The sequence below is a fragment of the Streptomyces sp. NPDC050636 genome, from assembly GCF_040654775.1.
Taxonomy (GTDB): Bacteria; Actinomycetota; Actinomycetes; order Streptomycetales; family Streptomycetaceae; genus Streptomyces.
Window position 1 is genome coordinate 1 of the sequence record NZ_JBFAIP010000028.1, and the last position, 57,671, is coordinate 57,671.

Genomic DNA, 57,671 nt, shown 5'->3' on the forward strand with positions numbered 1-57,671 from the left:
CCCAGCTCGATCCGACGGTGCAGATCCGAACCGGCCACCCGCTGCGCGGTACGCGTGATCCGGCCCAGCGGCGACAGCACCCGCCCCGCCATCGCATACCCGAACGCGAACGCGACGACGGTCAGACCCATCAACGCCATCAGGGAACGCTGCAGCAGCGTGTCGAGGGCGTCCGCCCGCTGGCGCAGCAGACACCGGCCCACCTCGCTGTTCAGCTGGGGGACGTCCACCACCGAGGTCAGCCCCGGGCAGGTGCTGCTGTAGATCTTCAGCTCCTTCGCGTCCACGATCTTGAAGGGCAGCTGGTTGCCGGCGCTCAGCGCGTTCGCGGCGAGCATGTAGATGATCGTGAGCAGCACGATGCCGGCCATCAGGAACATGCCGCCGTACAGCAGCGTGAGCCGTATCCGGATGGTGGGGCGCAGCCAGGGGAAGGGCCGGACGCTGACCGGCTTGGGGTCCCAGGTGGGCTTCGGCGGAGCGGAGGGCGGCGGGGCGGACGCCGCCTTGGAGAACGAGGGCAGGGAGGGCATCGACGGTCAGATCCGGTATCCCGAGCCGGGGACGGTGACGATCACCGCGGGTTCGCCGAGTTTGCGGCGCAGCGTCATGACCGTGACCCGGACGACGTTGGTGAAGGGGTCGGTGTTCTCGTCCCAGGCCTTCTCCAGGAGCTGTTCGGCCGAGACGACCGTGCCCTCGCTGCGCATCAGGACCTCCAGGACCGCGAATTCCTTCGGCGCGAGCTGGACCTCCTTGCCGTCCCGGAAGACCTCGCGGCGGTTGGGGTCGAGCTTGATGCCGGCCCGCTCCAGGACGGGCGGCAGGGCGACGGTGGTACGGCGCCCCAGGGCACGTACCCGGGCGATCAGCTCGGTGAAGGCGAACGGCTTGGGCAGATAGTCGTCCGCGCCGATCTCCAGGCCCTCCACCCGGTCGCTGACGTCGCCGGAGGCGGTGAGCATCAGGACACGGGTCGGCATCCCCAGCTCGACGATCTTGCGGCAGACGTCATCGCCGTGGACGAGCGGGAGATCGCGGTCGAGGACGATCACGTCGTAGTCGTTGACCTCGATCCGCTCCAGGGCGGCCGCGCCGTCGTAGACCACGTCGACGGCCATGGCCTCCCGGCGCAGTCCGGTGGCCACCGCATCGGCGAGCAGCTGCTCGTCCTCGACGACGAGAACACGCACGTCGCTAGTCCTTCCTCAGGGCCCTTTCGGGCGGGGCAATAACGAAAAAACCACTTCTCAGAGCGCTTCCATCCTGCCCCGAAGAGCCATAAACCGGCGGTAAGAGGGGGTGCGGAGGGGCAGAGCCGGGTGCGGGCGGCCCGATTGGCGGGATTCCTCCACAGGTTGAGGTTTCCCTGAGGTTGCGGTTGGGGAGGACGACTGCACACCCGCGATCACGCCCTGTATGGCGCTACGCCACGACCTGATCCACCGCAGGGACCACGCCGTGATCACCCACCCGTCGGCACACCCCCGTGCCACCGACCCACGACGAGGGGGCGCACCATGGACGCGTTCACCGCAGGCATTCTGCAGCGCATAAAGAACACCGAAGCCGATCTGGACCGGGCCCGCGCGACAGGCGACGAATTCCTCGTCGAGGTCGAGCAGGGAGAGCTGGAGGACCTGCAGCGCCTGGCCGTCGAACATGGCGTAAAGGTCGAGGTCAGCACCGTCTGATCACCCGGCCGCTCGCGACAGCGGCGCCCCGGCACCTCGTGGACGGTGCCGGGGCGCAGTCGTGCCTGCTTCCGCCCGGGGTCAGTCGTGCCAGGCGCCGAGCTCGTCCAGGAGCGGCTGGAGCTCCTCGAAGACGGCCGGGGAGGCGGCGACGGTCAGCTCGTGGGAGGCCACCTCGCCGGGACGGCCGCCGGTGAGCGCACCGGCCTCGCGGGCGATCAGCACACCGGCCGCCAGGTCCCACGGATTCAGACCGCGCTCGTAGTAGGCGTCGAGCCGGCCGCAGGCCACATCGCACAGGTCGATCGCGGCCGAGCCGCCGCGCCGGATGTCGCGGACCCGGGGGATCAGCGTGCGCACCACGTCGGCCTGGGCGGCCCGGCGCTCGGTGAGGTAGCCGAAGCCGGTGCCGACCAGCGCCTGGGAGAGCGGCGGCGCGGGCCTGTGGTGGATGCGCTCGCCGTTGTTGAACGCGCCGCGGCCGAGGACGGCCTGGTAGGTCTCGCCGCGCATCGGGGCGGCGACGACCCCGACGACCGTCTCGCCGTCCTTCTCCGCCGCGATGGACACGGCCCAGGAGGGCAGCCCGTAGAGGTAGTTGACGGTGCCGTCGACCGGGTCGATGACCCAGCGCACGCCGCTGCTGCCCTCGGTGCTGGCGCCCTCCTCCCCCAGGAAGCCGTCGTCGGGCCGGTGCTCGGCGATGAAGCCGGTGATCAGCTTCTCGGAGGCGATGTCCATCTCGGTGACGACATCGATGGGGCTGCTCTTGGTGGCGGCCACGCCCAGATCGGCAGGCCGGCCGTCGCGCAGCAGGACTCCCGCGCGGCGGGCGGCCTCCAGGGCCAGTTCGAGGAGTTCGTCGTACAGCGGATCGCCGTCCAACGGGCTGTCGGACTGCGGCTGGCCGGGGTTCAGCGGGTCGGGCACGATGCTCCTTGCTCGGACGAGCGGTGGTCGGAAGGCTTTCGGGGACCTACGGTGCCGGCGCCGGGGACTCCGCGGCCGGGCCCTGCCAGTCCACACCGGCGGCGGCCGGTCGCGGGGCCCGTGCGGGACAGCAGCCCACCGGGCAGAGGTCGTGGGAGGCGGCGAGGGCGCCCAGTGCGCAGCGCTCCGGGGTAAGGCCCCGTTCGGTCGCCGCGCGCTCCAGGAGGAGGTCGCGGACGGCCGCGGCGAACCGGGGGTCGGCGCCGACGGTGGCCGATCTGGCGACCGGCAGCCCCAGCTCCGCGGCCTTGGCGGTGGCCTCGGTGTCGAGGTCGTACTTGACCTCCATGTGGTCCGAGACGAACCCGATGGGGGCCATGACGACGGCGGGGACGCCCGCGCGGTGTGCCTCCTCCAGGTGGTCGCAGATGTCCGGCTCCAGCCACGGGATGTGCGGGGCGCCGCTGCGGGACTGGTAGACGAGCCGCCAGGGGTGGTCCACACCGGTCTCCGCGCGCACCGCGTCCGCGATCACCCGCGCCACGTCCAGGTGCTGGGCGACATACGCGCCGCCCTCGCCGTCCCGGGTGTGGTCGGCGGGCGTACCCGAGGCGTCGGCGGCGGCCGTGGGGATCGAGTGGGTGGTGAAGGCGATATGGGCGCCGGCCCGGACGTCCTCGGGCAGTTCGGCGAGTGAGGCCAGCACTCCGTCGATCATCGGGCGGACGAAGCCGGGGTGGTTGAAGTAGTGGCGGAGCTTGTCGACCCGGGGTACCGGCAGGCCCTCGGCCTGGAGGACGGCGAGCGCGTCGGCGAGGTTCTCGCGGTACTGGCGGCAGCCCGAGTACGAGGCGTACGCGCTGGTGGCCAGGACGGCGATGCGGCGGTGGCCGTCATTGACCATCGTGCGCAGAGCGTCGGTCAGATACGGCGCCCAGTTGCGGTTGCCCCAGTAGACCGGCAGGTCCAGGCCGTGCTCGGCGAAGTCCTTGCGCAGCGCGTCCAGCAGCTCGCGGTTCTGCGCGTTGATGGGACTCACGCCGCCGAACAGGAAGTAGTGCCGGCCCACCTCCTTGAGGCGCTCTCTGGGGATGCCTCGGCCACGCGTGACGTTCTCCAGGAACGGGACGACGTCCTCGGGACCCTCGGGTCCGCCGAAGGACAGCAGCAGCAGGGCGTCGTAGGGATCAGGGCCCCCCGCGGAGCGGCTGGGGGGAGCTTCGCACTGTTCGGGCATGTCGTCGATCCTGCCACCCTTCCCCCGGATACGGAGGGCAGCCCCGGTGCGGCGCCGGTGCGACGGAAGGCGAAAATCCGGAGGCGCCCGGCGACCCGCCGACCGTAAGCTGTATCGGCCCGAGTCATTCCTTACCGATCTTCGGTCCTCACCGGCGGAGCACCCTCGTTGCCCAGTCCCTACCGCGCCATATTCGGTCGCCCCGGCACCAAGTCGTTCTCCGCCGCCGGGCTCCTGGGCCGTATGCCGCTGTCGATGATGAGCATCGGCGTCGTCACGATGATCTCCCAGCTGACCGGCCGCTACGGCCTGGCGGGGGCGCTGTCCGCGACGCTCGCGCTGTCCGCCGCGGTCCTCGGTCCGCAGATCTCGCGACTGGTCGACCGGCACGGCCAGCGCCGGGTGCTGCGCCCGGCGACCCTCGTGTCGATCACCGCCGTCGCCGGTCTGCTGCTCAGCGCGCAACAGCGCTGGCCGGACTGGACGCTGTTCGTCTTCTCGGCCTGTGCGGGCTGTGTGCCGAGCGTGGGCTCGATGATCCGGGCGCGCTGGGCGGAGATCTACCGGGGCTCCCCGCGCATCCTGCACACCGCGTACTCGTGGGAGTCGATCGTCGACGAGGTGTGCTTCATCGTCGGCCCCATCCTGTCCATCGGGCTGTCCACGGCCTGGTTCCCGGAGGCCGGGCCGCTGCTGGCCGCCGGCTTCCTGGCCGTCGGCGTCTGCTGGCTGACCGCGCAGCGCGCGACGGAGCCGGTGCCGCATCCGCGCGAGCAGCACTCCAAGGGCTCCGCGCTGCGCTCGCCGGGACTGCAGGTACTGGTCGTGACGTTCGTGGCGACCGGCGCGATCTTCGGGGCGATCGACGTGGTGACCGTCGCGTTCGCCGAGGAGGCGGGTCACAAGGCCGCCGCCAGCCTGGTGCTCGCGGTCTACGCGCTCGGTTCGTGTGTGGCCGGCGCCGTCTTCGGGCTGCTGCACCTGACGGGGCACGCCTCCCGCCGCTGGGTGATCGGCGTCTGCGCGATGGCCGTGAGCATGGTGCCCCTCCAGCTGACCGGCTCGCTGCCGGTACTGGCGGTGGCGCTGTTCGTCGCGGGGCTGTCCATCGCCCCGACGATGGTGACCACCATGGCGCTGGTCGAGGAACATGTGCCGCGGTCGAAGCTGACCGAGGGCATGACGTGGACGAGCACCGGGCTCGCGGTGGGCGTCGCCCTCGGTTCGTCGGCGGCCGGCTGGGTCGTCGACGCGGCCGGTGCGGGACGGGGCTATCTCGTGCCGTGCGCGGCGGGGGCGCTCGCCGCACTCGTGGCGGTCGCCGGCCACCGGAGGCTCCGGCCGCGCCCCACGACGACGGCACCGGTCGCGGAAGGCGGCCCGGCCGCGCAGCAGCAGGACTCGCACAGCGGGTCGTCCTGCTGACGGCTCGTACGCGGTCTGGCGGGTGCCTCCGGCGCCGCGGACTCCGGCATCGCGAGCCTCCCTGTTACCGGCGGTACGACTTGTCACGGAGCCGGGCGATTCCGGCCGATTCCTTGATCATGTGATTCCCGTCACCCCACCTGGATGTCGTGTCGGTGACTGACATCATGCGCTCACACCAACGGCCGCCGAACACGGCGGGCCCGTGCGGAGGGAGGGGACGTCACCATGGCAGTCAGCAACGCCGTCGACGGCTCGGGAGGGCGGGGGTCGACCACGTCACCAACACGGCCGTGGCGCAACTGGGCGGGCAATGTCACCGCCCGCCCCGCACGGACCGTGGCCCCCGCGAGCACCGAGGAACTGGCGGCCGCCGTCCGCGCGGCCGCCGAGGACGGGCTGACGGTCAAGGCGGCCGGCACCGGCCACTCCTTCACCGCGGCCGCCGCCACCGACGGGCTGCTGATCCGTCCCGAGCGGCTCACCGGCGTACGGAAGGTCGACCGTGAGGCGGGCACGGTGACGGTGGCCGCCGGCACGCCCCTCAAGCACCTCAACGAGACGCTGGCCGCGCACGGACTGTCGCTGACCAACATGGGCGACATCATGGAACAGACCGTCTCCGGGGCCACCAGCACCGGCACCCATGGCACCGGCCGTGACTCCGCCTCGATCGCCGCCCAGATCACCGGCCTCGAACTGGTCACCGCCGACGGCACGGTCCTCACCTGCTCGGCCAGGGGCAACGATGAGAACAACGAAAACGATGAAAACTCTGCCGTCTTCGACGCGGCACGGCTGGGCCTCGGCGCGCTGGGTGTCATCACCGAGCTCACCCTCGCCGTCGAGCCGGAGTTCTTGCTGACGGCCCGCGAGGAACCGATGGCGTTCGACGAGGTGACCGGCCGGTTCGACGAGCTGGTCGCCGAGAACGAGCACTTCGAGTTCTACTGGTTCCCACACACCGGCAGCTGCAACACCAAGCGCAACAACCGCAGCCAGGGCCCGGCCGCGCCGCCCGGCAGGGTCAGCGGCTGGGTCGAGGACGAGCTGCTGTCCAACGGTGTCTTCCAGCTGGCCTGCGCCGTCGGCCGGGCCGTACCGGCCGCGATACCGGGCATCGCCAAAGTCTCCAGCCGCGCGCTGTCGGCCCGTACGTACACCGACATCCCCTACAGGGTCTTCACCTCGCCGCGCCGGGTGCGGTTCTTGGAGATGGAGTACGCGGTGCCCCGCGAGGCCGCCGTCGCGGCGCTGGGCGAGCTGCGGGCTCTGGTCGAGCGCTCCGACTTCAAGGTCAGCTTCCCCGTGGAGGTGCGTACCGCACCGGCCGACGACATCCCGCTGTCCACCGCCTCGGGCCGGGACACCGCCTATATCGCGGTGCACATGTACCGGGGGACGCCGCACCAGGCGTATTTCGCGGCCACCGAGCGGATCATGACGGCGCACGGCGGGCGCCCGCACTGGGGGAAGCTGCACACCCGCGACGCCGGCTACCTGGCCGACGCCTATCCGCGCTTCGCGGAGTTCATCACACTGCGTGACCGCCTGGACCCCGAGCGGCGGTTCGCCAACGACTATCTGCGGCGGGTTCTGGGCGACTGACCGCCGGCCGGCCCCCACGGCCGCGACCCGGTGCCCCGAGATGGGGTACCGGGTCGCGTCCGTTGCCGGCCATTGCTGATCCGCCCCGTGTCAGGAGGCGTCCGGTTCCTGACTCTGCTGGGACCCGGTGTTCTGCTGGTCCTGCTGAGCCCCCTGGTCCTGGCCGCTCGTCGAGCCGTCGCCGGAGTCTCCGCCCGTGCCGGAATGGCTCGGGGACGGAGCGCCGGACGGGGACGTCTCGGGGTCCGGCGAGGTCTTGCCGCCGTCGGACGGTGTCGGCGTCGGGGACGGCGTCCCGCGGCCGGTGTCGCTACCGGTCCTGCCGGAGTCACCGGGATCCGTGGACGGCTCTCGGGTGCCGCCGCTGTTGCCCTTGCCGGTGGACTGGCCGGGGTCGGGCGACTGCGGGGTGCCGGGCTGGTGCCGGCCGGCGCCGCCACCCGTGATGAGCTGGCCCAGCGTGGTGCCCTTGTTGCCGCTCGGGGTCTCATCGGTGATCAGCTCGGTTGCGGTGACCGTGCCCATGGCGAGGACGAAGACCGCGAGCGCGCCGAGCGCCGGCCGCTTCCAGCCGCGCAGCCGGGTGCCGTACGTCGTGGAGCTGACCTCCTCGGCGTCCGCCGTCCTGTGCGCCTCCTCGTACACCGGGGCCATGGCGTCGGCCGGGCGGGCAGCCGCCTCGCCCGGTGCCATGGCCGGGTCGCCGAGGCTCGGCACCAGCTGCGTCTTGTCGGTGGGCCGTCCGACGCCGGGGTGCGCGCCCCGCGGGATCAGCTGCGTACGGTCCGTGCCGGGACCGGGAGTCCTGGCCGCGACGGACGTGATCTCGTCCGGCGCGCCCTGTTTGTCGAAGGTGGGCAGCACCATCGTGGGGTCGGCGCGTCGCGCGCCCCGTGTTGTGGATCGGGAGTCGGAATCGGAGGAGCGGCGCGGCTTCGGTCGTGTCACGACCGTCGCTTCCTTGAGCTGCTCGCCGGTGCGCCGGAACAGATGCTGGAATATCGAACCGCCGGTCGTGGCCACGACACTGACCACACCCGCGCCGATGATGGTTCCGTAGACGCCTAGCCGGCCCGCGAGATACGCGGCGACGGCCGCTGCGAGAGCACTGCCCGCGACCTGAGCCACGCTCAGGTCGATCCGCTTCCTCTTCTTCTTCGTATCGGTTTCGGTTTCTACGTCCATCTCCTACCTTTGGTTGCCCCTTCGATCCATATTGCACAAAGAAGGGACCATTTGGCGGAGTGAGTAGTTCCGAATCTGGGGGATCTGTGAATCTCGCCACCTGCGCCGCAGGTAGAGAGGTCGACAAGGCGACTCAACTCCGTTGGCCCACCAGAAGTTCAGCGGCGCGGCGGTCCACCTCGGTGGCCCGAATGGAGTACTGTGGCGAGCCCTGGCCCCGGTTCCCGTCGGGCTGCCCGGACCCGCGGGAGGGGCCCTGAAAGTGGCGCTCGCCCAGGGGTACCGCCGCTCGGCACGGGTGATCGGCAACAGGGCAAGCGGCATGGTCACTGAGCGTTGCGAACAGGTAACCGTGTCATAACGGCGTTTCTGGGCCAAGCCACGACACGCCGGGTAACTCGGCAATGTTGTGGCAGGCTGCACCCGGGCAGGCCACACTCGACTAGCGGAAGCAGCGACGCACGTGACGTCGGCAGGCACCACCCGGGAGGTCCCCATGCCCGAACTGCGTGTCGTGGCCGTCTCCAACGACGGCACACGGCTGGTGCTCAAAGCTGCGGACAGCACCGAGTACACGCTTCCCATCGACGAACGGCTGCGCGCCGCCGTCCGCAACGACCGTGCGCGGCTGGGCCAGATCGAGATCGAGGTGGAGAGCCACCTCCGCCCGCGGGACATCCAGGCCCGGATACGAGCCGGTTCCTCCGCTGAGGAGGTCGCACAGCTCGCCGGCATCCCCGTCGACCGGGTACGACGCTTCGAGGGCCCGGTGCTCGCGGAGCGCGCGTTCATGGCCGAACGGGCCCGCAAGACCCCGGTACGGCGCCCCGGCGAGAACACCGGCCCGCAGCTCGGCGAGGCGGTCGCGGAGCGGCTGCTGCTGCGCGGCGCCGACAAGGAAAGCGTCCAGTGGGACTCCTGGCGCCGGGACGACGGCACCTGGGAGGTGCTGCTGGTCTACCGCGTCGCGGCCGAGCCGCACTCGGCGAGCTGGACGTACGACCCGCCGCGGCGGCTCGTCCAGGCCGTCGACGACGAGGCGCGGGCGCTGATCGGCGAGAGCGACGACACGCCCGAGCCGAGCTTCCCGTTCGTGCCCCGGATCGCGCGGCTGCCGCGTGACCGGCCCCTGGACCGCGCCCTGGACCGGCAGAGCCCCGACCGCGCCGAGCGCGCGGAGCGTACGGCACCCGCCGGCGAGGAAGCCGAGCCGCGGGGCGGCGAGGAAGCCGCCGGCGAGCGGGAACGCGAGCGGGATTCGCTGACCAGCCTGCTGGAGGCGGTGCCGAGCTTCCGCGGCGACATGGTCGTTCCGGAGACCACGAAGACGCCGCAGAACGAGGAGCCGGCCGCCGAGGCCGAGGTCGAGGAGCCACCCGCGGCGAGCGCCGGGGCCGGTTCCGCGTACGCCGATGTGCTGATGCCCCGGGCCGTGGCCGGCCATCGCGACCGGCTGACCGGGACGACGGACCGGCAGGCCGAGGCGGACGGCGTACGGCCCGGGCGCCGGGCCGCGGTGCCGAGCTGGGACGAGATCGTCTTCGGCACCCGGCGCAAGAAACCGGAGTAGCGGGGCGGCCGTCCGGCCCGTACCCCTCATGGCAACGCCCGTCCGCCCGTCCCCTGCTTCCAGGGGACGGGCGGACGTCGTCATGCAGCCCTTTCCACGGGGCCCCGGCAGGGCTCAGCCCGGCTGCGGGCCGGTGGCGATCGGGCGGGACGGCTCGCCGGACCATTCGCTCCAGGAGCCGACGTACAGCGCGGCGGGGATGCCCGCTACCGCGAGGGCGAGCACCTGCTGGGCGGCGGAGACCCCGGAGCCGCAGTAGACGCCGACCTCGGCGTCCGCGGTGGCGCCCAGCGAGGCGAACCGCTCGGCCAGCTCGGACGCGGTGCGGAAGGTGGTGCCGCCGTCGGCGACGTTCTCGGTCGTCGGCGCGGAGACGGCGCCGGGGATATGGCCGGCGACCCGGTCGATGGGTTCGACCTCGCCGCGGTAGCGCTCGGCGGCCCGCGCGTCCAGGAGGACACCACGGCGGGCCAGCGCGGCCGCGTCGTCGGCGGTGAGCAGCGGCATCGCCCCTGGGGCGGGCGTGAAGTCACCGACTCGCGGAGTCTCTTTGTCGACACTCATGACTCCACCGAACGTCTGCCAGGCGGCGAGACCGCCGTCCAGGACCCGGACATCGGGGTGACCCGACCAGCGCAGCAGCCACCAGGCGCGGGCGGCCGCCCAGCCCTGGCCGCCGTCGTAGACGACCACGGCGCGGTCGGCGCTGACGCCGGCGCCCCGCATGGCCGCCGCGAAGACGGTGAGATCGGGGAGCGGGTGCCGGCCGGCCGCACCGGGGGCGCCGGCCAGCTCGGTGTCGAGATCGACATAGACCGCGCCGGGCAGATGACCGGCCTCGTACTGGGGGCGGCCGGGCGGGCCGCCGAGCTGGTAGCGGATGTCCAGGAGCACCGGAGCGGCGGGTCCCGCCAACTCGCTCGCGAGTTCGGTAGCGGTGATGATGGCATTCATGGGACTCATCCTTGCGTAGCAATGGCTACGCACAGAAGGCGGGTGCCCACCCTCCGTATGACGGAGTTGCGGCGACCGGCAACGCCGCCGAAACGGAAGCGAAACACCAAAACGGGCATTCTCCCTCGCGAACGTGCCAAAGACGGCGCGGCCGGGGCGCACAGCAGATCAGAGGGTGCGAGCATCTGCTCGGGCCCCGCGCCCGTACTACCACCCCCAGATGGCCACCACCCCTGGTCCGAGGAGAGAGTGACGACGATGACGACCGAGGCAGCGACTCGGCGGATGCCCGGCGCGCCCTGCTGGGTGAGCCTCCTTGCCCACAGCCTGTCCGCGACGCAGGAGTTCTACGGCGCGCTCTTCGGCTGGGAGTTCCGCCCGGGGCCGCAGCATCTCGGTCCGTACTGCCGCGCCTACCTCAACGGCCGGGAGGTGGCCGGAGTCGGTGAGCTGGCGCCGGACCGTCAGCTCCCGGTCGCCTGGACCACCTATCTGGCGAGCGATGACGCGGATGTGACCGCCGAGCAGATCCGTTCCTGCGGCGGAACGGTCGGCGTCGGGCCACTGGACGCGGACGACGCGGGACGGATGGCGATCGCCTCCGACCCGCAGGGCGCGATCTTCGGCATCTGGCAGGGCAGGTCGATGACGGGCGCAGCACTCAGCGGCGAGCCGGGCACCCCCGTGTGGAACGAGCTGGTCACCCAGGAGACCGACACCGTCGGGCCGTTCTACGAGCATGTCTTCGGCTTCGAGGCGGAGCCGGTGGTCTCGGCCGACTTCGACTATCGCACGCTGCACCTCAAGGGGCGGGCGGTGGCGGGCATCCACGGCGTGGGGAACGCCCTGCCACGCGACCGGGGGCCGCACTGGATGACGTATTTCGGCGTCTCGGACACCGATGCCGCGACGCGCCGGGTCGGCGAGCTGGGCGGGCATGTGCTGCGGCCCGCGCGGGAATCCGCGCACGGGCGGCTGGCGACGGTCGCCGACAGCGAGGGCGCCGTCTTCACCATCATCCAGCAGCGGTAAGGCCGGAGCGGGCCTGGCCGGGGCTACTTGGGGGCGTCGACCGGCAGGACGTCCGGCGAGAGCGCAGCCGCGCGGGCGGTCGCGGAGGTCTGGCGACGGCGGTGGTGGCGTCGGCACAGCACCTCGTAACCCACCTCGGCCGGCGGACCGTCCACATCACCCACCACATCGCCGACCACGACCTGCGCGCCCTCGACGACCATCCGGCCATCGACCGTACGGGCATTGTGCGTGGCCCGGGCACCGCACCAGCACAGCGCCTCGACCTGCAGGACCTCTATTCGGTCGGCCAGTTCCACCAGGCGCTGGGAGCCGGGGAAGAGCTTGCTGCGGAAGTCGGTGGTGATACCGAAGGCGAAGACGTCCAGTTCGAGGTCGTCGACGACGCGGGCGAGCTGGTCGACCTGTTCGGGGGCGAGGAACTGAGCCTCGTCGGCGATGACGTAGTCGACCCGGCCGCCGGACGTGAGTTGCCCGACGACATGGGTGTAGAAGTCCATGTCGTCCGCCGCCTCGACGGCCTCGGTGACCAGACCGAGGCGGGAGGAGAGCTTGCCGCGCCCGGCCCGGTCGTTGCGGCTGTAGATCAGGCCCTGCAGGCCGCGGGCCGACCGGTTGTGCTCGATCTGCAGAGCGAGAGTGCTCTTTCCGCAGTCCATCGTTCCGGAGAAGAACACCAGCTCGGGCATGGGGAGTTGCGGGCCTTTCAGGCTCATGTGGACAGGACGGTGCGGGCGGCGGGGCCGTGCGGGTCAGGTACGGACTTCCAGGAGCGGCACCAGCTGCTCCACCGGGGTCATCGAACCGTGCATCCCGACCATCTCCGATTCACGGGGCTCCCGTTCGGTCGCGATGATCACCATGTCGGCGTGCGCGGCCGCCACCACATCGCCGATCCGGCCGCGGACCCGGTCGTCGACGCGCGGGCCGAACCACCCCGCAGCGATGGCCTCCTCGCGACTCGCGACCCACATCTGCTCGCCGACCACCTCACGCCATACGGCGAGCACATCGGCGGCCGCGCCCGGGTGGGCGTACACATGCCGGGCCCGGCCTTCGCCGCCCAACAGGCGTACGCCGGCGCGCAGTTCCCAGTCCTCGTCGAAGTCGATCCGGGAGTCGGGGTCGAAGGGGATGTCGATCATGCCGTGGTCGGCGGTGATGTAGAGGGCCGAGCGCGGCGGGAGTTGCTCGGCCAGCCGCTGCGCGAGCCCGTCGACGTACATCAACTGGCCGCGCCAGGCATCGGAGTCGACGCCGTACCGGTGTCCCTTGCCGTCGACCTCGGCGTAGTACGTGTAGACCAGCGAGCGGTCGCCGGCGGCGAGCTGCGCGGCGGCGAGGTCCATCCGCTCCTCGCCGGAGAGCCTGCCGTGGAAGGTGCCACCGCTGAGCGCGATCTTGGTGAGGGGGGTCTGCTGGAAGTGCGGTGCGGAGACCTGGCACGTGTGGATGCCCGCGGCGTCCGCCAGTTGGAACACGGTCGGATGGGGCTGCCACACGTGCGGATCGGTCCACGGCTGCCAGCGCAGCTGGTTCATCAACGCGCCGGTGTCCGGGTCCTGGCAGGTGTATCCGGGCAGGCCGTGCGCGCCCGGCGGCAGGCCGGTGCCGACCGAGGCGAGCGAGGTGGCGGTGGTGGAGGGGAAGCCGGCGGTGAGCGGGCGGCCGCCGCCGTTGAACGAGGTGCCCAGGAGCGAGGTGAGAAACGGCGCCTCATCGGGGTGGGCGCGCAGCAGATCCCAGCCGAGACCGTCGATCAGGAAGACGCAGGCGCGGTCGGCGGGGGCCAGCTCCATCCCGGTGGCGAGGTCCGTCAGCCCCTGCCCCGCGACGATGGTGGGCAGCAGGTCGGCGAGCGAGCCGGTGCCGTAGCGGGGCACTGGAGCGGTGAGCGGGTCGAGCGGTTCCGGTTCCGGCCAGGCGGGGGCGGCGTGGACCATCAGCGGGTGCTGGTGGTGGCCGCGGTGGCCTCGGAGAGCGCCTGGGCGAAGGCGAGCGTCTCACGGACCGAGTCCGGTCCGTCGCCGGCCTCGCTGACCCGCAGCGAGAGGTCGTCCGCGGTGGAGGAGCCCGTGTAGCCGTGGTCCGCCTCGCAGTTGGGGTCGCCGCAGCTGGCCGGCTCCAGGTCCAGGCGGGCGACGGCGCCCCAGCCGATGGTGAGGACGACCTCGCGGGGCAGCTGCCCAGGGGTGTACGACTCGGGGTTGGCGACCACCCGGCTGAGCACCACGGACGAAATCCGGCCGAGCTTCACGGACTCGGTGGAGGTGGTGGCGTACGGCGACGGGGAGGTGGCGTCGGCGGCCTGCTCGTCGGTGTGGCTGACGATGAAGCGGGTGCCGGTCAGGACCAGGACCGTGACATGGCGGCGGACCTCGTTGGCGTCGAAGGTCGTCTCCTGATGCACGAGGTACGACACGACCGGCTCGCCGCCGACGGCGGCCTGCACCGCCTCGGACACGAGCGTCGGGTAATAGCCACTGCGCTCGATCGCCGCGCGCAGCCCCTGGGTCGTCGTACCGGTCTTAGCCATGGGGTCCATCTTACGGGGCGTGCTGGGCCTCAGAGACGCGTGAGTCAACAGTCCCTTCGGGTGGGACGAAGGGGACGAAGGGACGGACAGGGGACCGGGTGCGCGCTTGTCCCGCCTCAGTAGGCGGGTAGGCGCCGGGGGCCGAGGTCGGTGGTGGCGGGTGGACGGGCGAGGCGGACTGCGGCTCCCAGGACGGAGAGACCGTGCGGGGCGACGACGACCGGTTCAAGATCGACGCCGACGATCTCGGGGTGGTCGTCGACCAGACGGGAGACGCGCAGCAGCAGCTCCGCGAGCGCGGCGGTGTCGACGGGCTGGGAGCCGCGCCAGCCGAAGAGGAGCGGGGCGGCGCGGATCGACCGGATCTGGTCGGCGACATCGCGGTCGGTGGCCGGAATGAGACGGTGCGCGATATCGCCGAGCAGCTGGGAGGGGGCACCTGCCAGGCCGAAGGAGAGAACGGCGCCGGCGGCCGGGTCGATGGCTGCGCGGATGACGGTGTCGACGCCGCGCGGCACCATCGACTGGACGACCGGACACAGCTCTTCGGGAGAGCCGAGGAAGTCGGTCAATTCCGCGTAGGTGCGGCGGAGTTCGGTCTTGTTCGCGATGTCCAGGCGGACGCCGCCGAGGTCGGCGCGGTGCCGCAGATGGGGAGCGGTGGTCTTGAGGGCGACCGGATAGCCGAGGCGGGCGGCGGCGCGGACCGCGGTATCCGGGTCGGGGGCCGGGAGGGTGGGGCGGGTGTGGATGCCGTAGCGGGCGAGCAGGGCCGCGGCGTCGTCCGGGGGCAGCGGTACGGAGCGGCCGGCGGCGATGTCGGGGGTGAGCCGGTCGAGCAGCCGCTCGATGTCGGTGCCGGCCGCCGCCTCCTGGATGTCGTCGTACTCGGGGACCCGGCCCGGGTCGGCGGCCTCCCGGCGCCAGGCCGCGTATCGGACGGCCTCGGCGAGCGAACGCACGGCCCGCTCGGCGGCGGGGTAGGCCGGGATGCGGGTGTGCGCGGGACGGGGGCGGGGAGGGGCCGGGGCTACGGCTTCCTGAACCGCCTTAGGCGCGGAGAGGGAGGGCGGGGGGCCAGGTGGGTACGTCGGGGCCGGAGGGCGCGGCGGGGTGGGCGGGTAGGGCGGGGCGGGGGGCCAGGTGGGGCCGGGGGGCTGCGGCGGGGCCTGGGTGGCGCTCGGGGCTTCCGTAGCGGCGGGGGCTTCGGCAGCGTGCTGCACTCCGGTCGGTGACGATGCCTCGTCCAGTGCCTTGTCCCGGTCTCGCTTCTCGTCGCGCGTCTCGCCCTGCATCCCGTCCTGCGTCGACCCCGGTCGTACGGGCGGCTCCCCCGGATCTCCTGGCTGCCCCGGCTTCCCGGGGGCCGCGAGCGTCTCGGCCAGGTCATCCATCGCGAGGTGGACGACGGCCACCGGCTTTGCGGGATGCGCAGCGGCGGCCGTGCGCAGGGCGGCGGCGAGCGCGACGCCCTCGCTCTCCTCCGGGGACGCGGTCTCCTCCTCCCCCACCCAAGGGATGGCCGTGACGACGACGGCGTCGCAGCCGTCGCCCGCCAGCGCCTCGGCGAGCGCCGCGTGGAAGTCGTCCGGCGTCGCCGCGGAGGCCAGCACATGGGGGCGCAGCGGCCGCAGCCCTTCGGTCAGGCAGGCGTCGTATGTCAGCAGCGCGAGCGATTCGGAGTTGCCGACGATGGCGATGCGCGGGCCGGCCGGCAGCGGCTGGGAGGCGAGCAGCAGCCCGGCGTCGATCAGCTCGGTGACCGTGTCGACGCGGATCACGCCGGCCTGGCGCATCAGGGCGGCGACGGTGCTGTCGGGGATACGGACGGTGGGCACGGTGTGGCCGGGCGGGGCGGTGCCGGTGTGCCGGGCGCCCTTGGCGACGACGACCGGTTTGGCGGCGGCGGTGCGGCGGGCGAGCCGGGCGAACTTGCGGGGGTTGCCGATGGACTCCAGATAGAGGATGACGACATCGGTGTCCGGATCCTCGTACCAGTACTGGAGGAGGTCGTTGCCGGAGACGTCGGCGCGGTTGCCGGCCGAGACGAAGGCGGAGATGCCGGCGATGCCGCCGTCGCCCGGGCCGCGGGCGTGCAGCCCGCTGAGCAGGGCGATGCCGATCGCGCCGGACTGGGTGAACAGGCCGATGCGGCCGGCGCCGGGCATCCGGGGGGCCAGTGAGGCGTTCAGCCGGACGGCCGGGGCGGTGTTGATCAGGCCGAACGCGTTGGGCCCGATGAGCCGCATGCCGTAGGACCGGGCCTGGCGGAGCAAGGCGCGCTGCCGCTCGCGGCCTTCGGGGCCCGATTCCGCGTAACCGGAGGAGAGGATCAGCACGCCCTGGACGCCGTGTTCGCCGCAGTCGCGGACCACATCGGGGACGCGGGCGGCGGGCACGGCGATGACCGCGAGATCGACCGGGTCGGGGATCTCACGCAGCGAGCGGACGGCCGGCACGCCTTCGGGCTCCAGCCGGTCCATGCCCTGGGGGAAGGCGTGGTTGACGGCGTGGGTGCGGCCCGTGAAGCCGGAGTCGAGGATGTTGCGCAGAGTGGTGCGGCCGATGCCGCCGGGGGCGCGGCCCGTTCCGATGACGGCGACCGAGCCGGGGGCGAGCAGCCGCTGGACGGAGCGGGCCTCGGCGCGCTGCTCGCGGCCGCGCATCACGGCCATGGACTGCTCGGTCGGTTCGAGGTCGAATTCCAGCCGGACCACGCCGTCCTCGAAGGTGCGCTTATGGGTGTAGCCGGCGTCCGTGAACACCTTGATCATCTTGGAGTTGGCGGGCAGCACCTCGGCGGCGAACCGGCGGATGCCGCGCTCTCGGGCAACGGCGGCGATGTGCTCCAGGAGGGCGGAGGCGACGCCGCGGCCCTGGTGGGCGTCCTGCACCAGGAAGGCGACCTCGGCCTGGTCGTCCTCGGGATTCTTGGCGGGCAACCCCTGGTCGTTGATCCGGTCGTAGCGGACGGTGGCGATGAACTCGCCGCCGACAGTGGCGGCGAGGCCGACGCGGTCGACGTAGTCGTGATGGGTGAAGCGGTGGACGTCGCGGTCGGACAGGCGCGGGTAGGGCGCGAAGAACCGGTAGTACTTCGACTCGTCGGAGACCTGCTCGTAGAAGGAGACCAGCCGCTCGGCGTCGTCGGGGGTGATGGGGCGGATGCGTGCCGTGCCGCCGTCGCGCAGCACCACGTCGGCTTCCCAGTGAGCCGGGTACGCGTGGTCAGGCGGCTTCTGCATGCGGACAGAGTACGGCCGGGCACTGACAACCGGCTCGGTATGCGTACGCTCGATGGCAGGCCAGGCGCTGGACACAGGACTGCCGTAGCACTCCCGGCAGCGTGAGAGACTGGTCTAGACAACAGTCGCGACTGAAGGGCAACACCATGGCTGAGCGCCGCGTCAATGTCGGTTGGAACGAGGGTCTGCACGCCCGCCCCGCCTCGATCTTCGTCCGTGCGGCCACCGCGGCCGGCGTCCCCATGACGATCGCCAAGGCCGATGGCAACCCGGTCAACGCCGCCTCCATGCTCGCGGTCCTGGGCCTCGGCGCCCAGGGTGGCGAGGAGATCGTGCTGGCCTCCGACGCCGAGGGCGCCGAGGTTGCGCTCGACCGTCTGGCGAAGCTTGTCGCCGAGGGTCTTGAGGAGCTCCCCGAGACCGTCTGAGTCCGCCAGGATTTCAGTCCGCGGCCCTGTCGCGGCGACCGGAAACGGCCGCCGACAGGGCCGTTTCGCTGTGCCCGACGGCCGCCGCTTCGCCGCACTCGGGGCCGTCGGTACGCGGACATCGCCCACATGTGAGGGCCGCGCTCCGGCTCACCCGGCGGCCCGCTTTGCGGCGCACCGAGGAAGCCGGCCTTTCGGCGCACCCAACGCCCCGGCTTTCGCCATGCCAGGCGAATTCGAATCGGCGCCGCTAATCACTCAAGGGATCCGAATTATCGGTACGCGCACGCCGGATATCCGGGTCGCCGAATACCGGCCCCGGAAACACGAAAAGGGCGCACCACATAAACGGCACGGCCGACGCCATTACGCGTCACTACGCGCCGCCCGGAATCCATTCCGCATCCCTTTGTATACGGGGCGATTGTTAATTGCGGGCGCGCGCCGTGTTGACGGGCCGTTTCGAACCGCTCACCTCGGCCGCCGCGGGGCGCCGCAACCGGTGCACCGGCAGGGAGCGTTCGATATGAGCCGCCATCAGGGCGCGGGCCCGTTCCGCGTCTCCCCGGGCCACCGCGTCCAGCACCGCGCCGTGTTCGTCCCACGACTCGGCCACCCGGGCCGGTAGTTCCACGGTGTACATCCACTCGATCTTGCGCCGCAGCTGGGTCAGCAGCGCGGTCAGGCTGGGGCTACCGGCCGCCTGGGCCAGCGTTTCGTGGAACCAGCCGTCCAGTTGGCGCAGATCCGCGGGGTGGCCGTGACGGGCCCGCTCGCGGCCCAGCCGTACCAGGCCGCGCAGCACCTTGAGGTGCGCCGGGCTGCGGCGGGCCGCGGCGCGGGCAGCGCCGAGCGGCTCCAACAGGGCGCGGATGTCCAGGAGATCGGCCGCCTCCTGCTCGGTGGGCTCGGCGACACAGGCGCCCGCATGGTGGCGGGTGGTGACGAAGCCCTCGGACTGCAACGTGCGCAGCGCCTCGCGCACCGGGACCCGGGAGACTCCGTACCGCGCCGCCAGGATGTCCTCGATCAGCCGGCTCCCCGGCGCGAGCGCACCGGAGACAATGTCATCGCGAATCGCCGTGCACACCGCATGCGCGGAAATATGGCCTCGCATCGTCCGTGCCTCCGCCGTAATCCCCTGGAAACATCACCGATCGGCGACATTTCCCTAACCCTAGCCGCCGATCGGCGGCTTTTCCGTGACTCTATTCGACTGGGACGGCTTTTCCGACGGACGCCGGGTATTCATGGATATTTTTTGGCCATCGGCGGGGACTTGGCGCCCTGCGCGGCCGGATACGCCGAAGCCCCGGCCGGGGCCGGGGCTTCTCAAGGACGCTGCGACGGAACGGGACGTCGGACCGTCAGATGCTGACGCCGTGCGCGCGCAGGTAGGCGATCGGATCGATGTCCGAGCCGTAGTCGGGGCCGGTGCGGGCCTCGAAGTGCAGGTGCGGTCCGGTGCTGTTGCCGGTGCTGCCGGAGAGGCCGATCTGCTGGCCCGGGGTGATGGTCTGGCCGACCGAGACGCCGAGGGACGACAGGTGGCCGTACTGGGTGTACGTACCGTCGTTCATCTTGATCACGATGTTGTTGCCGTACGCACCGCCCCAGCCGGCCTCGACGACCGTGCCCGCGGCGACGGAACGCACCGACGTGCCGGAGGCGGCGTGGAAGTCGATGCCGCTGTGGCTGCCGGAGGACCACAGCCCGCCGGATGTCTTGTACCCGGTGGACACGTAGGAGCCGGCGACGGGGGCGACATAGGCGTTGAGGCGCTTGCGCTCCGCCTCGCGGGCCGCGCGCTCCTTGGCCTCGCGCTCCGCCTTGGCCTTCGCCTCGGCCTTCTTCTTGGCTTCCTCGGCCCGCTGCTTGGCCTCTTCGGCGCGCTTCTTGGCCTCGGCCTCGGCCTTCGCACGCGCGGCGGCGGCTTCGGCGGCCGCCTCCTGGGCGTCGGCCTGGGCCTCCAGGCGGTCGGCGAGTTCGCCGCCCAGTACGACGGCCCGGCTCAGACCGGTGTCGTGGGTGCTCGCCTCGTCCGTGGCGGCCAGCGCCGGCGACGCCACGGAGGCGACGACGCCGGTGGCCGCGAGGGTGGCTATGCCGGCGATGTTGCGGGTCGTACGAGCGCTGCGGCTCGGACGGCGGTGTTTCCCGGTAGCACGGATGAACGCCATCTGGTGGCTGGTCCTTTCCTTCCTTCTCGCCTACCGGGTTAGCTGACGGGTTCGGAGCAGGAAGGTCTCCTACGGACTCCTCCGGAGAGAGGTCCGATTCACCCCAGGGGACATGTGGGTCCCCGGCTCCCCTGGCTCGCGCCGTACGGGGACTCGGCGATGACTGTCCGGTGCCGCGGTTGCGGCGCACTTCTGGCGAACAGCCGGACCGACGCTAAACGGGACATCTTTCAATCGGCAAACAGAACCGCATTTTTGTGCCATACGCCACACGGGTACGGAGCAACCAGCCGCAACAATCCGGACATACGGGAGATCCCGTGGCGAGCGAGCGCCACGGGATCCCTTTTGTTGCCATATGTCAGGCGGTCATCGTCGTGCCGGACCGCTCTCCAGCCGGCTCCCCGGTCACCTCCGGGTCACCGCGGCAGGTCAGCTGCCGACGACCGTCACCTCACCGATGCCCAGCTCCCGGACGGGCCCGGCGATCTGCGCCGCGTCGCCCACCAGAACCGTCACCAGCCGGTCCACGGGGAACGCGTTCACAGCGGCCGCCGTCGCCTCGACGGTGCCGGTCTCGGCCAGCCGGGCGTACAACTGCGCCTGGAAGTCGTCGGGGAGGTGCTGCTCCACCTGGTCGGCGAGGGTGCCCGCGACGGCCGCCGCGGTCTCGTACTTCAGCGGCGCGACCCCGACGAGGTTCTGTACGGCGACATCCCGCTCGGAGTCCGTGAGGCCCTCGGCCGCCAGAGTGCGCAGCACCTTCCACAGGTCCTCCAGCGCCGGCCCCGTGGAGGCGGTGTCCACCGAGCCGCTGATGGCCAGCATCGCGGCGCCGCTGCCGTCGGCGGAGGAGCGCAGCACCTGGCCGAAGGCGCGCACCCCGTAGGTGTAGCCCTTCTCCTCGCGCAGCACCCGGTCCAGCCGGGAGGTGAGGGTGCCGCCCAGGCAGTACGTGCCGAGGACCTGCGCGGGCCAGACACGATCGTGCCGGTCGGCGCCGATACGTCCGATCAGCAGCTGCGTCTGGACGGCGCCGGGGCGGTCCACGATCACCACGCGGCCGGTGTCGTCGGCGGTGATCGGCGACGCCTTCACCGGCTCCGCGGTGGAGCCGGTCCAGGCGCCGAGGGTGTCGGCGAGCGCCGCGTCCAGGTCGACGCCGGCGAAGTCGCCGACAACGACGGCGGTGGCCGTGGCGGGCCGTACATGGGCGTCGTAGAAGGCACGGACGGCCGCCGCGTCGATCCGCTCGACGGTGTCCTCGGTGCCCTGGCGGGGCCGCGACATCCGGGAGGTGGCCGGGAACAGCTCCTTGGACAGTGCCATGGCGGCGCGCCGGGCCGGGTTGGCGAGCTCGTGCGGGATCTCGTCGAGGCGGTTGCGTACGAGCCGCTCGACCTCGCTGACCGGGAAGGCGGGGGCACGCAGCGCGTCGGCGAGCAGGCCGAGCGCGCGGGCCAGCCGGGACGCCGGCACTTCGAGGGACACCCGCAGCCCGGGGTGGTCGGCGTGCGCGTCCAGGGTGGCGCCACAGCGCTCCAGCTCGGCGGCGAACTCCTCGGCGTCGTGCTTGTCGGTGCCCTCCGACAGAGCGCGCGCCATGATCGTGGCGACACCGTCCAGGCCCTCGGGCTCGGCCTCCAGAGGAGCGACGAGGTTGATCTCGACGGCGACGACCTGCTGGCCGGGGCGGTGGCTGGTCAGGAGGGTGAGCCCATTGGCGAGTTGCGTGCGCTCGGGGGCGGGGAAGGCCCACGGCTTGGGCGCGCCGCCCTGGGGCTGCGGGTGGAAGTCCATGGTGCTCACGATGGACCCTGCGCTGGCAACGGCGTCACTCACTGGGCCGTCTCCTCTTCCTCGGTGTCGGCAGCCGTGTCGGCGGGCTCGGTGGGCTCGTACACGAGCACCGCTCGGTTGTCGGGGCGCAGCCGGGCCTTGGCGACCGCCTGCACCTCCTGCGGAGTGATCTCCAGTACGCGCTGGACGGCGGTCAGCGCGAGCTGCGGGTCGCCGAACAGGACGGCGAAACGGCACAGTTCGTCGGCGCGGCCGCTGACCGTCGCGAGGCGGTCCAGCCATTCGCGCTCCAACTGGGCCTGCGCGCGCTCCATCTCCTCCGGGGTCGGCCCCTCGGCGGCGAAGCGGGACAGCTCCTCGTCGACCGCGCGCTCGATGCCCGGGACCTCCACGCCGCCGGACGTCTTCACGTCGAGCCAGCCGAGCGAGGGCGCGCCGGCCAGCCGCAGCAGGCCGAAGCCGGCGGCGACGGCGCTGCGGTCCCGGCGGACCAGGCGGTTGTAGAGGCGGGAGGACTCGCCACCCCCCAGGACGGTGAGCGCGAGGTCCGCGGCGTCCGCCTCACGGGTACCGTCGTGCGGCAGCCGGTAGGCCGCCATCAGGGCGCGGGAGGGAACCTCCTCCTCGACGACCTCGCGCAGTTCGCCGCCGACGATGTCGGGCAGCGTGCCGTCACGCGGCGGCTGCTTGCCGTCGTGCGAGGGGATCGAGCCGAAGTACTTCTCCACCCAGGCCAGCGTCTGCGCCGGGTCGATGTCACCGACGATCGACAGGACGGCGTTGTTGGGCGCGTAGTACGTACGGAAGAACGCCTGCGCGTCCTCCAGGGAAGCGGCGTCCAGATCGGCCATCGACCCGATGGGCGTGTGGTGGTACGGGTGGCCCTCCGGGTACGCCATGGCCGTCAGCTTCTCGAAGGCCGTGCCGTACGGGACGTTGTCGTAGCGCTGGCGGCGCTCGTTCTTGACGACGTCGCGCTGGTTCTCCAGGGACTCGTCGTCGAGCGCGGTGAGCAGCGAGCCCATCCGGTCCGCCTCCAGCCAGAGCGCGAGCTCCAGCTCATGGGCGGGCATGGTCTCGAAGTAGTTGGTGCGCTCGAAGCTCGTGGTGCCGTTCAGGGAACCGCCGGCGCCCTGGACGAGCTCGAAGTGGCCGTTGCCCTGCACCTGCGCGGAACCCTGGAACATCAAGTGCTCGAAGAGGTGAGCCAGGCCCGTACGGCCCTTGACCTCATGGCGAGAACCGACGTCGTACCACAGGCACACCGCCGCGACCGGGGTCAGGTGGTCTTCGGAGAGCACCACGCGCAGGCCGTTGGCCAGCCGGTGCTCGGTTGCTGTCAGGCCGCCGGAGCCGGCTTGTTCTGTGGCCGTGTGACCCATGGGCATGTACGTCCCTTCGATCCGCTTGCGAGGAAGTTCTGTCACTGTATGCAAGCGCGTCGGCATCTGGCGAAGTTACGGTCCGAGCAGCCCCGTACGGGGGCCTTGTGCCGCTCCCCGGAGAGCCGAAAGGGGAGTCGCGGTCGGCGTTGTCAGTGGGGCGGTCCACAATGGTCCGCGTCAGACTCAGGCAGACTCAGCGGTCGATCCGACAGCTGACCGCCCCGACAGCATTGATCCAACATCGGCAGTAGACGCAGCAGAAGGAGCCGCAGCCGCGATGGCCCGCCGCAGCACGAAGACCCCGCCGCCGGACGACTTCGAGGAGAGGATCCTCGACATCGACGTCGTCGACGAGATGCAGGGTTCCTTCCTTGAGTACGCGTATTCGGTCATCTACTCCCGCGCCCTGCCGGACGCCCGCGACGGTCTCAAGCCCGTGCACCGCCGCATCCTGTACCAGATGAACGAGATGGGCCTGCGGCCCGAGCGCAGCTATGTGAAGTGCGCCCGCGTCGTCGGCGAGGTGATGGGCAAGCTCCACCCGCACGGCGACGCGTCCATCTACGACGCGCTGGTGAGGATGGCGCAGCCGTTCTCGATGCGGCTGCCGCTGGTCGACGGGCACGGCAACTTCGGCTCGCTGGGCAATGACGACCCGCCCGCCGCGATGCGTTACACCGAGTGCCGTATGGCGTCGGCGACGTCCCTGATGACGGAGTCCATCGACGAGGACACCGTCGACTTCGCGCCGAACTACGACGGCCAGGAGCGGGAACCGGTCGCGCTCCCCGCGGCGTACCCGAATCTCCTCGTCAACGGCACGTCCGGCATCGCGGTCGGTATGGCGACAAATATGCCGCCGCACAACCTCGGTGAGGTCATCGCGGCCGCCCGCCATCTGATCAGATATCCGAACGCCGATCTCGACGCCCTGATGCGCTTCGTGCCCGGCCCCGATCTGCCGACCGGCGGCCGGATCGTGGGCCTGGGCGGCGTACGGGACGCGTACGAGAAGGGCCGCGGCACGTTCAAGATCCGCGCGACGGTCACGGTGGAGAGCGTCACGGCCCGCCGCAAGGGCCTGGTCGTCACCGAACTCCCCTTCACCGTCGGCCCCGAGAAGGTCATCTCCAAGATCAAGGACCTGGTGGGCTCGAAGAAGCTCCAGGGCATCGCCGACGTCAAGGACCTCACCGACCGCGAGCACGGCCTGCGGCTGGTGATCGAGGTCAAGAACGGCTTCAACCCCGAGGCCGTGCTGGAGCAGCTCTACAAGCTCACGCCGATGGAGGAGTCCTTCGGCATCAACAACGTCGCCCTGGTGGACGGCCAGCCGCTGACGCTGGGCCTCAAGGAACTGCTGGAGGTCTATGTCGACCACCGCTTCGAGGTGGTGCGCCGGCGCAGCGAGTTCCGGCGCGGCAAGCGGCGCGACCGGCTCCACCTGGTGGAGGGGCTGCTGACCGCACTGGTCGACATCGACGAGGTCATCCGGCTGATCCGCTCCAGCGAGAACAGCGCGCAGGCCAAGGAGCGGCTGATCGAGCGCTTCGCGCTGAGCGACATCCAGACGCAGTACATCCTCGACACCCCGCTGCGCCGGCTGACCAAGTTCGACCGCATCGAGCTGGAGTCGGAGTGCGACCGGCTGAAGTCCGAGATCGAGGACCTGACCCGGATCCTGGAGTCCGACACGGAGCTGCGCAAGCTGGTCTCCGGCGAGCTGGCCGCGGTCGCGAAGAAGTACGGCACGGACCGCCGGACGGTCCTGCTGGAATCGGCGGGCGCCCCGGCCGCGGCGGTACCGCTGGAGGTCTCCGACGACCCCTGCCGGGTGCTGCTGTCCTCGACGGGCCTGCTGGCGCGTACGGCGACCGGTGAGGTGTCCTTCGACGCCGATGCCAAGCGCGTCAAGCACGACGCGATCGTGTCGGCGGTACCGGCGACGACCCGGGGCGAGGTGGGCGCGGTGACGTCCACGGGCCGCCTGCTGAGGATCTCCGTGATCGACCTGCCGCAGCTCCCGGACACCGCAGCGGCACCCAGCCTCTCCGGGGGCGCGCAGATCTCCGAGTTCCTGACGCTGCAGGACGGTGAGCAGCTGATCTGTCTGACGACACTGGACGAGGCCTCGCCGGGCCTGGCGCTCGGTACGGAACAGGGCGTCGTCAAGCGGGTGGTGCCCGACTACCCGTCCAACAAGGACGAGTTGGAGGTCATCACCCTCAAGGAGGGCGACCGCATCGTGGGCGCGGCCGAGCTGCGCACCGGTGAGGAGGACCTGGTCTTCATCACCAACGAGGCACAGCTGCTGCGCTATCAGGCGTCACAGGTGCGGCCGCAGGGCCGGCCGGCGGGCGGTATGGCGGGCATCAAGCTGGGCGAAGGCGCAAAGGTGATCTCCTTCGCCGCGGTCGATCCGGCCTCGGACGCCATGGTGTTCACCGTCGCCGGCTCGCACGGCACGCTCGACGACTCGGAGGCGACGGCCAAGCTCACACCGTTCGACCAGTATCCGCGCAAGGGCCGGGCGACCGGTGGCGTGCGCTGCCAGCGGTTCCTGAAGGGCGAGGACTGCCTGACGCTGGCCTGGGCCGGAGCCGTGCCGGTGCGGGCGGCGGACGCCAAGGGCGCTCCGGTGGAGTTGCCGGAGGTCGATCCGCGGCGGGACGGCTCGGGGGTGCCGCTGCTGAAGCCGGTCGCGGCGCTGGCAGGGCCGGTGTAGGGGTTCGCGGCCCGTGTGGTCGACGAGGGCCGGGCCGGCCGGTGCGATGCCGGCCGGCCCGGCCCTCATCCCTACTCCTCGTCGCTACTCCTCCTGAGAGGCCACGTACCGCAGGACGCCCCACATGCTGTTCGCATCGGCGGCCGACGGTGCGGTATCCCGGCAGTTCTCCAGCTCCTTGCGCAAGGCCGCCGCATCGATGCCACTGCCGATCATGACGAGTTGAGTGCACCGCTCCTCGCCCTTCGGCCATGGCGAGGGGTAGAAGCGGAGGAAGTCCCCGACCGCGTGCACGCTGAACTTCTGGCGGCTGTCCGGGGCGTCGAAGTGGACAAAGCCCTTGATGCGGTAGAGACCGGCGGGGCGGCTGTCGAGGAAGTCCATAAGTCGACGAGGATGCAACGGCTCATCGGAGGTGAACTCCACGCTCTGGTAGGCAGCGTGGAGGTGTTCGGCATGGCCGCATTGGCCTCCGTGGTGCGGGTGATCGGCGTGGTGTGCGTGATCCACGTGGTCCGAGTCGCCTGACTGCCCTGAGTCGCCGCCGCCGGGGCTGTGGAGGCCATCAGAACCGCCGTCGGCACTCTCGTCCCGGTTCGCGGCCGCCTCCCTCAACAGGTCCTCGAAGGACAGTTGCCGCACGGCCGCATCGTGGTCCTCGCCTGGGCCACGGTCGAAGAACAGCTCCGGGTCGATCCGCCCGTACGCGGTGCAGACCACGGGCCGGCCCGGAGCGAGGTCCGCGAGCGTGTCCATGAGTTGCTGCCGCGCCGCGTCCTCGATCCGGTCGGCCTTGTTGAGCACCACGAGATCCGCGATGCCGACGTGGCGGTCGAGTTCGGGATGCCGCTCCCGGGTGGCGCCGAACTCGGCGGCGTCGATGACCTCGATCAGCCCGCCGTAGACGATCCGGTCGTTGTCGCTGGCGAGGATCATCCGGATGAGCTCCTGGGGCTCGGCCAGCCCGCTGGCCTCGATGACGATCACATCGATGCGGGCCGCGGGACGGGCGAGCCGCTCCAGGTAGTCGTCCAGTTCGCTGGTGTCGACCGCGCAGCACAGACAGCCGTTGCCGAGCGAGACCATCGAGTCCACCTGCCCGGCGACGGTCATCGCATCGATCTCGATGCTGCCGAAATCATTGACGATCGCACCGATACGGGTGCCGTCGCCGGCCGCGAGCAGGTGATTGAGGAGGGTGGTCTTGCCCGACCCGAGAAAACCCGCGAGCACGACGACCGGGATCTGTTGCGGGGCCAAGGGGGCGCCTCCATGGTGCGGGTGGCGGAGCCGCACGGACCGGCGGCGGACGAGCTGTCGATCGTAACGGACCGCCTGCGACGCGGGCTCGGCTCACCTCCTGGCGTACGGCGGTCAGCGGGGCACGACGACGGGCAGCGGCTGCGGCGCGGGCGGGCCGGCATACCGGGCAGCGGGGCGGATGATCTTCGAGTCCTCGGCCTGCTCCAGGATGTTGGCGCTCCAGCCCACGACGCGGCCCGCGCAGAAAGTGGGCGTGAACATCTCGCGCGGCAGGCCGCACAGCTCCATCACGACACCCGCGTAGAACTCCACGTTGGTGTGCAGCTCGCGGCCCGGCTTGAGCTCGGCGAGCAGCGCCTCCACCCTCGCCTCCACCTGGACGGCGAATTCCACCAGCGGGCCACCGAAGCGCTCGGCAATACCGCGCAGCATCCGGGAGCGCGGGTCCTCGGTGCGGTAGACGGGGTGGCCGAAGCCCATGATCCGGTCACCGCGCAGCACACGCTCGCGGATCCAGTCGTCGATGCGGTCCGGCGTGCCGATCGCATCGAGCGTATCCAGGGCGCGGCTGGGTGCGCCGCCGTGCAGCGGCCCGGAGAGCGCGCCGACCGCACCGACAAGACAGGCCGCGAGGTCGGCACCGGTGGAGGTGATGACACGGGCGGTGAACGTCGAGGCGTTGAAGCCGTGATCGATGGTCGAGATCAGATACGCCTCGATCGCCCGGACGCGCTCCGGCTCCGGCTCGTGACCGGTGAGCATGTAGAGGTAGTTGGCGGCATAGGACAGATCGCTACGCGGCTCCACAGGCTGCTCCCCCTGCCCGAGCCGATGGAGCGCGGTGAGCAGGGTCGGTACGGCAGCACACGCGGCGAGCGCGTCAGCCCGGCGCCGGTCGGCGTCGATGTCGTACAACGGCCGGAACCCGGCGGACGCACCGAGCAGCGAGAGCGCGGTACGCAGCCCTGCGAGCGGCCCGGAGACCGCACCGGCCCGGGCGATACCGGGCAACGCGTCGCGTACCGCAGCAGGCAGCACGCGCAGCGCGGCGGTCTCCGCAGTGAAGGCCGCCAGCTGCACCGCGTCCGGCAGCTCACCGTGGAACATCAAGTACCAGACGTCCTCAAAGCTGCGTGCCGTAGCGAGTTCAACTGCCGAGTACTGCCGGTAGTGGTAGAAGCCTTCGCGACCCCGGATATCGCCCAGTTCGGTCTCGGTAACGATGACGCCCGCAAGCCCTCGGGGCGCGTCGATCGGTGCGTTCACCTCAGCGATCGGCATGACGAACTCCTTAAATCTCTCCGCCCTGACATTGATCCGACTGTCTATGCTTGACTCAAACTTGTCAATATTGATTGAATCAACATGCATGTAGGTAGATACGGTGGCCCTATGGCGGATCAAGACACAGCTCACGTCACGGCACATGGCGCAAGTGACGATGCGACGGGGCGGCGACTGAGCACCCGGGAAGCAGCCGACCGGCTCGGCGTGAAGCCTGAGACGGTGTACGCCTACGTCAGCCGCGGCCAGCTGACCAGCCGCCGCGAACCCGGCGGCCGCGGCAGCACCTTCGACTCGAAGGAGGTCGACGCCCTCGCGCGGCGCGGCGGCCGCCGCGAACCATCCACCTCCAGCCGTGAGTTGGCGGTTCGTACGGGCATCACCCTCATCGACCGCGGCCACTGCTACTTCCGCGGCGTCGACACCACAGAACTCGCCACCCACTACCGCTACGAGGAAGTCGCCGAGTGGCTGTGGACCGGAGAACTACGCCGCGGCATCCGTTTCACAGCACCGTCCGACGCACTGTCCGCGGCCCGCCACGCCGTACAGGCGCTGCCTGCACACAGCGGGCCGATGGACCGCCTGCGGGTCGCCGTGGTCGCCGCGGCGGCCGCCGACCCACTGCGCTTCGACCTGTCCGAGGAAGCTGTCCTCGACACCGCCCGCAGCCTCATCCCGACCCTGGTCGACTCACTGCCGTCACAGGCCGCCGAGCAGCCCGACACGGCCTCACTCGCCCCGCGGCTGTGGTCACGGCTGACGCCCGAGCCGGCCGAAGCGGCGTCGCTGCGCGCACTGGACGCGGCGCTGGTGCTGCTCATCGACCACGACCTCGCCGCTTCGACACTCGCCGTCCGGGTCGCCGCCTTGGCGCGCGCCCATCCGTACGCGATCGTCTCGGCCGGGTTCGGGGCGTTGGACGGCACTCTGCACGGCGCGGCGAGCGGGCTGGCCCACCGAATGCTGCTGGAGGTGCTGGAACGTGGCAGCGCAGCCGCGGTCGTCGCCGATCACCTACGAGCGGGTCGCCGGGTGCCAGGCCTCGGCCACCCCCTGTACCCAGGCGAGGACCCTCGAGCCCGCGCCCTGTTCGGGCTGCTGGAGGACGTGCCGCGGGCGCAGCCGGCGTTGCATGTCGCACGCCAGGTGGTCGCGACCGCTGCCCGGCACACCGACCTGCACGCCAATGTTGACCTTGCGCTGGCCGTACTGACGGTGTCGGCGGGGATGCAGGCCGAGGCGGGCGAAACGGTTTTCGCCATCGCCCGTACGGCCGGCTGGATCGCGCACGCCCTGGAGGAGTACGGAGAGCGCCCGCTGCGAATGCGACCCAGCGGCCAATACCAGGGCCCCCGCCCGCCACAGCCGTTGCCGTGACAGAGGGGCCGCGTGCCCGGGAGACCGACCGTGACGAACGGGCCCCTCACTCCGGAGGCATCGCAGGCCGCGAAGGTGCCGCTCGCATCGCTTGACGCTGGGCCCGGTCACGCCGTCGACGGCGGCCAGGCCGGCCAGTCCGACCGGGCGCTGTTCCAGCCGGACCCGCCGCCCCCGTCAACGACGAAGGTCGTGCCGCTGCCCTACTAGTAGACCCAGTTCCACGGGGCGTGGAGCCCCTCAGCACCCTCCCGGCATCCGGCGTCTCGCAACGCAGGTTAGGCTCACCTTTGTGAGCACCTGCGCTACCGCTTCCCGCGAAACGGCCGAGCCTCTGGCCGGAACCGCGGCCACTGCCCCGACCTGGCTGCTCATCGAGCAGACCGGGCCCTGGGGAGCCAAGGCGCTGACGGACAGCCACCTCGACCCTGACATCGGCCGGGCCCTGGAGGCCGCGACCGAGGGGACAGACGTTCGCGTCGCCCTGATCCGCCGGCCCGGACGCCACGCCGACTGTCATGGCGTCTCCCGGCGTCGGCTGTTTGTCGCGCACACCTCGCCGGGCCGCTCCTGGATCCGCACGACCACCGTCACCGACCCGCGAGCGGCGCTCGGCCTGAACTTCGCCGCGCTGGGTGCCGGAGAACATGGCGGCCTCTGGGAGCCGTACACCGGTGAGCCGCTGGTCCTCGTCTGCACCAACGGCAAGCGGGACCGCTGCTGCGCGCTCCTGGGGCGCCCCCTGGCCGCCGAGGTCGCCGCCAGCGGAATCGAAGCCTGGGAGGTCACGCATATCGGCGGCCACCGCTTCTCCCCCACACTCTTCGTTCTCCCCTACGGCTACGCCTACGGACGGGCCTCGGCTCACCTGGTCAGGGACGCCGTGGAGGCTGCGCGCAGTGGACGGATCGCGTTCGACGACTGCCGCGGGCGCTCGGCCTGGGATCGGCCGGCCCAGGCCGCTGACCTGGCGGTCCGCGAGCTGATCAGGGAGGAGCGGGCGGATGCACTCGACGTCGTAAGGACCGACACGGTGCGGCCCGAACCTGTGCGGGCCGACGGCCATGGGCCCGTTAGCGGGCCGGTTACGCAAGGCTCCCCCGCCTGGGCCGTTTCCGTCGCGCACTCCGACGGCCGCACCTGGCGGGTGACGGTCGAGCAGCGGGCCGATGGTGCTCCGGCGCCCGCCAGCTGTGGTGCGCCGCTCGGTCCACCGGCGCGTATGACGGTCACCTCCATCACGGCCATCGCGGGCCTCACCGCCCCGGCGTGGCTCACCGCGCCCTTCGCTCCGCTCTCCTGACGCTGGGGCCTGGTCCGGCTCAACGGCGTTTTCACGGCACCGGCAGCGACACGCCTCGGCATGCAGCCCCGCGCGCCTCCCTCGCCCCCGGGCCAACACCATCCTTATCGTCAGCCCCACAGTCACGACCAGCCCCAGACCAAACACAGCCCCTGCAACCTGCCGCACAGACATCGGACGCGCGCCATCCCGCAGCGCCGCACCCTGCCCCCAGTCGCCCGCAATCGAGCACATGGTCGTCCCCTCCTCCTGTTGCTGGCCCTCCTCGCGCCCGCCAGGCTTCAGCCGCATCGCAGCCGCCCGGCGATCAGCGAACGCTCCTCTTTGCGCCGAACCCACCGCGAACGCGGCTGGCCACGCGCTCGCCCGCAACCGCCCTGGCCAGGCCAGAGCCGTGGCGAGCGCTCCCCGACTGACCTTCGCCCTGCGAGGCTAAGCGCACACAATCCGCAACCGAAAGCCCTGTGGATAACTCCGCACGGCCCTCCCCACCTGCCCCACAGGTCGCTGCGAGCCTCCGCTCGGCCACCCTCCGGAATCAAAGCGGCGAGAACTACCGACACTGCTGCCGCCGCGCTTACTGTTCATGCGTATGGGCGAGAAGGACGAATCGGCTCCGCGCCCGAGCGCCACCAGGCTCTCGGGTCCCGCGCCGTTCCCCAGCGGCTCGCCGCGCCCAGGTGCCACCGCGGGGAAGACGGGCACGGCCAGGGCCGACGGTGCCGATCATCCCGGTCACACCCAGTCGGCCGCCGACGGCCCGTCCCTCGCCAGCAGCCGACGGACAGCCCCGAGGCTGCGCCTGACACGCCCCCGTCTGGGCTGGCCGCGCCGTGTCTTTTCCCAGGTGCTGATGATGCAGCTGGCCATCGCCGCTGGTGTCACCGCGCTCGCGACCGGCCTGTTCCTCGCACCGCTCAGCGCCGAGCTGGACGAGCAGGCCATGCACCGCGCGCTCGCCATCGCCCAAACCACCGCCGCCGAGACGCGCCTCGACGATGCCCTGGAGGCATCCCGCCCCACTCGCCATGGCCCCGTCCAGAATGAGGCCGAGCGGATACGCGCCGCCACTGGCGCCGAATACGTGGTGATCATGGACGAGCGAGGTGTGCGCTGGTCTCACACCGACCCGGACGAGATCGGGCATCACGTCTCCACCGACCCGAGCGTCGTGCTCTCGGGCAGGGAGGTCATGCAGATCGACGAGGGCACACTGGGCCGCTCCGCGCGTGGCAAGGTCCCGCTGCGCGATGAGACCGGCACGGTCGTCGGAGCCGTATCCGTCGGCATCGCGTATGAGAGCGTGCAGCAACGCTTGCTCTCCACCGTCCCCGAACTGCTCGCCTACGCAGGCGGAGCGCTCGCCGTGGGCGCCCTCGCCTCGTATCTCGTCTCCCGCCGCCTCCAGCGCCGCACCCACGACCTGGCATTCTCCGACATCTCCGCGCTGCTCACCGAGCGCGAGGCAATGCTGCACGGCATCCGTGAGGGGTTCCTGGCGCTCGATGAGCACGGCCGGATCCGCCTCATGAACGACGAGGCGCAGCGTCTCCTCGACTTGTGCGCCGAGGACACCGGCCGGCCTCTGGACGACGTCCTGCAGCCGGGACGTACCACCGACGTGCTGGCCGGCCGGGTGTCCGGTTCCGATCTGCTGGCGGTCAGCGGTCAGCGCGTCCTCGTGGCGAACCGGATGCCGACCGACGACGGCGGCGCCGTGGTCACCTTGCGCGACCGCACCGAACTGGAGCGGCTGGGCCGCGAACTGGACGGCACCCGCGGCCTGATCGATGCGCTCCGTGCCCAGGACCACGAGCACGCCAACCGGCTGCACACACTCCTCGGGCTGCTCGAACTCGGCCTGCACGAAGAGGCCGTGGAGTTCGTGACACAGGCCGTAGGCGTGCACCGGGCAACGGCCGAACAGGTCACCGAGCGCATCCACGACCCGCTGCTGGCCGCTCTCCTGGTCGGCAAGGCCACGGTCGCCACGGAACGCGGCGCCTCGTTGAGCATCTCGCCCGATACGCATCTCCCTGACCGTTTGATCGACCCGCACAGCCTTGTCACCATTCTCGGCAACCTCGTCGACAACGCCCTGGATGCCACTGCGGGCAAGCGGGAGGCACGGCTGGAGGTGGCGGTCCACGTCGAAGGGCGCACCGCAGTCGTCCGCGTCTGCGACAACGGACCGGGTGTGCCCGAGTCCCATCGCGCGGAAATCTTCACCGAGGGCTGGACGACCAAGGAGCCGCCCGCCCACGGGCAGCGCGGTATCGGACTGGCGCTCGTGCGCCGCCTCGCCGAACGCTACGGAGGCAGCGCCGAGGTCGGCGAGCGCCCCGGAGGGGGCGCGGTGTTCACCGTCACGCTCCCCGACGCACTGTCCGAAGAGCTTCCCGCGCCTCGTGAAGCACCCGGCCGCGAAGCACTCGAGGTACTCACGGACGCCCGAATCACCGCACGCCCCGATAGCGCCGAGGGTGGTCGCCACTCCGAAGACGCGACGGGAGCCGGCCGATGATTGACGTACTGGTCGTGGACGACGATGTACGGGTCGCGGAGATCAACGCTGCGTACGTCGCCAAAATCGCGGGATTCCACGTCAGTTGCCTCGCGCACACCGCTGCGGAGGCTCTGGCCGCGCTCGACACGCACCATGTCGATCTGATCCTTCTGGACCACTACCTCCCTGACGAGACCGGGCTCCAGCTGGTGGGTGACTTGCGGCGGCGCAGTCTGGCCACCGACGTGATCATGGTGACGGCGGCGCGCGATATCGCGACCGTTCAGGCCGCCATGCGCCACGGTGCGCTGCAGTACCTGGTCAAGCCGTTCACCTTCGCAGGCCTGCGCTCCAAATTGGAGGGTTACGCGGCACTGCACCGCACTTTCGAGGATGGCGGGCAGGCGGAGCAGTCCGAAGTCGACCGGATCTTCGGGGCGTTGGGGGCCGCCAATGCCGGCCCTGCCGAACTGCCCAAGGGGCACTCCACCGCCACCGCAGACCGTGTGCGCTCGGTGCTGCGTTCCGCAGACGCCCCGCTGTCGGCCCAGGACGTCGCCCTCCGGGCCGGCGTGAGCCGGCAGACCGCCCAGCGCTACCTCAAGCTCCTCGAACGCGCCGGCCGGATCCGCCTCACCCTCAGGTACGGCGAGACCGGCCGTCCCGAGCACCGTTACGAGTGGGTCTAGGGCTGACACGGGACGCAGCACCCCATCAACCGCCGGCACGTCCCCGGCCACAGGAAACTCGCTAAGCCGCCCCCGCCCCCGTAAGCGCCCGGACTTCCGTTTCGGCATGCCGGGCCTCATCAGCGGCCTCCGGGGAGAGCACCGTTCCCAGCCATCCCATCAGGAAGCCCAGCGGGATCGACACACCACCGGGGTTTTCAAGCGGGAAGAAGGCGAAGTCCAGTCCGGGAAGGAGTGACTCCGGACTGCCGGAGACCACCGGCGAGAGGGCGACGAGCACGATCGCGGGGATCAGGCCGCCGTAGACCGACCAGAGCGCGCCACGGGTCGTGAAGCGCCGCCAGAAGAGGGCGTACAGCAGCACAGGCAGATTGGCCGAGGCAGCAACGGCGAACGCGAGGCCCACGAGGAACGCGACATTCAAGTCCTGGGCGAGCAGCGCGAGGCCGATGGCGACCGCGCCAACGCCCACCGCCGCGATGCGCGCCACGGTCACCTCTGTGCGCTGCCGATCCTTCGCCGTGGCGCGTGGCCGTCGCATCGAGGCGTACAGATCGTGCGCCACGGAGGCCGACGACGCCAGCGTGATGCCTGCGACCACGGCGAGGATCGTGGCGAAGGCGACCGCGGCCACCACAGCGAACAGAACCGTTCCTCCTGTTGAACCAGCGCCGCCTCCCAGGTCGCGGGCGAGCAGCGGGACAGCGGTGTTCCCGGCCGCGTTGGACGCGCGGACGGCGTCGGTGCCGAGCACCGCGGCGGCGCCGAAGCCCAGCACGATGGTCATCAGATAGAAGCCGCCGATCAGGCCGATGGCCCAGACGACGGATCGGCGGGCGGCGCGCGCTGTGGGGACGGTGTAGAAGCGGGACAGGATGTGCGGCAGTCCGGCCGTCCCCAGGACGAGCGCGATGCCGAGGCTGATGAAGTCCAGTCGCGACGTCCAGTCGTCGCCGTATTTGAGGCCCGGTGCGAGGAAGTCCCTTCCGTGACCGCTGTGTTCGGCAGCGGTGTTCAGCAGCGTGTTGATGTCGCCGTGGAAACGAGCCAGTACCAGGACAGTCAGTACGATCGCGCCGCCCATGAGGAGCACGGCTTTGACGATCTGGATCCAGGTCGTTGCCCGCATGCCACCGAAGGCGACGTAGACCACCATCAGTGCGCCGACCCCGACCACCATCCAGGTACGTGCCTGCGTGCCCGCCCCGCCGAGAAAAAGCGCGACCAGGCTGCCGGCGCCGACCATCTGCGCCACCAGATAGAGCAGGGAAACGGTGACGGAGGCCGCGCCGGTCGCGATGCGGACCCGGCGTTGACGCATCCGCGCGGCGACAACGTCGGCGAGGGTGAACCTGCCGCAGTTGCGGACCAGTTCGGCCACGAGGAAGAGCACGACGAGCCAGGCGACGAGGAAGCCGACCGAGTACAGCAAACCGTCGTAACCGAAGAGGGCGATCAGTCCGGAGATGCCGAGGAAGGACGCGGCGGACATGTAGTCACCCGCGATGGCGAAACCATTCTCCAGAGGGGAGAAGAGCCGGCCGCCCACATAGAACTCCTCGGCCGATCCGCGCCTGCGGCGACTCACCCAGGTGGTGATCGCGAGTGTGACGGCGACGAACGCGCTGAACAGGACCAGCGCCAGAGTCCGCTGGTCGATGGTCAACGGACGTTCCTTCCAGTCAGTTCCTGGGTCTCCCAGCAGATGTCGAGCGCCACGCGGTCGCGGCGAAGCCGTGCATGGCGCGCGTACGCCCAGGTGAACAGGAACGTCGTGGCGAACTGCCCGAGTCCGGCGAGCATCGCGACGTTGAGCGCACCAGCAACGCGGTGAGCCATGAAGTCCGGTGCCACGGTGGCCGCGATCACATAGGCGAGGTACCAGGCCAGGAAGGCAGCCGTGGCGGGCACGACGAATCGCCGGTATCGACGGCGTACTTCCTGGAAGGCGGCGCTCTTCTGGACTGCCAGATACACCTCGTCGTGCGATGCAGACCGCGGCTCCGGTACCTGCAGGTGCGCCCGCGTGCGCTCCCGTTCCCCCGACTCGTCCGCCGTGTCGTTCAACTCGCCCCACCCGGAGGCGAGAGCGTCGTACCAAGGGTCGTCGAGCCGCGCGGACGCCCCTGGTTCATCGGCCGCACGGCCGTCCTTCTTGTCCACCGAACACTCCTTGCTGCACGGGCCTGTTGACCGTGCGCCCAAGAATGGGACAGAAAGGAAGATCAAGAAAGACAAGGATTCTTCATCCCGAATGCTTCACCCCATAAGGTGAGGGACTATCCGGGCGGCTGTGCGAGTCCGTGGCGGTACGCGTAATGGATGGCCTGGGCCCGGTCCCGCAGCCCCGCTTTGGCGAAGAGGTTGTTGATGTGGGTCTTCACGGTCGCCGTGGAGACATGCAGCGTGCGCGCGATCTCGGGATTCGTCTGTCCCTCCGCGACGAGCCGCAACACCTCCACCTCGCGGGTGGTCAGCCCGTCGGGGGCTTCGTCCGGCGGTTCCGGCAGGCTCCGTACGGGTTCAGCGAAACGGTCCAGCAGCCTGCGCTGGATCTTCGGCGACAGCCCGGCCTCGCCCGAGAGCACGTCATCGATGGCGCGGACGATCTCGTCGCCGTCCGCGTCCTTGGTGAGGTAGCCGCGGGCGCCGGCCTGCAGGGCGGGGAAGAGCGAGTCGTCGTCGGCGTAGGTCGTGAGCACCACCACCTGGGTGCCAGGGTGTTCCACGCGGATGCGGCGGGTCGCCTCGACCCCGTCGCAACGCGGCATCCGCAAGTCCATGAGGACGACGTCGGGGGCGAGCTCCTCGACCATACGGACCGCTTGCTCGCCGTCCGCGGCCGATCCGATGACCTCAATGCCCGGCAGCAGTCCCAGCAGCATCACGATTCCCTCACGCACCACAGTCTGGTCATCAGCCACCACGACACGTGCCGCCGTGCACGCCGTCACAGGGGCACCCTCAACCGGACCACAAAACCCTCCTCGTCGGAGCCGGACTCCAGCGTTCCGCCGAGAAGTTCGGCTCGCTCCCGCATCCCGAGCAAACCGTAGCCGGAACCGCTTTTCGCTAGCTCGCCGGGCTTGCCGCGCCCGTCCGAGTCGCGCACCACAAGTCCTACGTTGTCGTCCGCGTACTCCAGCCGCACGCTCACACGGGCGCCCGGCGCATGCTTGCGCACGTTCGTCAGCGCCTCCTGGGCCACCCTGCGGACCGTGAGGCCCGCTTCGGCCGGCAGGGCGCGGCGCTCACCGGAGACGTCCAGCCGCGCGCCCTCAGTGGCGGCCAGACGGTGCAGGAGGTCCTCGACCGGGATCATCTCGCCACGCAGGGCTGAAAGCGCCTCACGCGTGCCGTCCAGCCCTTCACGGGCCATCCCCCGGCACGCCACCACCCGTTCCAGGATCTGGTCACGGTCCGCTTCGAGGTCGGTGCTCTGCAGGATCAGCAGCCGCGCCGCCTCCAGGTGGACCAACTGGGCACTCAGACTGTGTGCGAGGACGTCGTGGATCTCTCGGGCGATCCGTCCTCGTTCCGCGAACGCCGCCGTTTCGGCCTCGGCCTTACGGGCGGCCCGTTCCTGTGCCAGCAGTCGCTGCGAGTTGCCGCGCGCTTCTGCGTCGAGCCGCAGTACATATCCGGCCAGGCCCAGACCCACGGTCGTCGCCGCGGTGGTCACCCAGTTGTCGTCGGTCACCGCGGCATACGCGCCCAAGGCGACGGCTGAGCACGGCAAGGCGGCGCAGAGTGGCAGCCGTTCCATGGATGCGATGGCGCAGCCGCACCACAGGACGACCGCCGGAACCCGCGCTCCCGAGGCGTGGAAGGCAAACGCGGCGGCTTCAAGGAGAGCGAACAACCCGATGGACGGCCACAGGCGTTGCTGTCGTGTGGTGCGGAAGAAGTTCTTGAAGGCGACCGCGCTCAGCACGACCCCCGCGGATCCGGCAAGCAGTCCCCAACCGCGGAAGGCCGGCTCGGCGAGGGTGCCCCACAGCACTCCGCTCAACAGCAGTACGCGGACGGCTCGGCCGATCCACAGCCGGGCGTCGCTGATGCCCTCGCGGGAAAGCGCCTCCCGTAGGGGCCAGCTCGTCCAGGAGGTCAGCGACACAAACAGTCCTTCCTGATGGTCGGCTACGTGGTTCAGCCGGCGACCGGGACACGGTACGTCGGCCGCAGGGACTGAGCCCTCCACATGGTGACTCCGGTGCGGGTCAGCAGCATGGCGGCGACGGCAAGCATCGTGGCCAGGCTGCTCTGGTGGATGCCCAAGGCCGCCGCGATGCCGACGAGGCCGAGACGCACCGCAATCCCACCGAGCCAGACACCGGCCGTCGCCCAGCCGCCCTTGGTCCAGACGGCGCCCTCGTCGTCCGTCCACATCCGGCTGGTCCAAGCCCAGGCGGCGCCGCTGGCGAGGGCGATGACGAGTTCCCCGGCGAGCAGCAAGGCCGAACTCGCGTGGTGTGCGGGATCCAGGAGCCCCGGTTCCCGTAGCGCCATGATGGTGAGTACGGCGGGTATCAGCCACCATTTCTTGCTGTCGGCTGTGACGCGCCGCGCCTGGAACTGCCGGATGAACACCATCGCGACAACAATGACGATCACGAGAATGTTCAGCAAAGCGCTCATGTCCTGGTCCTCCGTAGGGGTTTGACGACACGCCCGACGCTACGGAGCGGGGCCCACCGGCCGGATCGGCGCCAGGGTGGGGCCGGGGTGGACATCGCGACGGGCGCCTCTCCACCCGTGGGTGGACAGACGCCCGTGGGGACCTGCGGCCGGCTCAGGTGTCGATGCGCGAACGGTCCAGAGTGGACGCGGAGTTGGTGATGAACTCCTTACGGGGGGCGACTTCGTTGCCCATCAGGAGGTCGAAGGCCTTCTCCGCCGCTTCCAGATCGCTGATGTTGATCCGTCGGAGCGTGCGGTGACGCGGGTCCATGGTGGTCTCGGCGAGTTGGTCGGCGTCCATTTCGCCCAGGCCCTTGTAGCGCTGGATGCTGTCCTTGTAGCGGACCTTCTTGCGTTCGAGTTCGAGCAGCGTCTGGCGCAGTTCGCCGTCCGAGTAGGTGTAGATGTACTTGTCCTGGCCCTTTTTGGGATTGACCAATTCGACGCGGTGCAGCGGCGGAACGGCGGAAAAGACCCGGCCCTGCTCGACCATCGGGCGCATATAGCGCTGGAAGAGGGTCAGCAGCAGACAGCGGATGTGCGCGCCGTCGACGTCAGCGTCGGCGAGGAAGATGACCTTTCCGTAGCGGGCCGTGTCGATGTCGAAGGTCCGGCCGGACCCGGCCCCTATGACCTGGATGATGGAGCCGCACTCGGCGTTCTTGAGCATGTCCGAAACCGATGACTTCTGGACATTCAGAATCTTGCCGCGGATCGGCAGCAGCGCCTGGAATTCCGAATTCCGCGCGAGCTTCGCGGTGCCCAGCGCCGAGTCTCCCTCGACGATGAACAGTTCGCTGCGGTCGACGTTGTCGCTGCGGCAATCGGCAAGCTTGGCCGGCAGCGAGGAGGACTCCAGCGCCGTCTTCCGCCGCTGGGCCTCCTTGTGCTGACGGGCCGCGATGCGCGTACGGGCCGCGGCCACGACCTTCTCCAGGATGGAGCGTGCCTGCTGCTTGGCGTCCCGCTTCGTGGACGTCAGAAACGCCTTGAGTTCCTTGCTCACCACCTGGGCGACGATCCGCGAGGCGGCGGAGGTGCCGAGCACCTCCTTGGTCTGGCCTTCGAACTGCGGCTCCGCGAGCCGCACCGTCACAACGGCGGTGAGGCCCTCCATGGCGTCGTCCTTGACGACGTCGTCCTCGGCGACGCGCAGCAGCTTGCTCGATCGCAGCACTTCGTTGACGGTCTTGGTGACCGAGCGCTCGAAGCCGGAGACGTGGGTGCCGCCCTTGGGCGTCGCGATGATGTTGACGAACGACCTGACCGTCGAGTCGTAGCCGGTCCCCCACCGGAGGGCGATGTCGACGCCCAGTTCGCGGGTGACTTCGGTCGGTGTCATGTGACCGCGGTCGTCCAGGACGGGCACGGTCTCCTTGAAGGTGCCCTGGCCGGTGAGCCGCTGGATGTCGCAGACGGCCTTGTCCTGCGCGAGGTACTCACAGAATTCGCTGATACCGCCGTCGTAGCGGAAGGTCTCCTCCGACTTGCCGGCGCCGTCGATGCCGCGCTCGTCGCGGACGACGAGGGTCAGGCCCGGTACGAGGAAGGCCGTCTGGCGGGCCCGGGCGTACAGCGTCTCCAGGGAGAGCTTGGCGTCCTTGAGGAAGATCTGCCGGTCGGCCCAGTAGCGCACCCGGGTGCCGGTCTTCGTCTTGGCCACCCGCTTGCCCTTGAGCAGGCCGTTTCCGGGGTCGAACGGGGCGTCGGGGCCGGATTCGGTGAAGATGCCGGGGACGCCGCGGCGGAAGCTGATCGAGTGGGTCTTGCTGTTGCGGTCCACCTCGACGTCGAGTCGCGCGGAGAGCGCGTTGACGACCGAGGCGCCGACGCCGTGCAGACCGCCGGAGGCGGCGTAGGAGCCGCCGCCGAACTTTCCGCCGGCGTGCAGCTTGGTCATGACAACCTCGACGCCGCTGAGCCCGGTCTTGGGCTCGACGTCGACGGGGATGCCACGGCCGTTGTCGCGGACCTCCACCGACCCGTCGTCGTGGAGGATCACCTCGATGTGGTCGCAGTAGCCGCCCAGCGCCTCATCGACCGAGTTGTCGATGATCTCCCACAGGCAGTGCATCAGGCCGCGACTGTCCGTCGAGCCGATATACATGCCAGGGCGCTTGCGGACGGCCTCCAGACCCTCGAGGACGAGCAGATGCCGCGCGGTGTAGTTGGAACCGTCCCGGTCTGCCCCGGTCAGCACTGCGGTGGACGGCACGGACATCTCGGCGGTCACGCGGTTCGCTCCTCGCTGAATTTCTGGCAGTCCGCATTCCGCGGACTCGGTTGTGGCGGTGTCACCGGTCAGAGGGTACCGAGGCCTGGTAGAGCCGATGTGACGCCACCCGTCACCACGCCCATGGTAGTAGAATTTCGATCGTACGTTCGATCCCTCGATGGGGTGACATCGGGATGACGTGCACATCACGTTCCCTTCGAGGCATGAACCATTTAGGCTCCGGGCACGTCCTCATCAACAACCGGCAAGCCAGCCGGGAGGGCAGACCCCAACAACCACGTGAATCTGACCACCACGCAATACGGCTCATTCGCCGCCACCCGGCAGCACCCGGCCCCCTCGGAGAATTTTTTTCGAGGAAAAGGCATAAGCGGGAACGTTTTCGGCCTGGTTGGATGTTGACCCTGGTACGACAGCTCGTCGAGCTAGAGAAGAGGCGACGTGACTACTGTTCTGACACCCGCGAGCCCGCTGACGGCCGCTGACCGCTGCGACCGCTGCGGCGCCCAGGCATACCTGCGCGTCGTCCTGATGTCCGGCGGAGAACTGCTCTTCTGCGCCCACCACGGTCGCAAGTTCGAGCCAGAACTCAAGAAGATCGCCGCGGAAATACAGGACGAGACGGAGCGGCTCACCGCCTCTCCGGCGTCTGCGACCGAAGAGGAACGCTGACACATCGCATCCACGACGAGCGAGTAGCGGCCTAGGCCGTGCGGCGGGCGGTCTCCCCGGCAGAACCGGGGGGACCGCCCGCACTCGTACGCTTCGGCATGCCGACGGCCCCGCACACCCCTCAGTCGGCCCCATGTTCGGACACGACGGGGAGCAGCGCTGAGGCGCGCGTATAGACCCCGGGATGACCGGCCTGGCCGCAGCCCGTCCCCCACGACACCAGCCCCACCAGGCGCCCGCGCACCACGAGTGGTCCGCCACTGTCCCCCTGGCAGGCGTCCCGCCCGCCGCCCGGCATCCCCGCGCACAGCATCGACGCGGGCTTGTACGTGCCATCGGCACTGCCCGGGTAGGCGCCCGCGCAGACCGAGTCCTCCAGGACATTCACACCGGCGGACCGCAGTCCCGTCGCGTAGCTGCCCTCGCCTGTCGTGTCCCCCCAGCCGTAGACCGTCGCCCCGGTGCCGGGTTTGTATTCGGCATCGCCCCGGCCGGCTATCGGGATCGCCTGGCCGCTCGCCGGCTTCTCCAGCCTGAGGACGGCCATGTCGCCCTCGTTCGTCCAGCTGTCGTACTTCGGGTTGACCCACACGTTCGCGGCCTTGAGCTCCTGGCCACCGCCGCCCGCCAGGTTGTCGCGCCCGATGACGATGCGCAGATCCCGCACCTGCTTCCACGGCACGCCCAGGACCTCCTTGCTCAGGCAGTGCGCGGCCGTGACCACCGTCGAGCGCCCGACGAGCACACCACCGCAGAACTGCCCGGAGCGCTCGGTGCCGAAGCGGTCGTGGGAGGCGAGGGCCACCACCCAGGGGCTCTCCGATACGTGTACAGGGTTGCCGCCGACCACCGATCCGTCCGCGGCCGCCGAGGTCGGTACGGCCAGGACCAGCACGAAGGCTCCGAGAGTTGCGTAGGAGGTCGAGCGCATACGGACTCCTGACTCTGGGACAGTGCACGCCCACCCAGAGTGACCCAAACGGCCGCGCACCGCACCCGGACGGCCGCGAGCCCGGCCCCTCCATCAAGGAGGTCCGGGCTCGCGGCGTTGTCCGTGCGTGTTCGGCTAGTCGAGGTAGTCGCGCAGCACCTGCGAGCGCGACGGGTGACGCAGCTTCGACATGGTCTTGGACTCGATCTGACGGATCCGCTCACGCGTGACGCCGTAGACCTTCCCGATCTCGTCCAGCGTCTTGGGCTGGCCGTCGGTGAGACCGAAGCGCATGGAGACCACGCCGGCCTCGCGCTCGGAGAGGGTGTCCAGGACCGAGTGCAGCTGCTCCTGCAGAAGCGTGAAGCTGACCGCGTCGGCCGGGACGACCGCCTCGGAGTCCTCGATGAGGTCACCGAACTCGCTGTCGCCGTCCTCGCCCAGCGGGGTGTGCAGCGAGATCGGCTCGCGACCGTACTTCTGGACCTCGATGACCTTCTCGGGGGTCATGTCGAGTTCCTTGGCCAGCTCCTCCGGGGTGGGCTCGCGGCCCAGGTCCTGGAGCATCTGGCGCTGCACGCGCGCGAGCTTGTTGATGACCTCGACCATGTGCACCGGGATACGGATGGTGCGGGCCTGGTCGGCCATGGCGCGGGTGATGGCCTGGCGGATCCACCACGTCGCGTAGGTCGAGAACTTGTAGCCCTTGGTGTAGTCGAACTTCTCGACGGCACGGATGAGACCGAGGTTGCCCTCCTGGATCAGGTCCAGGAAGAGCATGCCGCGGCCCGTATACCGCTTGGCCAGGGAGACCACCAGTCGGAGGTTGGCCTCCAGCAGGTGGTTCTTCGCCCGGCGGCCGTCCTCGGCGATGATCTCCAGCTCACGCTTGAGCTTCGGCGCGAGCTTGTCGGAGTTCGCCAGCTTGTCCTCGGCGAACAGGCCCGCCTCGATGCGCTTGGCGAGCTCGACCTCCTGCTCGGCGTTGAGGAGCGGGACCTTGCCGATCTGCTTGAGGTAGTCCTTCACCGGGTCGGCGGTGGCGCCGGCCGCGGCGACCTGCTGCGCGGGGGCGTCGTCCTCGTCGTCGTCGGAGAGGACGAAGCCGGCGTTCTCCGTGCCCTCGGCGGCTTCGGCTGCCTCGCCCTTGCCGGGCGCCGGGGTCTCCTCGGTCGCCTCGTCGTCGAGCAGCTCGTCGACGTCCTTCTTGGACGCGGTCTTCTTTGCGGTGGCCTTCTTGGCGGTGGCCTTCTTCGCCACCGTCTTCTTGGCTGCGGTCTTCTTGGCCGCGGCCTTCTTGGCAGGCGCGGACTCGGACTCACCGGCCGGGTCCGCCATGGGGGCGGCGGCCGCTGCGGTGGCCTTCTTCACCGTGGCGGTCTTGGCCGCGACGGTCTTGGTGGCGGTGCGCTTTGCCGGACTCTTCGCTGCGACGCTCTTGCGGGTGCGCTTGGGCGCCTCTGCGGCACTGACCATCAGCGTCACACCCTCCTCGTCGAGGATCTGGTTGAGGCTGCGCAGAACATTCTTCCACTGGGTTGGCGGAATCTGGTCAGCCTCGAAGGCCCGACGCACGTCATCGCCGGCGATCTGCCCATCAGCCTTTCCCCGCTCGATGAGCGCCATCACAGACTCGGACTCGGCGATCTCCGGCGGGAGCGTACGGGATGTGCTGGCCGACACGAACAACCTCTCGGAACGATGGAAACGGCTTCCGACCCCGTCCACTGTGGATCGGAGCCGACGACCGCCGGTGGGGATGAACCGACGGCGCGGGGTCAGCCGGGGAGTTGAACAGCGTCACGAACGCCGTCCGTATTCCTTCCTCGGCTATCACCTCTTAAGTCATCGCGCTTCCCCGACGAGCGTTACGCCCAATCCGCGTGGCCCGAGTCACACCACATATCGACCTATTCCCAGCCATATGGCACGCAACCCTCTCAAGACCCGGCGCCGGATCCGGGCGACGCCCCGGATCCGGCGATCTTGTGCGCCTTCGATGCGTACGGCGCGCCCCGTCCGGGGAGGCGCGCGGGGCACTCGGCCGCTCGGTGCCTACGGTCCGTACGCGGTTGGGTACGGGCCTTCAGTGTTCGCGGGGCGCGGGGACCACGTGGTCCCCGGGCGCCCCGGAGCCCGGGGCGCCGGCCTCACCATGGGCGGCGAGGAGCTGGCGCATCGCGGATTCGGCCGCGGTGGCGTCACCGGAACCGATGGCGTCGACGATCCGCATGTGCTGGCCCACGGAGGTCTCGACCGGGCGCTCACAGCCGCCCGACGGGCCGCCGGAGACATGCAGGGCGGCGGCGACGATGCCCGAGAGGTGCTCAAGCATGCGGTTGCCGGCGAGCTGAAGCAGCAGGGAGTGGAACTCGGCGTCGGCGCGGGCGAAGGTCAGGGTGTCGCCCTGGGCGGCGGAGTGCCCCATGATCTCGACCATGTCGGCGAGCCGCTGCTGGACGTCCTCACGGCCGTGGCCGGCGGCGAGCCGGGCGGCGAGCGGCTCGATCGTCCAGCGCAGCTCGCACAGCTCACGACGCTGGTCGTCGCGCTGTGGCCCGTAGGCCCGCCACTCGATGATGTCGGGGTCGAGGAGGTTCCAGTCGCTGACCGGGCGCACCCGGGTGCCGACGTTAGGGCGGGCACTGACCAGGCCCTTGGCCTCAAGGACGCGCAGCGACTCACGGACGACGGTGCGGGAGACCTCGAACCGCTGGCCGATCTCCTCGGGGACGAGCGGGCGGTCGGCGCCGAGATCGCCGGAGACGATCATCTGGCCCAGCTGTTGGACGAGTTGGCCGTGCAGGCCGCGGCCGCGGCTGCCCGCCGCCCGGCGGCCGGCCCGGCCCATATCTGCTTCGGAGCCTTCCCACGCCGGCGCGACGCGCTCGGCGCGGTCCGCACCGGCCGTACTGGCGGCGTTCGCCGCGTTGCCATAGGGGTAGCGGTCAAGCTCGCCCGGGCCTGCGAGGCCGGTGTCGCCGGGGCGAGCCGCGGTCATCATGGTGTGCGCAAGGGTACTCACGCATCCTTTGTCGGCGACACCCTGAACACCCTTGAGGTCTTTGGTGAAAAGCACACGAAAGGGTGATCGGCCGCCATCTCGCAATTGACGCTTTATCGGAAAGAAATGCGCCGTCTGCGGCGAGTTGCAGACAGCGGGCGCAACAACGCCGCCGCGAAACGAGCGCCGCCCGCCATCAACGCGTCCGCCCGCGGCGCACGGTAAGGGCATACGCGCAGACCAGGAAGGTCAGCGACAACATCATTGCGCTGCCTACGGGTTGGGTCACGAGTCGCATCGCGACCGATACACCGTGGTCGATTTCGGAAGGCCACCGCATGGGAGTCAACGACCTCAGTCGCTCTGGGAGCCCGGCCAGGGAACGGGCCGCGGACTCGGCAACGACACGTTGCACGAACGGCACCACCAGAACCGGTACGGCGAGCACCGCCGCCAATCCCATTGCCGTGGACCGGAATACGCCGGCGGCCAGTACGCCCGCCCACGCGCAGCCGACAAGCAGCGCCACCCAACCAGCGGCGAGAACAGGCCACTCGGCGATGCTGGTGACCGCTTCGGGTCCGAACAGGAAGCGGGCCGTCGTCCCGTCCGCGGCGAGTACGCAGGCGCCGAGAGCCAGCGCGCAAGCGCCACTGACCAGAAGTTTGGCGACGAGCAGCCCGAGGCGGCGGGGGACGCTGCCGCGTTCGGGGGCGAGCGCCGGGTAGCTGAACTCCTGGCCGAAAGAGAGCGCCCCGAGCAGACCCGCGCCGAGTGCCGCTGGAGGGAAGGGCAGTTGACGGGGCCAACCGGTCAGCACACGTGACATCGGTGCGTCTCCGTGGCGGGCCAGCAACAGCGCCAGGATCAGTGAGACGAGGACGGATGCGGCGGTCACGAGCAGGCCGGTGCGATCGCTGACCGTACGGCGCAGTTCGTAGCGCAGCGGCCAGGCGGGGCCGGGGGCGGGAAGCCGGGGAATCGCGAGGGGTGCAGTGAACCGTGGCGGCGCGGATCGCACCGGGCGGGGCGCGGGTGTCGCGGACCGGACGACCGGGAGGGTGACGGTGTCGGACGTCATGTCGACGTCGGGGGTGGTGATGTCGCGGTCGGCGGGGGTGGCGATGTCGGTGTTGTCGGTGTACGGAGTGGTTTCGCTCTCCGGGGGCGGTGGTGTGGGGGCAGAACCGCGTAGTACGTCGGCGGCGGGGAGCGGGGCACGGCCGTCGGCGCGGTGGAGCGGGGTGATGGGGCTGGTGTCGCCGACCTCGTCCGCGAGCTGGTGCACGAGGATGCCGTGCCGGAAAGCGGTCTCCCCGACGGCGGCGCAGGTACTCCCGTAGACGGCGATGCGACTGCCGCTCTCCCGTACGACCTCGATGGCGCGGCCGACGGCGGGGTCCGCGGCGTGGTGGGCGCGTTGGGACTCGTCGATGAGCAGGGAGGCGAGGCGGTCGGCTTGCGGGGAGCGGACGGCCACCCTGGGGCGGAGCCGGGTGCGGGCGAACTCGGCTCCTTCCTGGTCGGCGACGAGCCGGCCGTCTTCGATGGTGACCACGCGATCGGCGATCCGGGCGGCTTCCTTGTCGTTGCTGGAGGTAACGAGGACGGTGCCGCCTTGGGCGGCGTAGCCGCGCAGCAGGCCGTGCAGCCATGCCGCTTCGCGTGGTGAGACACCCTCGGACGGTTCGTCGAGCACGAGGGTGTGCGGGTCACCGAGGAGGGCTGCGGCCAGGCCGAGCCGGCGGTCCATTCCGCGGGAGAGGTCGCCCAGGGGCTGGTCGGCCAGTCCGCTGAGGCCGACGAGGTCGAGTACGTCGTCGGCCCGGCCGGCCGGGACGCCGGCTGCGGCGCTGAGCATGCGCAAGTGCCCGCGGGTCGTACGGGCGGGGTGTCCGGGGACGTCGCCGAGGACGACGCCGAGTTCACGGGCGGGGTTGGGTACGTGGTGCAGCGGGCGGCCGCGGAAGAGGGCGACGCCTCGGCCGGATTCGAGCTGCAACATCAGGCGCAGGGCGGTGGTCTTGCCCGCGGCTTCATCGCCGAGGAGCACGGTGACGCGGCCCGGTCGCGCCTCGAAGGTGAGGTCGTCGACGGCGGGCGGGTGTTCACCACGGGGTTCGCCGGTCAGTCCGATGGCCTGGATCATCGCGTCCCTCGCGGGGCGTGAGACCGTTCGGAAGCAGCCGAGGGTACGAGAGGACTCACTCGACAAAGGTAGCGCGGTATGTCCTATTTACTGGGAATTGACGGGCCTTGGCGTGCTGCCGTGTTTCCCGGGCGCATACCCGACCGGGTGGCGTCGTGACGCATGACGCCGTGACCCGTCACCCCGGCTCAGACCTCCGGGCGCAGCATCGGCGGGTTGAGCAACGTCGCGCCGCCGGCGCTGAACAGCTGGGCGGGGCGGCCGCCCTGACGGGTCGTCGTACCACCGGTGGGCACCAGGAATCCGGGGGTGCCGGTCACCTTGCGATGGAAGTTGCGGGGATCCAGGGCGACGCCCCAGACCGCCTCGTACACCCGTCGCAGCTCGCCGACGGTGAACTCCTGCGGGCAGAAGGCCGTGGCGAGCGAGGAGTATTCGATCTTCGAGCGAGCGCGCTCCACTCCGTCGGCGAGGATCCGCGCATGGTCGAAGGCGAGCGGGGGCGCCAGATCGCCGTCGCGGGCGTGTGTGCCCTCCTGCTCCAGGAGGGTCTCCACCGGCGCCCAGCGCGCGCTGTGGGCATCGCCACCGGCGCGCGGGGCGGGCAGGTCCGGGGCGAGCACGAGGTGTGCGACGCTCACCACCCGCATGCGGGGGTCGCGCTTGGGGTCTCCGTAGGTGGCGAGCTGTTCGAGGTGCGCACCGTACGCGGGCGGCGGGCCCGCCTCCGGGTGGGCGTGCAGACCGGTCTCCTCGGCGAGCTCCCGGGCGGCCGCGTCCTCAAGGTCCTCATCAGGCCGGACGAATCCGCCGGGCAGGGCCCAGCGGCCCTGGAACGGCGGCTCACCGCGGCGCACGGCCAACGCGCACAGGGCGTGGCGGCGCACGGTGAGCACGACCAGGTCGACGGTGACGGCAAAGGGCGGGAAGGCCGACGGGTCGTAGGGAGGCATGGCGTGATCATAGTCGTCCGCCTGACGATAAACAGGCCCTGGAGCGCCTCAGGACCCCAGTTGCAGACCGTCCGCGGCCGCCTCCACCATCCCCATGCCGAGCCTGCTGATCCGTACGGCGAACGGCTGCTCGGCGACGCTCAGGCCGGTGAACTGCATCGCGCCGAGCGGGGCGCTGCCGAGCGGACGTATGGCGACCGTCCCGGCGGGGACGTCGGGGCGCAGCCCGGCGAGTGCGATCAGTATCTGCACCGCGCCGGCCGCCGCCACCGCAGCGGGGCGGCAGGCTGCCGGGTGCGGTACCGGGACGCCGTCCGCGGTGCGCTGCTCCCCCGCGTACATCTCCGGCAGGCGGTGGCCGAAACTCTCCGCCGCGTCCACGACGCCCCTGATCAGGGCGCCGGCCGCCTTGTCGTAGCCGACTGCGGCCAGTCCGGCGGCGGCGATCGCGGTCTCGTGGACGCGGACCGCTCCGCTGCGGTGGCCGAACGGGTTGTAGCCGCTCTCCTTCGCGCCGAGCCCCCGCAGGCCCCAGCCGGAGTCGAAGGCGGGGCCGGCCAGCAGCCTGGCCAGCTGGCCGGTCTGCGCCGCGTCCAGCAGGCCCGGTGCGAGGGCGCCGCGGCCGAGCAGGCCGGTGTCGAGGAGATGGGCGGCCGTGGAGCCGAGATGCGGCAGCGGCCGGCCGTCAGCGGTACGGAGGGCGGCGGGGCGGCCGCCCGCGCGGTCCTCCAGCCAGAAGTCCGTACGGAATCGGGCACGCAGATCCGCGGCCCACTCGCGCAGCTCTGCCCCACCGGGATACCCGAAGGCGTCGAGGAGGTCGGCGCCCAGGAGTGCGGCACGGTGGGCGTGGGCCTGTGTTTCGCAGCGGTACGGTCCGTCGGGCCCCGGGTCGGGGAGGTAGCCGTGGCCTGCGCCCGGTGATCCGACCGCGATGCGCAGCCATCTCAGACAGCGCTCCGCGGCGGGCAGCAACCGCTCGGTCTCCTGCTCGGGCAGGCCCCAGCGGCGCGCCTCCGCGAGGACGGTGGGGAACAACAACGTGGCCTCGATGCCCGTGCAGCTCGGTGGGGCATGTGGTCCCGTGTCCCGGAGGGCTCCGGGAATTCGGCCGAAATCGGCCCCTGGCGTGGCTTGTTGGGTACGAGCGAGTGCGCGCAGTGTGCCGGCGGCGAGCCGGGTGCCCAGTGGCAGCAGCATCCGGGCGGTCCACAACGCCTCGGCGGGCGCCAGACCGCAGCGCCAGGGGAACCCGCCGGCAACGTACACATCCGTGGGCACGGCGGGGTCGCGCAACAGCAGGCCGCGCAGATCACCGAGGCTGCCCGCCAGGAGGGCGTCGGCCCGGTGGTCGTCGCACTCCAGCTGCGCGGCCGTCCAGGGGCGCGGCGGCCCCTCGCCTCGTGTCCGTGGGCCGGCGAGCCCGGTGCGCGGCCCGGGGATCCGGGGACCCGCGGGACGCCGGTGGCCGTCCGCGAGGCTGTGGTCGCTCGGGCGGCCGTCGGCGGCGTGCTCAAGCCGGGTGTGCAGCTCGATGGTGCGGTGGCCGCCGGGCGGCAGGTCCAGTTCCCAGCACAGCAGGCCCGCCGAGGCCAGGACGTCCTGGGGCGCGGGCGACGCAGACAGCACCGCGTGCGCCCCGGACCCGGACCAGCGCAGCCCCGATCCATGGACAGCGGCCCGGAGTTCGGGCCCTGGAAGGCCTACGGCGACGGCTCCGAGCTCGGCGAGGTCGGTGCCCAGCCGGATCTCGACCGGGAGCCGGACAGGCCGTGCGGAACTGCTGCGGAAGGTGATCCGCTCGGTGCCGTCGGCGGACCGCAGCCGCTCCATCCGGATCTCCGGATCCGGGCCGCGGTCGCCGGTCCTGCGGATCGTCCCGATGAACCGTGCGCGGTCCGCGCCGGTCAACCGCCCCTGGACGACGAGTGGTTCACCGCCCGCGGCCCGCAGTTCGCACCGGGAGAGGATCCGCCGGCCGTCGCGGTAGTAGCCCTCCAGCCCCTGGGCGGTCAGCTGGCCCGAGGCGGGTGAGACGGCGAGGCCCGGCAGGGCCACGCAGACCAGTACGGAGTGGACGGGTTGCGGTTGGGGGATCCGGGGTGGCGCGGGGCGCCGTTCGTCGTGCGGCCGGCGGGCCGGGTGGGTAGTGGGGACGATGCCTGCCACGCTCTGCGCTCCCTGGTGGGGTCGGGGCTCCGTACTGCCTGCGCCACAGACCTGAACGGTTCGGCCGGCGCCCAGGTCACGCCGGCCACGCACCGGGGGCACGGTCACCGCCTGCTCCGGTCGCCGTCCCGGCCGGCCCGGCGCCTGCCGCGTCCGTCGGTCGTACGGGCGCCGGGTCCGGTGGCGCCGCGGGGCTTGCGGGGGCGGTCGGCGGCTCCGGGGCGGGCAGGCCCGGAGCGGGTGCCGGGCTGTGATGCCTCCTCTGCGGCCGCCGCGAGCGCGCCGTCGGCGGTCGACGCCTCTCCACGCTGGTCGCGCAGGCAACGACGCAGCGGCTCCGGGTCGAGGCCGTCGTTGATGGCGCGGTGCAACAGCTGGGCGAAGAGGTAGTCGGGGTCGACGCTCAGGGCGCGGCCGAGGGCGACCCGTGCCGAAGGCCCGTCCTCGGTGGACCAGCAGACCCATCCGGCGAGGGTGAGCGGTGCCGCCGCATGTTCGGCGTAGCCACCGGCGCAGCGGCGGGCGAGGGCGCGCCAGAGCCGGAGGGCCGGCGCGGCCTCGGGCCCGTCCATCCACTCCGCCGCCCGGTCGCGGGTGACCCGGTCCTGGAGCCCGAGGATGAGGTCGGCTGCCTCGCCGTCGGTGATCAGTGCGTCGTCGCAGGCGTCCCTGGCACGGTTGCTGCCGGAGGGCGTGTCCTGACGGAACCGGCGGATCATCGCTCCGGCCAGGTCGAGGGTGTCCCGGCGGACGACCGCGGCGCCGTCCTGCCGGAGCATGCGCGGGACGAGAGCGCCGGCCGCCGCATCGAGTGCCTTCTCCTGGTCGGCTGCACGCGTCCCGGTGCGGGGCGTCAGCCGGGCCTCCATCGCCTTGAGCGAGCCGCGCACCTGCATTCCCGCATAGGCGGCGGCCGCGGCCATCACGGACGTGCCGGGCATGACCAGCTGCGTGCCGTCGGCGGGGCAGCAGCGGAAATCAGGGCAACAGTAGGACCAGTAGCGGCCGTTGGAGATGCACAGGGCTTCGATGACGGGAACGTCAAGGGCACCGCAGGCGGTGCGCAGCCGCTGGGCCAGGGGGCGGAGCCGGTCCTTCACGTCCTTGCCGCTCTCGCCCGCGGCGGGCTCCTGGCAGAGGAAGACGAGGATGCCCACGGGGCGGGTGGCGCGGTCCTGGCCGGCCGACACCAGGCAGTCGGCGAGCTGGTCGGAGACATCAGGCCACTGTGTGGTGTCCGTCGGGATGCCGAGCCGGACCCGGCCGCCGAAGCGTCCGCGTTCGCCGTGCAGCGCCACGAGCACGATGCTGTCGTCCGGGTAGAAGCCCATGAGATACGGCAGCGCGTCGGCGAGCTCGGCCGGGCTGCGCAGGGTGACCTGGGCTTCGGTCTCCGGGCTCTGAGCGGCATCGGCGGGATGGGCGGAGGAGTCGGCGGGTTTGGCGGGACCGGCCGGGCCGGAGGCATCGGACGAGCCAGGGGAGCCGGAGGGTTCCGCCGTGCCGGCGGAGTCGGCGGAGTAGGCGGAGGAGTTGTCGTTGGTGCTGGGCTTGGACGGTTCGCTGTGCGGATTCATGGCTCGAAGATCCCGCGACCGGCCGCTCCGCCGCGACCCCTGTGGATAACTCGCGGGTGACGCGGTTATCCACAGGTTCGGGCGGGGGTTCGCGCGTTGTCAGTGGCATCGGGTTGCATGGGGGCATGAGCAACGAAGACTTGCGCGCCTCGGCCGATGCCGTCCTCTCCCGCCTCGTCGGCGATCCCGGCGGCGAAGCCCGGCTGCGCGAGGATCAGTGGCGGGCGATCGAGGCGCTGGTCGCCGACCACCGCCGCGCCCTCGTCGTGCAGCGCACGGGCTGGGGCAAGTCCGCGGTCTACTTCGTCGCGACGGCGTTGCTGCGCGAGCGCGGCAGCGGGCCGACCGTGATCGTCTCCCCGCTGCTCGCGCTGATGCGCAACCAGGTCGAGGCAGCCGCGAGAGCCGGGATCCGCGCGCGCACGATCAATTCGTCCAACACGGAGGAATGGGACACCGTTCAGGCCGAGGTGGCGGCCGGCGAGGTGGATGTCCTGCTGGTGAGTCCCGAGCGGCTCAACAACCCCGATTTCCGTGATCAGGTGCTGCCCAAGCTCGCGGCGGCCACCGGCCTGCTGGTGGTCGACGAGGCGCACTGCATCTCCGACTGGGGCCACGATTTCCGGCCGGATTACCGACGGCTCCGCACAGTGCTCGCCGACCTCCCGCCCGGCGTGCCGGTGCTCGCCACGACGGCCACGGCCAATGCCCGGGTGACGGCCGACGTCGCCGAGCAGCTGGGGACGGGCGAGGCCGCCGAGGCCCTGGTCCTGCGCGGCCCGCTGGACCGGGAGAGCCTGAGTCTGGGAGTGCTGCCGCTGCCGGACGCCGCGCACCGCCTCGCCTGGCTCGCGGACCATCTGCACGAGCTTCCGGGCTCGGGGATCATCTACACGCTCACGGTCGCCGCCGCCGAGGAGGTCACGGCTTTCCTGCGGCACCAGGGGCACACGGTCTCCTCGTACACCGGCAAGACGGAGAACGCCGACCGTCAGCAGGCCGAGGACGATCTGCTCGCAAACCGCGTGAAGGCGCTGGTGGCGACGTCCGCGCTGGGCATGGGCTTCGACAAGCCCGACCTGGGGTTCGTGGTGCACCTGGGTTCGCCGTCCTCCCCCATCGCCTACTATCAGCAGGTGGGGCGCGCGGGGCGTGGGGTGAAGCACGCCGAGGTGCTGCTGCTGCCGGGCCGCGAGGACGAGGCGATCTGGAAGTACTTCGCGTCGCTGGCGTTCCCTCCGGAGGAGCAGGTGCGCCAGACGCTCGACGTCCTGGCGGCCGCGGGCCGGCCGGTGTCGCTGCCGGCCCTGGAGCCGCAGGTCGAACTGCGCCGCTCGCGCCTGGAGATCATGCTCAAGGTGCTCGATGTGGACGGCGCCGTGCGTCGCGTCAAGGGCGGCTGGACGGCCACCGGCCGCCCGTGGTCGTACGACGCCGAGCGCTATGCGTGGGTGACCCGACAACGGGAGACCGAACAGCAGGCGATGCGGGAGTACGCCGGCACGACGGGCTGCCGGATGGAGTTTCTGCGGCGGCAGTTGGACGACGAAGCGGCGATGGCGTGCGGCCGCTGCGACAACTGCGCGGGAGCCAGGTTCAGCACCGAGGTGTCCGCCGGTTCGTTGGACGCCGCGCGCGGCGAGCTGGGGCGCCCCGGTGTGGAGGTGGAGTCTCGGCGGATGTGGCCGACGGGCCTGCCGGCCATCGGCCTCGACCTCAAGGGGCGTATCCCGGCGAATGAGCTGGCTGCGACGGGCCGCGCCCTGGGCCGGCTGTCCGACATCGGGTGGGGAAACCGTCTTCGCCCGATGCTCGCACCGCAGGCACCGGACGGCCCGGTCCCCGACGATGTGTCGGCCGCGGTGGTCACGGTCCTCGCCGACTGGGCCAAGGGGCCCGGCGGTTGGGCCTCGGGCGCGGCGGATGCGCCGGCCCGCCCGGTGGGCGTCGTCTGCCTCGCGTCGCGCACCCGCCCGCAGCTGATCCGGTCGCTCGGCGAGCGGATCGCGTCGGTCGGCAGGATGCCGTTCCTGGGCTCGATGACCTCGGTGGACGACGGATCGGACGGCAGGATTCCGCGCAGCAACAGCGCCCAGCGGCTGCGGGCCCTGCACGGTTCGCTGAGCGTGCCGCCGGAGCTGGCGCGGGCCCTGGAGTCGGCGGGCGGCCCGGTGCTCCTGGTGGACGACTACGCCGACACCGGCTGGACGCTGGCCGTGGCCGCCCGGCTGCTGCGCAGGGCCGGAGCCGAGGGGGTGTTTCCGCTGGTCCTCGCCGTACAGGGATAGGCGGCATCAGGGGAGATGGAAGGGGGCCATCGGGCATCGGAGGCGGGTGCGGCGGGCAGGAATATTGGCGACGCACCGGGCGATTCCGGGTCGTGGGCACGATTTGCTCGTTGCCGCATGCGTGTACGACAGGAAGAATTGGAACCGCTTCCCCGTACCGGCCGTCCGCGGTCAGGCAGGGCCATGCCGTGGTGCGCTTTCGCGCCCGGCCGCCGCCCGACGCGTGGACGCGTAGACGAAGGGAGGACCGTGGCCTTCGGCTTCGCACCGCCATCGCATGTGTCCCTGCTGGCGCCCGCCGATTCCACCGCCCGACTGAGCAGGATGCTGGAGCCCTCCGAGTGGGCCTCGGCAGGTATCCCGCTGCTGCGCAATCCCCGTGAGGTCGTCACCGGCCTGCACCACCGTCATCGTCCGGCGCCCTCGACGGCCATCGTGGCGGTGCTGGATCCGCAGGAGCGGGTGACCGCCAGCGCGTCGTTCACCGAGCCCGCGGTCGCGCCGGACGGCTGGCAGTTCCGCAATGCCCTGCTGGCGCATCTGCGCCGGGTGATCCCGCACGACCTGCGGCTGCGCGCCCCGGTCCGTACGGCCGTGCTGCTCTACTGCCGTGAGGGCGAGCCCCGTTGGACGGAGGCGGACGGGGCGTGGATGTGGGGGCTGCGCGATGCCTGCACCCTGCACGGGCTGCGCTGCGGGGCGTACATCACGCTGACCGGTGACCGCTGGCAGGTGCTGGGGGAGGGCAGGGGCGGGCGCCGCCCCAGTTCGTCGTCGCAAGTGGCGGCGCCACAAACGGAATCGGATCGTGCGACGGCAACGCATACGGAATCACCGCGTACGGATTCGTTGTATGTGACATCACCAGGCACGGATTCACCACGCACGGATTCACCGCACACGGATTCACCGCACACCGGCTCAGCACATATGGAATCACCGCACACCGGCTCAGCACGCGCGGATTCGCCGCGCACTTCGGCGCGGCTTCCGGTCACGACGGAGCGGGCGGCGATCCCGTCCCCCGCGTCGGCGGAGCGCCTCTCTCCGGGGCGGCCGTCGCCGTCCGAGCCGCCGCGGAACGGCACCCGTACGACAGCGCGGCGCTCGGGCGGCGTGGCGGGGGCTCAGCGACACACGGCGGCACACTGACCGGGCGGGCCACGCACGACCACTGGTCCGCACGCCCCGGAACCGCACAATCCACCCGCCGCAACCGCCCACCGGGCCCGGCCCATATCCCTCCGGGCACGCCAACGCGCCCGACCGGCCTGGATGGCCGACGGGCTGCGTTGAGCGGGAGCAGCCGTAACTGCGGTGGCTGCTAGGCGTTCGCGCCGAGAACAGCGTTGATCCGCTGCGGGTCGCCGCAGACGATCAGCAGCACTCCGGCACGGGCCATCGCCGCGGGCAGGGCCCGCGCGGTGACCTCGTCCGAAGCACCGTTGACGGCGACGACCACAACGGGCCTGCCGGTGGCGCGCTCGGCCGTGGCGTCCGCGTAGAACACATCGTCCGCGGCGTCGTGTTGGGCCCAGTAGGACGCCTCACCGAAGGACAGCTCGTGTGCGGCCCACGGGTGGGTCTCGCCGGTGGTCAGCACCAGGATCTCGCCCGGCGCACGCCCGGAGTCCAGCAGCAGATCGACGGCCTCATCGGCGGCGTCGATGGCGCCGCCGGCGGGTGCCGGGATCAGCTGGAGCTGCGCTCCTGCGGCGGGGCCGGTGTCACCGGCAGCGGGCTGCTGGGAGCCGGTGCGCTGCGCCGGCGGAGCGGCGACAGGCCCACGCGGCGGGGCAGCGGGTCCGGGCTTGCCCGGACGGGCACTGGACGCGGGAGCGCCACGCGGAGGCGCGGGGCGGGGTCCGGGACCAGGAACGGGACGGGGGGTCGGCGCGGTGCGGCCGGCGGCCGGGGTAGCGCGGGGACCCGGGACACTCTCGTGAATCTGAGGCTCCTCGGGGATGAGAGGCATAAAGGGATGTCTATCAAACGTAAGTGCGGGACGCGTCATCGGGTACCGAATTCATGTCCGCACCGCTCAGAAGTCGAAGCCGAGTTGGCCACCGGCTTCCAGAGCGGCTGCTTCGGGGGTGACGCGCACCTTCTTCAGGTGCCGCCACCGGGGCAGGGCGTCCATGTAGGACCACGACACTCGGTGGTGCGGCGTAGGACCGTACTCCTCCAGGGCGATGCGATGGGTCGGCGAGGGGTAGCCGGCGTTGGCCGCGAAGTCGAAGTTGGCGTATTCCAAGCCAAGTTCGGCCATCATCGCGTCGCGTCGCACCTTGGCGATCACGGACGCGGCGGCGACCGCGATGCAGGACTGGTCGCCCTTGATGACCGTGCGGACCCGCCACGGCGCGCCCAGGTAGTCATGCTTGCCGTCGAGGATGACCGCGTCCGGCCGGACCGGCAGCGCCTCCAGGGCGCGCACGGCCGCGAGCCGCAGTGCCGCGGTCATGCCCAGGTCGTCGATCTCCTCCGGGGAGGAGTGCCCCAGGCTGTAGGACGTGACCCACTCGCCGAGCACGTCGCACATCTCGGTGCGGCGTTTGGGTGTCAGCAGCTTGGAATCGGTGAGTCCGGTGGGCGGCCGCCGCAGACCGGTGATGGCTGCGCAGACGCTGACCGGACCGGCCCAGGCTCCGCG

The 57,671-nt window shown here is 71.0% G+C and carries 44 protein-coding genes, 2 pseudogenes and 1 riboswitch (1 of these 47 running past the window's edge); of the genes and pseudogenes, 15 read left to right on the top strand and 31 right to left on the bottom strand.

Annotation, left to right across the window (positions count from 1 at the left end):
- Positions 1-533, bottom strand: a pseudogene (locus AB0I10_RS21175) (two-component sensor histidine kinase); the annotation flags it as partial.
- A 6-nt stretch (positions 534-539) separates the two neighbouring features.
- Positions 540-1,193, bottom strand: a complete 654-nt coding sequence (locus tag AB0I10_RS21180; RefSeq protein WP_363154080.1) for a response regulator transcription factor — start codon at positions 1,191-1,193, stop codon at positions 540-542.
- A 327-nt stretch (positions 1,194-1,520) separates the two neighbouring features.
- Between AB0I10_RS21180 and AB0I10_RS21185 the strand changes: the two genes are divergently transcribed.
- Positions 1,521-1,694 carry a hypothetical protein gene (locus tag AB0I10_RS21185; protein ID WP_363154081.1) on the top strand — a complete coding sequence of 58 codons (174 nt, stop codon included), beginning with the start codon at positions 1,521-1,523 and terminating at the stop codon, positions 1,692-1,694.
- 81 nt (positions 1,695-1,775) lie between these two features.
- Here AB0I10_RS21185 and AB0I10_RS21190 read toward each other — a convergent pair whose 3' ends face one another.
- Together AB0I10_RS21190 and AB0I10_RS21195 are read right to left on the bottom strand one after the other, a co-directional pair.
- Entirely contained in the window at positions 1,776-2,579 is an 804-nt protein-coding gene (locus AB0I10_RS21190; RefSeq protein ID WP_363154145.1) for an inositol monophosphatase family protein, read from the bottom strand.
- A gap of 91 nt (positions 2,580-2,670) precedes the next feature.
- Positions 2,671-3,861 carry a ferrochelatase gene (locus AB0I10_RS21195; RefSeq protein ID WP_363154082.1) on the bottom strand — a complete coding sequence of 397 codons (1,191 nt, stop codon included), beginning with the start codon at positions 3,859-3,861 and terminating at the stop codon, positions 2,671-2,673.
- Between the two features lie 168 nt (positions 3,862-4,029).
- On the opposite strand from AB0I10_RS21195, the gene AB0I10_RS21200 reads away from it, so the two are divergent.
- Positions 4,030-5,286 (top strand): MFS transporter, encoded by a 1,257-nt coding sequence (locus tag AB0I10_RS21200; RefSeq protein WP_363154083.1) that lies wholly within the window; start codon positions 4,030-4,032, stop codon positions 5,284-5,286.
- A 228-nt stretch (positions 5,287-5,514) separates the two neighbouring features.
- Positions 5,515-6,894, top strand: coding sequence for a D-arabinono-1,4-lactone oxidase (locus AB0I10_RS21205; RefSeq protein WP_363154085.1), 1,380 nt, complete (start codon positions 5,515-5,517; stop codon positions 6,892-6,894).
- A gap of 90 nt (positions 6,895-6,984) precedes the next feature.
- On the opposite strand, the gene AB0I10_RS21210 is transcribed toward AB0I10_RS21205, so the two are convergent.
- Positions 6,985-8,079 carry a hypothetical protein gene (locus AB0I10_RS21210; protein WP_363154086.1) on the bottom strand — a complete coding sequence of 365 codons (1,095 nt, stop codon included), beginning with the start codon at positions 8,077-8,079 and terminating at the stop codon, positions 6,985-6,987.
- Positions 8,080-8,575: 496 nt separating this feature from the next.
- On the opposite strand from AB0I10_RS21210, the gene sepH reads away from it, so the two are divergent.
- Positions 8,576-9,649, top strand: a complete 1,074-nt coding sequence (sepH, locus tag AB0I10_RS21215) for a septation protein SepH (protein ID WP_363154087.1) — start codon at positions 8,576-8,578, stop codon at positions 9,647-9,649.
- Positions 9,650-9,763: 114 nt separating this feature from the next.
- Here the strand turns inward: sepH and AB0I10_RS21220 are convergent, their stop codons facing one another.
- Positions 9,764-10,603 (bottom strand): sulfurtransferase, encoded by an 840-nt coding sequence (locus tag AB0I10_RS21220; RefSeq protein WP_363154088.1) that lies wholly within the window; start codon positions 10,601-10,603, stop codon positions 9,764-9,766.
- Between the two features lie 258 nt (positions 10,604-10,861).
- On the opposite strand from AB0I10_RS21220, the gene AB0I10_RS21225 reads away from it, so the two are divergent.
- Positions 10,862-11,635 carry a VOC family protein gene (locus tag AB0I10_RS21225; RefSeq protein ID WP_363154089.1) on the top strand — a complete coding sequence of 258 codons (774 nt, stop codon included), beginning with the start codon at positions 10,862-10,864 and terminating at the stop codon, positions 11,633-11,635.
- Between the two features lie 23 nt (positions 11,636-11,658).
- Here AB0I10_RS21225 and AB0I10_RS21230 read toward each other — a convergent pair whose 3' ends face one another.
- From AB0I10_RS21230 to AB0I10_RS21245, 4 genes are all read right to left on the bottom strand, one after another.
- The gene (locus AB0I10_RS21230) at positions 11,659-12,324 is read right to left on the bottom strand and encodes a thymidine kinase (RefSeq protein WP_363154146.1); all 666 of its coding nucleotides are present in this window, start codon (positions 12,322-12,324) and stop codon (positions 11,659-11,661) included.
- 63 nt (positions 12,325-12,387) lie between these two features.
- Complete coding sequence (locus AB0I10_RS21235) at positions 12,388-13,578, bottom strand: nucleotide pyrophosphatase/phosphodiesterase family protein (RefSeq protein WP_363154091.1); 1,191 nt, start codon at positions 13,576-13,578, stop codon at positions 12,388-12,390.
- Positions 13,578-14,171, bottom strand: coding sequence for a DUF5998 family protein (locus tag AB0I10_RS21240; RefSeq protein ID WP_136744699.1), 594 nt, complete (start codon positions 14,169-14,171; stop codon positions 13,578-13,580). The genes AB0I10_RS21235 and AB0I10_RS21240 overlap by 1 nt, the downstream gene beginning before the upstream one ends.
- A gap of 116 nt (positions 14,172-14,287) precedes the next feature.
- The gene (locus AB0I10_RS21245; protein ID WP_363154092.1) at positions 14,288-17,416 is read right to left on the bottom strand and encodes a GNAT family N-acetyltransferase; all 3,129 of its coding nucleotides are present in this window, start codon (positions 17,414-17,416) and stop codon (positions 14,288-14,290) included.
- Between the two features lie 146 nt (positions 17,417-17,562).
- Between AB0I10_RS21245 and AB0I10_RS21250 the strand changes: the two genes are divergently transcribed.
- Positions 17,563-17,844, top strand: a complete 282-nt coding sequence (locus AB0I10_RS21250) for an HPr family phosphocarrier protein (protein ID WP_363154093.1) — start codon at positions 17,563-17,565, stop codon at positions 17,842-17,844.
- Between the two features lie 427 nt (positions 17,845-18,271).
- Here AB0I10_RS21250 and AB0I10_RS21255 read toward each other — a convergent pair whose 3' ends face one another.
- The 4 genes from AB0I10_RS21255 to AB0I10_RS21270 form a co-directional block, all read right to left on the bottom strand.
- On the bottom strand, positions 18,272-18,961 hold the full coding sequence (locus AB0I10_RS21255; RefSeq protein WP_363154094.1) for a GntR family transcriptional regulator: 690 nt from the start codon (positions 18,959-18,961) through the stop codon (positions 18,272-18,274).
- 250 nt (positions 18,962-19,211) lie between these two features.
- Positions 19,212-20,024, bottom strand: a complete 813-nt coding sequence (locus AB0I10_RS21260) for a M23 family metallopeptidase (protein ID WP_363154095.1) — start codon at positions 20,022-20,024, stop codon at positions 19,212-19,214.
- 12 nt (positions 20,025-20,036) lie between these two features.
- A riboswitch (cyclic di-AMP (ydaO/yuaA leader) is annotated at positions 20,037-20,193 on the bottom strand.
- A gap of 263 nt (positions 20,194-20,456) precedes the next feature.
- Positions 20,457-21,866 (bottom strand): pitrilysin family protein, encoded by a 1,410-nt coding sequence (locus AB0I10_RS21265; RefSeq protein WP_363154096.1) that lies wholly within the window; start codon positions 21,864-21,866, stop codon positions 20,457-20,459.
- Positions 21,863-23,206, bottom strand: coding sequence for a pitrilysin family protein (locus tag AB0I10_RS21270; RefSeq protein ID WP_363154147.1), 1,344 nt, complete (start codon positions 23,204-23,206; stop codon positions 21,863-21,865). The genes AB0I10_RS21265 and AB0I10_RS21270 overlap by 4 nt, the downstream gene beginning before the upstream one ends.
- 280 nt (positions 23,207-23,486) lie before the next feature.
- Here AB0I10_RS21270 and AB0I10_RS21275 point away from each other — a divergent pair, with 280 nt between their 5' ends.
- A complete protein-coding gene (locus AB0I10_RS21275; protein WP_363154097.1) occupies positions 23,487-25,934 on the top strand; it encodes a DNA topoisomerase IV subunit A in 2,448 nt (815 codons plus the stop codon).
- A gap of 84 nt (positions 25,935-26,018) precedes the next feature.
- Here AB0I10_RS21275 and AB0I10_RS21280 read toward each other — a convergent pair whose 3' ends face one another.
- Positions 26,019-27,194 carry a CobW family GTP-binding protein gene (locus tag AB0I10_RS21280; protein WP_363154098.1) on the bottom strand — a complete coding sequence of 392 codons (1,176 nt, stop codon included), beginning with the start codon at positions 27,192-27,194 and terminating at the stop codon, positions 26,019-26,021.
- A 114-nt stretch (positions 27,195-27,308) separates the two neighbouring features.
- Positions 27,309-28,478: a citrate synthase/methylcitrate synthase gene (locus AB0I10_RS21285; protein WP_363154099.1), complete on the bottom strand. Its 1,170-nt coding sequence runs from the start codon at positions 28,476-28,478 to the stop codon at positions 27,309-27,311.
- A 111-nt stretch (positions 28,479-28,589) separates the two neighbouring features.
- Here AB0I10_RS21285 and AB0I10_RS21290 point away from each other — a divergent pair, with 111 nt between their 5' ends.
- The 5 genes from AB0I10_RS21290 to AB0I10_RS21310 all read left to right on the top strand — a co-directional run bounded on the left by AB0I10_RS21290 (position 28,590) and on the right by AB0I10_RS21310 (position 34,359).
- Positions 28,590-29,861, top strand: a complete 1,272-nt coding sequence (locus AB0I10_RS21290) for a citrate/2-methylcitrate synthase (protein ID WP_363154100.1) — start codon at positions 28,590-28,592, stop codon at positions 29,859-29,861.
- Positions 29,862-29,891: 30 nt separating this feature from the next.
- Positions 29,892-30,071, top strand: coding sequence for a hypothetical protein (locus AB0I10_RS21295; RefSeq protein WP_363154101.1), 180 nt, complete (start codon positions 29,892-29,894; stop codon positions 30,069-30,071).
- Between the two features lie 82 nt (positions 30,072-30,153).
- A complete protein-coding gene (locus AB0I10_RS21300) occupies positions 30,154-31,164 on the top strand; it encodes a sucrase ferredoxin (RefSeq protein WP_363154102.1) in 1,011 nt (336 codons plus the stop codon).
- Positions 31,165-32,017: 853 nt separating this feature from the next.
- Positions 32,018-33,688 (top strand): sensor histidine kinase, encoded by a 1,671-nt coding sequence (locus AB0I10_RS21305; RefSeq protein ID WP_363154148.1) that lies wholly within the window; start codon positions 32,018-32,020, stop codon positions 33,686-33,688.
- Entirely contained in the window at positions 33,685-34,359 is a 675-nt protein-coding gene (locus tag AB0I10_RS21310) for a response regulator (protein WP_363154103.1), read from the top strand. The genes AB0I10_RS21305 and AB0I10_RS21310 overlap by 4 nt, the downstream gene beginning before the upstream one ends.
- Positions 34,360-34,420: 61 nt before the next feature.
- Here the strand turns inward: AB0I10_RS21310 and AB0I10_RS21315 are convergent, their stop codons facing one another.
- From AB0I10_RS21315 to AB0I10_RS21340, 6 genes are all read right to left on the bottom strand, one after another.
- Positions 34,421-36,025, bottom strand: a complete 1,605-nt coding sequence (locus AB0I10_RS21315) for a cation acetate symporter (protein ID WP_363154104.1) — start codon at positions 36,023-36,025, stop codon at positions 34,421-34,423.
- Entirely contained in the window at positions 36,022-36,522 is a 501-nt protein-coding gene (locus tag AB0I10_RS21320; protein ID WP_363154105.1) for a DUF485 domain-containing protein, read from the bottom strand. The genes AB0I10_RS21315 and AB0I10_RS21320 overlap by 4 nt, the downstream gene beginning before the upstream one ends.
- A gap of 116 nt (positions 36,523-36,638) precedes the next feature.
- Positions 36,639-37,313, bottom strand: a complete 675-nt coding sequence (locus AB0I10_RS21325; protein ID WP_363154106.1) for a response regulator transcription factor — start codon at positions 37,311-37,313, stop codon at positions 36,639-36,641.
- Positions 37,310-38,476, bottom strand: a complete 1,167-nt coding sequence (locus AB0I10_RS21330; protein ID WP_363154107.1) for a histidine kinase — start codon at positions 38,474-38,476, stop codon at positions 37,310-37,312. The genes AB0I10_RS21325 and AB0I10_RS21330 overlap by 4 nt, the downstream gene beginning before the upstream one ends.
- 32 nt (positions 38,477-38,508) lie before the next feature.
- A complete protein-coding gene (locus tag AB0I10_RS21335) occupies positions 38,509-38,997 on the bottom strand; it encodes a DUF1453 domain-containing protein (protein WP_363154108.1) in 489 nt (162 codons plus the stop codon).
- Positions 38,998-39,151: 154 nt separating this feature from the next.
- On the bottom strand, positions 39,152-41,272 hold the full coding sequence (locus AB0I10_RS21340) for a DNA topoisomerase IV subunit B (protein ID WP_363154109.1): 2,121 nt from the start codon (positions 41,270-41,272) through the stop codon (positions 39,152-39,154).
- Between the two features lie 444 nt (positions 41,273-41,716).
- On the opposite strand from AB0I10_RS21340, the gene AB0I10_RS21345 reads away from it, so the two are divergent.
- On the top strand, positions 41,717-41,947 hold the full coding sequence (locus AB0I10_RS21345; protein WP_363154110.1) for a hypothetical protein: 231 nt from the start codon (positions 41,717-41,719) through the stop codon (positions 41,945-41,947).
- A 121-nt stretch (positions 41,948-42,068) separates the two neighbouring features.
- Here the strand turns inward: AB0I10_RS21345 and AB0I10_RS21350 are convergent, their stop codons facing one another.
- The 7 genes from AB0I10_RS21350 to AB0I10_RS21380 form a co-directional block, all read right to left on the bottom strand.
- Complete coding sequence (locus AB0I10_RS21350; RefSeq protein ID WP_363154111.1) at positions 42,069-42,878, bottom strand: serine protease; 810 nt, start codon at positions 42,876-42,878, stop codon at positions 42,069-42,071.
- A gap of 135 nt (positions 42,879-43,013) precedes the next feature.
- The gene (locus AB0I10_RS21355; RefSeq protein WP_363154112.1) at positions 43,014-44,561 is read right to left on the bottom strand and encodes an RNA polymerase sigma factor; all 1,548 of its coding nucleotides are present in this window, start codon (positions 44,559-44,561) and stop codon (positions 43,014-43,016) included.
- Between the two features lie 403 nt (positions 44,562-44,964).
- Entirely contained in the window at positions 44,965-45,957 is a 993-nt protein-coding gene (locus tag AB0I10_RS21360) for a FadR/GntR family transcriptional regulator (RefSeq protein WP_363154113.1), read from the bottom strand.
- A 121-nt stretch (positions 45,958-46,078) separates the two neighbouring features.
- Positions 46,079-48,031, bottom strand: a complete 1,953-nt coding sequence (locus AB0I10_RS21365; protein ID WP_363154114.1) for an ATP-binding cassette domain-containing protein — start codon at positions 48,029-48,031, stop codon at positions 46,079-46,081.
- Between the two features lie 188 nt (positions 48,032-48,219).
- Complete coding sequence (locus AB0I10_RS21370; RefSeq protein ID WP_363154115.1) at positions 48,220-48,984, bottom strand: NUDIX domain-containing protein; 765 nt, start codon at positions 48,982-48,984, stop codon at positions 48,220-48,222.
- 48 nt (positions 48,985-49,032) lie between these two features.
- Complete coding sequence (locus AB0I10_RS21375) at positions 49,033-51,042, bottom strand: glycogen debranching N-terminal domain-containing protein (RefSeq protein WP_363154149.1); 2,010 nt, start codon at positions 51,040-51,042, stop codon at positions 49,033-49,035.
- A 215-nt stretch (positions 51,043-51,257) separates the two neighbouring features.
- Positions 51,258-52,730, bottom strand: coding sequence for a DUF4192 family protein (locus tag AB0I10_RS21380; protein ID WP_363154116.1), 1,473 nt, complete (start codon positions 52,728-52,730; stop codon positions 51,258-51,260).
- Between the two features lie 125 nt (positions 52,731-52,855).
- On the opposite strand from AB0I10_RS21380, the gene AB0I10_RS21385 reads away from it, so the two are divergent.
- Entirely contained in the window at positions 52,856-55,018 is a 2,163-nt protein-coding gene (locus AB0I10_RS21385) for a RecQ family ATP-dependent DNA helicase (RefSeq protein ID WP_363154117.1), read from the top strand.
- Between the two features lie 249 nt (positions 55,019-55,267).
- Positions 55,268-55,795, top strand: a pseudogene (locus tag AB0I10_RS21390) (hypothetical protein); the annotation flags it as partial.
- 547 nt (positions 55,796-56,342) lie between these two features.
- Here the strand turns inward: AB0I10_RS21390 and AB0I10_RS21395 are convergent.
- Positions 56,343-56,993: a hypothetical protein gene (locus AB0I10_RS21395; RefSeq protein ID WP_363154118.1), complete on the bottom strand. Its 651-nt coding sequence runs from the start codon at positions 56,991-56,993 to the stop codon at positions 56,343-56,345.
- Between the two features lie 66 nt (positions 56,994-57,059).
- Positions 57,060-57,671: the 3' portion of a ribonuclease HII gene (locus AB0I10_RS21400; RefSeq protein WP_363154119.1), read on the bottom strand. 90 nt of this gene lie beyond the right edge of the window; the window shows 612 of its 702 coding nt (coding positions 91-702); its start codon lies off the right edge, out of view — the gene reads right to left on this strand; the stop codon is at positions 57,060-57,062.

Bases quoted from the DNA above. Each gene is read 5' to 3' on its own strand.
- AB0I10_RS21245 (WP_363154092.1), bottom strand. From the start codon at position 17,416: ATGCAGAAGCCGCCTGACCACGCGTACCCGGCTCACTGGGAAGCCGAC.
- AB0I10_RS21380 (WP_363154116.1), bottom strand. From the start codon at position 52,730: ATGAATCCGCACAGCGAACCGTCCAAGCCCAGCACCAACGACAACTCC.
- AB0I10_RS21250 (WP_363154093.1), top strand. From the start codon at position 17,563: ATGGCTGAGCGCCGCGTCAATGTCGGTTGGAACGAGGGTCTGCACGCC.
- AB0I10_RS21260 (WP_363154095.1), bottom strand. From the start codon at position 20,024: ATGGCGTTCATCCGTGCTACCGGGAAACACCGCCGTCCGAGCCGCAGC.
- AB0I10_RS21195 (WP_363154082.1), bottom strand. From the start codon at position 3,861: ATGCCCGAACAGTGCGAAGCTCCCCCCAGCCGCTCCGCGGGGGGCCCT.
- AB0I10_RS21240 (WP_136744699.1), bottom strand. From the start codon at position 14,171: ATGGCTAAGACCGGTACGACGACCCAGGGGCTGCGCGCGGCGATCGAG.
- AB0I10_RS21225 (WP_363154089.1), top strand. From the start codon at position 10,862: ATGACGACCGAGGCAGCGACTCGGCGGATGCCCGGCGCGCCCTGCTGG.
- AB0I10_RS21210 (WP_363154086.1), bottom strand. From the start codon at position 8,079: ATGGACGTAGAAACCGAAACCGATACGAAGAAGAAGAGGAAGCGGATC.
- AB0I10_RS21270 (WP_363154147.1), bottom strand. From the start codon at position 23,206: ATGGGTCACACGGCCACAGAACAAGCCGGCTCCGGCGGCCTGACAGCA.
- AB0I10_RS21310 (WP_363154103.1), top strand. From the start codon at position 33,685: ATGATTGACGTACTGGTCGTGGACGACGATGTACGGGTCGCGGAGATC.
- AB0I10_RS21305 (WP_363154148.1), top strand. From the start codon at position 32,018: ATGATGCAGCTGGCCATCGCCGCTGGTGTCACCGCGCTCGCGACCGGC.
- AB0I10_RS21370 (WP_363154115.1), bottom strand. From the start codon at position 48,984: ATGCCTCCCTACGACCCGTCGGCCTTCCCGCCCTTTGCCGTCACCGTC.
- AB0I10_RS21205 (WP_363154085.1), top strand. From the start codon at position 5,515: ATGGCAGTCAGCAACGCCGTCGACGGCTCGGGAGGGCGGGGGTCGACC.
- sepH (WP_363154087.1), top strand. From the start codon at position 8,576: ATGCCCGAACTGCGTGTCGTGGCCGTCTCCAACGACGGCACACGGCTG.
- AB0I10_RS21185 (WP_363154081.1), top strand. From the start codon at position 1,521: ATGGACGCGTTCACCGCAGGCATTCTGCAGCGCATAAAGAACACCGAA.
- AB0I10_RS21275 (WP_363154097.1), top strand. From the start codon at position 23,487: ATGGCCCGCCGCAGCACGAAGACCCCGCCGCCGGACGACTTCGAGGAG.
- AB0I10_RS21350 (WP_363154111.1), bottom strand. From the start codon at position 42,878: ATGCGCTCGACCTCCTACGCAACTCTCGGAGCCTTCGTGCTGGTCCTG.
- AB0I10_RS21290 (WP_363154100.1), top strand. From the start codon at position 28,590: ATGGCGGATCAAGACACAGCTCACGTCACGGCACATGGCGCAAGTGAC.
- AB0I10_RS21395 (WP_363154118.1), bottom strand. From the start codon at position 56,993: ATGCCTCTCATCCCCGAGGAGCCTCAGATTCACGAGAGTGTCCCGGGT.
- AB0I10_RS21220 (WP_363154088.1), bottom strand. From the start codon at position 10,603: ATGAATGCCATCATCACCGCTACCGAACTCGCGAGCGAGTTGGCGGGA.
- AB0I10_RS21230 (WP_363154146.1), bottom strand. From the start codon at position 12,324: ATGCCCGAGCTGGTGTTCTTCTCCGGAACGATGGACTGCGGAAAGAGC.
- AB0I10_RS21385 (WP_363154117.1), top strand. From the start codon at position 52,856: ATGAGCAACGAAGACTTGCGCGCCTCGGCCGATGCCGTCCTCTCCCGC.
- AB0I10_RS21335 (WP_363154108.1), bottom strand. From the start codon at position 38,997: ATGAGCGCTTTGCTGAACATTCTCGTGATCGTCATTGTTGTCGCGATG.
- AB0I10_RS21365 (WP_363154114.1), bottom strand. From the start codon at position 48,031: ATGATCCAGGCCATCGGACTGACCGGCGAACCCCGTGGTGAACACCCG.
- AB0I10_RS21285 (WP_363154099.1), bottom strand. From the start codon at position 28,478: ATGCCGATCGCTGAGGTGAACGCACCGATCGACGCGCCCCGAGGGCTT.
- AB0I10_RS21235 (WP_363154091.1), bottom strand. From the start codon at position 13,578: ATGGTCCACGCCGCCCCCGCCTGGCCGGAACCGGAACCGCTCGACCCG.
- AB0I10_RS21255 (WP_363154094.1), bottom strand. From the start codon at position 18,961: ATGCGAGGCCATATTTCCGCGCATGCGGTGTGCACGGCGATTCGCGAT.